The sequence below is a fragment of the Pseudoalteromonas sp. genome (assembly GCF_018402495.1).
Taxonomy (GTDB): Bacteria; Pseudomonadota; Gammaproteobacteria; order Enterobacterales; family Alteromonadaceae; genus Pseudoalteromonas.
Map to the genome: position 1 here is coordinate 57672 of NZ_JAGYIU010000002.1, position 57671 is coordinate 115342.

Below are 57671 nucleotides of genomic sequence, written 5' to 3' on the forward strand. Positions count from 1 at the left end.
GTGCTTACATCGGATGTACGTGACCCTGACAAACTAGAATACGCCCATTTATTTGACTTCAAACTTAAGCTTATTGTGGCACCGGATCACGATTTAGCAAAAAAAGCCTATGTCACCGCACTTGATTTAAAAAGCGAAACAATTATTTCTTACCCGATCCCACGTGAGCGCCAAGATATATTCAAGTACTTTATTCAAAATGCACGCTTTGACGGCACGCTTAAAACGGTTGACCAAGGTTTACTTATATTTCAATTAGTCAGTGCAGGCATGGGTGTGGCGGCTTTACCCGATTGGCTGGTTACCCCGTACGAAAGCCAAGGATTAATTAAGTCAATTCCACTTGGCGCGCTTGGTTTAACTCGTCCAATGTACTTAGCGATGAAAAAAGATATGAAAGACAACCCGGTTTATCGCCACTTTTTAAATACTTGTAAATTAAATAACGGTCGATAAACCTTAAACTTATGAGTAACATGCTAATAAATATACTTAACCATGTTGCTCATTATGTTTGAACTAAAAAAAATACTGGGCGGCTTGCTCATGCCGTTACCTTTGTTGGGTTTAGTAAGCCTAATATTACTTATTTTTGCGCTCAAACAACGAAAGGTCACAATCGCTTTATCTTTAATGAGCCTTGTAACCTTGCTACTTGCCAGCACCCCTTTGGTGGCCAACTTACTGATTAAAAATAGCCAACCAACCTCATTGGCATTTAATTATCTTAAACACCCCAATATAGATAAAATTGTGGTGCTTGGCTGTGACATAAACCCCAACCCTGCTTTAAGTGCTAACAGCCAGTTAGGTAGTTGTGCGTTAACCCGTTTGGTGGAAGGAATGAGACTTGCTAACATTTATCCCCATGCGCAACTGATTGTTTCAGGTGGGGGGTATGAAAAAGTCATCAACAGTGCGTTAATGTATAAAACCGCGATTAGCTTAGGTATTAATAAAAATCGTATTGTGCAAAATCCAAACGCAATGGATACCGCCCAAGAGGCAAAACTTTTAGCCTCAAAACTCGTTGATTACAAGGTCGCTTTAGTCACCTCAGTAAGCCATATGCCCAGAGCAAAAAATTTATTTAATGCGCAAGGCATTAACGTTATCCCTGCCGCAACCGACTACCACAACTTTGCCGCTTTCCCTTGGTATAAACAACTCATACCCAATGCAAAAGCATTACTAGTAGTCACCCAGTATGCTCATGAAGTTATTGGCAATGCGTGGATAAATGTACGCCGTACAATTAACCCTGAAGCACTCTAATTAAGTTAACGCTTATTACGCTGCGTAAATTCCCCCTAAAAAACCGCAATTATTTGCGTTTTACACAGGGGGTTGTTATGAAAAAATCAAACTGAATATTCGTTTATTTGGCTAATATGACATCTTTAACTAAAAAATAGCGTTGGTTGTTTTGTTATTCTTGGTGGGTTTTTGCCTCAGCTGTTTTATTCCAAAGCCGATACAGTGTTACTAAAAATATGCACAGAAATAATAGACTCAGTGCTGTTAAATTCTCAATACCCAAAGCATCAAAAGTAGCACCGAAAGTGTAGCCTCCACCGACTAAAACAATAACCCATAACAATGCAGAGCATCCATTTAACAAACTAAAAAAACGCCAACTAATTGTTGTAAGCCCTACGGGAAGAGCGCCAATAGTGCGTAATCCTTTGGGATAACGATATAAAAAAATGTAGGCTATGCCGTAACGATCAGCAAGCTCACTGGCTGTTTTAAATAATCGACCAAGGCGGCCTGGTTTTTCAAGCCATGAAACCCCATATGTTCTTGCTAAGGCAAAACGTAATTCATCGCCTAAATATCCCCCCATAAAAGCAACCAAAGCAACAAAACCAACATCAAGTGCGCCAGTATGTGCAGCATAGCCTGCGAACAAGGGGAGCCAACCACTTTTTAAGGCACAATAACCAAAAAGTAACAGATAAACCAACAACCCGTACTGCTGAATTAAAGCTAATACCCCTTCCATTTTATTCCTTTAAAGTAACTACCTTGGTAGCGAACAAACTAACATTGTAATTTAAACGAGATAAGTACAGTGAAGGATCTGTGTTTTTTGCAATATAAGAATGGATGTAATCGTGGCTTTAAGCGTAAATTGACACCTATTATGCTTACTCAATTTTTTGAATGTATAAAGCCAAAAAATAATTAATTCACAAAATGAATAAAAGTGTATGCGGATATATAGAAAATCAACATACTGGCTTACCATAGTTTGCTAAATTAGCTATTTAGAACCCTAGATTAAAATAACCTACCCGAAATAAGTTACAAATAGGTTATTTATAATATTATTTTTAAGTTAGGTGGTTACACTGGATTGTCTATGTCTATAAATGTCACATCAAAGCTATGTTTATCGGCTAGGTATTCACCCAACGCTTTGATACCGTAGCGCTCGGTGGCGTGATGACCTGCGGCAAAAAAGTCGATATTTTGCTCACGTGAACTATGAATGGTTTGCTCTGATGCTTCACCGGTTAAGTAAGCATCAATACCTTGCTCGGCAGCTAAATCAATATACCCTTGCCCGCCTCCGGTACATAAGGCAATGGTTTCTATTTTATCTTTGCGTACTAAACTCGTTAGCGGCTTGCGATTAAGCACTTGGTGGATTTTATCTGCAAATTCCTGCCCTGATAGTGGCACTTTTAATCGCCCTTTCATCGCTACACTATTATTAACAGGCTCTAAACCCGCTTCAATTTGAATATCGAGTAATTTTGCAAGCTGCGCATTATTACCCATTTCAGGATGAATATCTAAAGGTAAATGGTATGCAAATAAGTTAATATTATTAGCAAGGAGTGCCGCCACACGGCGTTTTTTCATGCCAGTGATAGGCTGTGATTCGCCTTTCCAAAAATAACCATGGTGTACTAGAATTGCATCGGCATTTTTTTCAATTGCAGCATCAATAAGTGCTTGGCTTGCCGTTACACCGGTTACGATAGTGTGTATCTTATTTTTGCCTTCCACCTGAAGTCCATTTGGACAAAAATCGTTAATCGTCTCTGGTTTTAGCAGAGTGTTCAATAGTTGGCTAAATTCTCTACGTTGCATAACACTTACCTTACTTTGCACTGAATTTTGTGCAAATTTTGGCGGTTATAAGCTAAAAATGAAAGGAAAATCGCAAAAAATTGAAAAAACATTCTAAAATAGGTATAAATACCTCTTCTTTATCTGTGAAAACAACGTATAGGGTCTCTGATGAGCAAACTAGACAAAACAGAAGTGTTATCTGCCTTTGAAGCTGCATATGAAGCTGCCAACGGTAAAAAACCTGAAATAACGACTAAACCTGGCTGGTACAGCATTGATGGCGGCAAGAATATACGCCTAGCTGATGTAGCAGAGCTGACTAAAGAATTAAGCTCTGGCAAGTCTACAAAAAAAGCGGCAATAAAAGCGCCTGCTAAAAAAGCAGCTCCTGTAAAAGCACAGAAAAAAGCGCCTTTCACCGTGATCACACAAAACGAAGAAGGCTATACAGCAGAAGAGCTTTGGATTGTTGAGCTTGCTCGTAAAGATCACGATTGTCGCCTACCGCGCGGTGTTGTGTAACTTGCCCAGTGCTTTGCATAAAAGAAACCGCGTTAAGCGGTTTTTTTTATGTCTTATAACTTAACTTAGTTAACCACAAAATAATAAGGCAAATACAGTATAAAAAAGCGGCTAAATAGCCGCTTGTTACTAAAAACAAACACATTATTCAAAAAATAATGTTTCACGTTGCTTTTTGCCCACTTCGTTCATGGTTGCTGCGTCGAACAAACGGCCGTTGATCATGGTGTAATCAATTTTGTCGGAGTCGCGAATGTTTTTCAGTGGGTCGCCATCAATTACAATTAAATCGGCCAGCTTACCGACTTCTAATGAACCCACATTTTTATCTAGGCCTAAATATTTAGCTGGATCGAGCGTCGACGCTCTAATTGCTTCCAATGAGGTCATACCACCTTGGGCAAACATCCACATTTCCCAATGCGCAGCTAATCCCTCACGCTGACCATGCGCCCCTAGATTAACTAATACACCTAAATCTTGGAGCTCTGCAGCAACACGAGCATTATTAAAATGATTATAATGATGATCGGGCGCTTTAACACGACGCATTGAGCGTGGCAGTAATTGGTTTTTAGGTACAAACTTACTTAAGCGCGGATGATTCCATACATCCGTTTTATCATACCAGTAGTTTTCACCCCAAATACCGCCATAAGCAACGCCTAATGTCGGTGTATAACCCACATCACTTTGTGACCATAATTGTTTAATATCGTCATAAATATTTGCCACAGGAAGCGAGTGTTCAATGCCCGTGTGCCCATCCACCAACATAGTTAAGTTATGCTGTAATAATGAGCCCCCTTCAGGGACTACCATCATTTCAAGCATTCGCCCTGCTTCTATAACTTGCTGACGCTGCTCTCTGCGCGGTTGGTTATAAGATTTAACACTAAACGCACCCACTTTTTTAAGACGCTCTAAATGAAATTTAGCATCATCTAATGAGTCAATATGCGAGGTATACCCAGGCATATTCGCGCCGTATAAAATAGTACCGGTAGAGAAAATACGCGGACCAACGATCATCCCTGCTTTTTGCATTTCACTCGCGGTAAATATTTCAGTGGTATCGTTTGATGGGTCGTGAATAGTAGTAACACCCAGCGCAAGACCTGCTAAGTTTTTCCAGTTTTGCTGCGGGATAATTTCATCACTGGCTTGTGAGCCATGAGCATGGGCATCTACAATGCCAGGCATAATTGTTTTACCTGTTACATCAATGACCTTAGCATTTTTTGGAATACTAATATCTGCAACAGAGCCAATGGCTTTGATATGTTTACCATCGGTAATGATCACGCCATTTTCAATAACCTTTTCACCCTCCATAGTAATAATTTTAGCACCAGTTAATGCAATCATGCCCTCTGGTTCAGCCATTTTCTTACTAAAGCCAATGTTAGTACCACTTTTTACTTTAACGTCTTTATCATCGGCTTTATTAATCGCAAACATACCCTCTAAACTGGCATGGTAAAGCTCAGGCCCCAGTGTCCAATACAGTTTATTGCTGTTGGCACTCCAGCTAATGTTTTCACCGGCGCGTACAGATAGCTGCTCAATTGGAAATTGGCTATCTTTAGGCCCAATACTTATCGTTTTGCCGCGCTCTACAAACGGCGTAACAAATACTTTAAAACGCTCGGCGAAAGCTAAATACTTACCATCAGGAGAGACTCTAAATTCAGTGGCGTGCTCAGACTCATACAGTTTACGTACTTTTTTACTTTCAAGTTCTACCACACTCAATGTCGGCTTAGGCCAAGGGCTCATAATATAAACACGATCGTTGGCACTGCCAAACTGAGGCTGATAGCCACTTTTAGAAATAAGCTCACTTTTTCCGCCTTTAGCACTAACACTGTATACCCCAGGATGCAGTGACCACTTAGGGTTTAAAATACTGCCACCACTGGCCTTGCGATACACCACAGTTTTACCATCTGGGCTAAAAGTAGGTTCTACGTATTTGCCCGGCTCTTGTGTAATAGTGTCGCCACGACCACTGCGTGCAGAGACGACACGCACGGTGCCTTGTTCGTTATCATCCCACGTGGTGTAAACAATGCTTTTGCCATCACGAGAATACTGCGGGAATAACTCATAATGATCGGTTTGCTTAGTTAAGCGCTTTATTTTTCCTGATTCTAAGTCGCGCTTGTAAATATAGCCTAATGCTTCAAAAAGTGCGGTTTCACCGTCAGGGCTAATTTGCACATTACGCAGCATTTTTACATCAAACTCATCAGTGTCGATATTTTGAGTAAAACGCACTGCTTTTTGAATTTTTTTCGTGGTGTCTACTTTAAATGCAATATCGCTGACTGATTTATTATCTACATTAAGTTTATGAAGGGTGCCACCAGCCCAAAATACCAGCTCTTCGTTATCTGGGGTCCACGCAATAGTCGGATATACGCCATGAATCGCCCACGTTTCTTGCATATCGCGCTCTAGCTTGTCGTATAGCTTAGTATGCTCACCACTGGTTAAATCATATAAGTACAGGCTGGTTTGAAAGTCATCACGCTTTATGTACGCTAGTTTTTTACCATCTGGCGACGGCGTCGGTCTTATTGCCCCGCCCATGCCACTTATAATGGTTTCTATGTCGCCTGTTTCACGGTCATAACGCTTAATTTTATAAATACCGGCAACCGAGTCTTTTGAATAGTGAAAGGTTTTACCTGGGGTTGCATCGTGAGAAAAATAAACATAACGACCATCCGGTGAAAACATGGGTTCACCTAAATCTTTTTGATCGTTTTCACGTTTAGTCAGTTGCACCCCTTTACCGCCGGCTTTGTGATAAAGCCAAACTTCACCCGCGCCTAGCGAGCGACTGGCGGTAAAATGCTTACGTGCAACTAAATAATCGCCATCAGGGCTCCACGCAGGGCTATTGAGTAATCTAAATGTTTCGTCAGTGACGGCGGTTTGGTTTTCGCCGTTAACATCCATTATCCAAATATTGTCACCACCGTCTTGATCTGATGTAAAAGCAATGTGCTTGCCATCTGGGCTAAAGCGCGGCTGCATTTGCCATGCAATGTCGGAGGTTATTTTAGTCGCTTTACCACCACTCATTGGCATGGTGTAAATATCGCCCAGTAAATCAAATACGATACTTTTTCCGTCGGGACTTATATCGACATTCATCCATGTGCCTTGCTCTACATTAATTGATGCGTCTACAAATTGTCCTTTAGGTGAATCAACCTGCCATTTGTTTTCATCCGTTTTCTCTGCGTGTGCGTAGCCTAATGCCAATGAAACCGATAACGCAAGCGCTGTTTGCAGCATTTTCTTCATGCTTATCTCACTTATTATTGTTGCTGTGTATTGCTCTTATTTCATGATTGCAACAAAAACGCTGGCAACTTACCAGCGTAATAGGATGAAGTGCATAAAATTAGTGCCAAACGATAGGATCAAATTGATAAAAATCAACTAGCAAACGGTAAATTTCGGGGTCTTCACGACGTAAATCGGCAGGCTTTTCTAAAAATGTTTCGGTGATCACCGCAAAAAACTCCGCCTCATTAGTGGCACCATAGCTATGAATAACATGGGGCATACCATAAGCAACCTGAGTTTTTAACTGCGAAAACGCACGGCTAAATACCCTGCCCCATTGTTGGTATTTTGCTTTCGTTGAAAGTAGTGGCGTACCTGTGGTTTTACCGGTTTCTTGATCAAGTTGATGTGCAAATTCATGAAACACCAAGTTATGCCCATCACTGGGTAAGCGGTTACCTTCAAGCACATCATGCCAGCTAAGCACCAATGTTCCACCCGGCCACGATTCACCTTGCCTAACGGTATTATGAAAACTGACTAGTCCGGCGTTGTCGCGGCTTGATTGAGGAGCATAATAGGCGCTGGGGTAAAGTAAGATTTCTTTCACGTTTTTATACAAAGGCCAAGGCTTATTAAGTACCAACAGGCAGGCATCGGCGGCAATAATAAGCTTCATTGCCTCAGTTAATTGCAAACCATCGCAGGCAACAAAACGCTTTTCATTTAAAAACCACACAATATGGGATGCTAACTTGGCTCGCTCTGCATCGGTCATTTTGTTGTATATGGGCATAGCACGCAGTAACAATGTATGTTGTTGCTCGCTTAACAAGCGAGCACTATATTTACGTTGCCACACGGCATTTTGAATGTCAGGCCAGCGCCAAAATGTCACAATAAATACAATTAAAACAAAAATTAATAGCCCATTTATCATTGGGTCGTCCTAAATCAAACCATTTAGCGTTAACGCCAAAATACTGCGCTCTGTATTACTAAATTTATAATGGGTGCACAGAGGCTGTTTTTCAATCACATTACTTCGGTTCGATTTCGGCCTTTGTTTTTTGCCTTATACAAAGCTTGGTCGGCACGCGATAATAACCTATCGTAATCATCAACATTACTTGAATCAGACACACCAAAACTTACGGTTACACTGAGACCTTCTGCAATATTTGAAAAGTTTTTGTTTTCAATACATTTACGCAATTTCTCGCACACTTCTAGTGCTTGTAACGCGGTGGTGTTAGGAAACACAAAGGTAAATTCTTCGCCCCCCCAACGAGCCACCTCTTGCCCACCTTCACGGTGCGCTTTAAGCATGTCCGCGACTTCACATATAACCTGATCACCTATGAGGTGCGACCAACCATCGTTAATACGTTTAAAGTGATCAATATCCATAATAGCGATAGCAAGCGATTTATTACATGCTTTAAAGTCTGAAAAGTTATCCGCCAGCCAGCCATCAAATGCACGGCGATTCGGTAAATCAGTAAGCTGATCGTGTGTAGCTTGATATGCAAAGGCACTGGCTTGTTCTTGTAGTGCTTGCGTTTGCTGAACCACTCGGCTGGTTAATTCTTTTTCTACTTGTTTATAACGGTATAAACGATAACGATAAGCACTCCAAAAAAGTACAACAAAAGTAAAGAATGCAAATAGCTTGAAACTGGTTTTTTGCCAAAAATACGATTGGATTTCAAAATGAACAATTTTATGATTTTGTTGCCAATCAGTATTTGGATAGGCTGCACGTACTGCAAATGAATACTTACCTGCTGGTAAGTTCGTGTATTCAGCGGTCGCAATATGCTGGCGGTTTATCCACTCGTTATTAAAACCTTTCAATTTTGTCTGAAAGTTTAATCGCTGCGGCATAATAAAGCTCAGTCCAGCATAATGAAATGATAACCGCTTAACCCCTGGTGGTAAAATAATTGTCTTCCCCTCTGCGGGTAATAACGTTGGTTTGCCATCAACAGAAAAACTTTCAATAATCGTTGGCAGCGAAGTTTTAGTGGCTTCTTTTAAGCGCTCAGGTTTTACTGTACTCACCCCTTTTGCGGTAGCAAACCAAATAGTGCCATCTGAATGAGCCGTTGCAGAGGGAGTTGAGCCGCCATTCGCTTGCGCACTGAGCATACCATCACCCTCATCGTATAATTGAAAGGCTAACGAACTAGGGTTTTTGCGCGTTGAGTCAAGCAGCTCATTTACCTGCTTATAATTGACTTCAATAATGCCACGATTACTTGATAACCAAAGTGAATCTTTGAACGGTACAATTTGAAAGAGCTTATCGACCGGTAAACCTAATTCACGCCCTAAAATAGCCATCTTTGCGTTTGAATGATCATAACGAACTAAGCCTCGGTCGGTGGCCATCCATGTGTATTTATCGTCAATGAAAAAGCCAAACGCATATTGAGCCTCAAACTCAGTAGGAAATACAACAGGATCAAAGACGTCAGTTTGCGTATTATAAACCACCACCCCATTACCTGTTCCTATCCAGATATTACCCGAATTATCTTCATTTAACGCCAAAATAAAGCCACTAGGTAGCTCTTTTTTGTTAGTAAACTGAACTAAACTACCATCACTATTAACGCGAGTAAGCCCCATAGCAGAGCCTATCCATAAGCGATTTTTTGAATCAAAATGCATGGATCTTACTTCATTACTGCCTAAACCCTTATTACGATTTAAATAAGGGACGAGCTCGTTATCAACCACTTTTAAAACACCAGAGGTATAAGTGCCTACCCAAACATCTCCTTGATTTTGCTCTAGTAAACTTAATACTGAGTAAGGCGAGCCTTGTTTAGTGCCTTTAATATGGGTGATTTTATTATTTTGCAGCCGGTCTAAGCCTGTACTCCCGCCTATCCATAAACTGCCATCAGAATGTGACATGACCGCTCGAACATAATCGCTAGATAAACCTCGCTTTTTACCCCATGACGAAAACGGCGCTTCCCTTAACCTAAATACACCTGCGTTAGTCCCCACCCATATGCTGTTTTCTCTGTCTTGTAATAACGACAAGATACGATTAGCAGGTAAGCCATTTTGAGCATCTAATTGCTCCAAACCATCTACGCTAAGCCTAAAAACACCTTTATTAATGGTGCCAAACCACAGATCGCCATGGTTATCCTCTAGTAGACTAGAAATGGATTCTGTATCAAGCTGTGGGTGAGGTGATTCAAATACATCATCATTTAATACTCGTGCACCTTTTTCACTGCCTATAACAAGGCGGCCATCACGGGTAATTAATAAGGTATAAACAGGCGCATCAGGTAGACCCTGTTGTGGAGTCATCAGCGTCGGCTTATAGTTAACTATTTTATATAAGCCATCACTGGTTGCAGCCCAAATAACTCCTTTAGTGTCTTCAATTATTCGATACGCACTAACGTTTTGTATAATTGGCGTGTCTTTACTGCTATTAGCAGAGCGGTAAAACACGCCGTCACTTTCAAGTGCCAGCCACAGGTCATCATTTTTACTTTTAAATATATGATTAACCATAGCTTGGGCATTTGGTTGCGTATCCCATTGCCGGTGTTGATATACACTAATACCGCCGCGGGAGCCCGCTATAAGTAGGCCACCCTCTGATGTAGGAGTAAGTGCTCGAATTCCCGAGTCAGGCAAGTCGGTAATCTCTGAGCGAGTAAATAGCTTAAACTCTTGCCCATTAAAACGGGCAAGCCCTTCCCAGGTACCAACCCATAAATAGCCATCTTGTGTTTGTGCAAGGCTATTAATACTATTATGAGGAAGACCCGAGCGTGTATTCCAGGTTTCAAAAAAATAATCACGTAAAGGCAAACGCGTCTGTTGCTGTGCGTCAACAGTAAAAATCACCAACAAAATACATAAAACCACTAAGCGATTCATTTGTTATTGCCTTTATATTTATAATTATTTAATTTTTAGTATATTTGGATAGAGTGAAAATTAAGTAAAAAACACCTGCGGCGAATGATAACATAACATTTACAACTTTTTCATTAATTATTATCGCTCAAATTATCAAATGTACACTGTAATTGTTGGATAAACTTAGCCACATGAAGCCCATCCAATAGCGCATGATGAACATCAATGGATAGTGGCATTTCGCCCGTATTAAGATTGTATTGACCAAACACAAACTTAGGAATGCCAAAACTTTGACCATGAGTAAACGCATGCGAGAAACTACTAAAATTTAACCAAGGAAGAACCGACACATGAATTAAATCAGCTTGGCCTTCAGTTGCTGTAAACGCATCACAAAACAGTGGATTTAATTTTGCTTTATGGCTAATGACTTTCGCCTCATTGGCAAATTCATTTAACGACTCGTGCAGTTTAAAATAACTAAAGCGAAACGAGTCATCATCGGCAAGCTCAACTACACTGGCTCGCGTAGTATTTAAGTAATGGGGTTTTTGATTAATAATGCGCAGCATCATCGGCTCATAATCATGACATGCTTTTAATAAGCAATAAACATAGCCATGAAAAAAAGCAATATTAGCTTGTTTACACACGGTATACAGGTTTTTCGCATTAAGTTGTACGCACACGTTAAAATAAGGCTGCGTGAAATTTTTAAATAATTCGAAATGCTGCGCGCGCGACCATTGCTCAAAATCAATAGGGGTAATAGAAAAATCAGTATAAGTCATAAAATATAAGCATAGTGTAAAAGTAAATTTTACCGTGCTTTGCCTATATTCGCATTAACTAAAATGACGCTTTGAGTGTAGTTATACCAAAGTCTTACACTAGGTATAAAAAGGAGCGTATTTCGCTCCTATTTTAAACCGCCTGAAAACTTAAAGTCCGTTTTCAATAATTTCTTGTGCCAGTTCATCGGCAATTAAATGCGTTGATTTTTGCTCTTTTTCACCACGGGTAAAAATTTCACTTAGTGTATCGTAAATTCTTTCTACGTGTTTATTCGAAGCCTCTTCACTGTAACCCTCTGGCGCAGTTTCGTAATAAACGTTAATAATACCGCCCGCATTTATTACATAATCAGGTGCGTATAATATGCCCTTTTCACGTAAAACTTCACCATGGCGTGATTCCGCAAGTTGATTGTTCGCACAACCTGCTACTATGGTTGCTTTTAAACGAGGGATCGTTATGTCATTAATAGTGGCACCTAATGCACAGGGTGCATAAACATCAACATCTAAGTCATATATTTCATCAATACCAACCGCGGTTGCGCCAAAATCATTTACGACACGCTCTACTGCAGCTTGATTAATATCTGTAACAAATAACTCAGCACCTGCTTGTGCTAAATGTTTACATAATCCATAAGCCACCGCGCCTAAACCTTGCACAGCTACTTTGATGCCAGAAAAGTCTTGAATGCCACGTTGATGGTTAAGCGCCGCTTTTATACCTAAAAAAGTACCATAGGCTGTAAATGGTGACGGGTTACCACTTTTGCCTTCAAGGCCTAATACATAGTTGGTTTCTTTGTTCATTAACGCCACATCGTCACAGGTAATGTTTACGTCTTCGGCTGAATAGTAGCTACCATTTAGTCGCTCTAGCTGGCGGCCAAACGCGCGAAATAACTGCTCAGATTTGATTTCTTTTGCATTACCAATAATCACTGACTTGCCACCACCAAATGGCAAACGTGCTACGGCATTTTTATAGGTCATCCCTTTTGATAAGCGAAGGACATCATACACTGCATCCTCATCATTGGCATAATCCCACATTCTACAACCACCTACCGCTGGGCCTAAGTTTGTATTATGTACCGCAATGATGGCCTTTAAACCAGACGCTTTGTCTGAACAAAAAACCACTTGTTCATGGTTATCAAATTCAACTTGATTAAATACAACCACTTTAAATACTCCGAAAATAATGAGCCCTAATGGGCAAGCACGCTACAAATTGTTGAGACTTTATCACTTCAGTTAGTGCTTCGCCATACTATGAGTAGATAAACCACACAAGCCTGACTCAACAGAAGAATAAAACGGCTTATTGCAAAATGTGGGTATAAAAAATTTAATGAAATCCAATTTATTGGAATTAAAAACTAAAAATACCACCCTCACCAATCTTTACGCTTACGTGAACGTCAATTTAAAAAACTATGTAAACTTAATTGCACACCCTGAAAAAGCACACTACCTGATAAAATACAAAGACTTATATAATAATTTATCTATGTAACACAAACTGGTCTGAGGTGTACAAGTCTCTACAAATTTAAAAGTAAATATCGAGTAGGGTGAGATTTTGTCTTACCCCTCTCACAGTGCCGTACCTACGGGCCCTATATACGGCTCCTGTATTCTTCTATATCTTTGGCTTATTTTCTAAACCTTGATTGAGCAAGCCATCCTATACATATAAACCTTGCTCTTCAAAGCATTGGTTTGGCATCACTATACTCGATAATGGGCTTAGAGAATTTCGCCATGAGTTCATTTTGATGAATTAAATGGCAGCTTTTCCCTAATTGTTTTAGTCTTTTATGCAACCTCACTGAATTTTTCCACAACCTTAACTCAATTGCCCTTAATCGTCGTCTCACCCACCTCGTCAACGCCTCTAGTACCCGTTTACAATTGGCTATACTGAAATAATTTACAAAACCTCGCGCCACTGGGTTTGGTCTTTTTATTACTTCAACTAAGTTCATGCCGCTATTTAGTTTTGTTAATCGTTTAACTGTTTGTTTGAAGCCCTTGAGTTTTGAGCCTTGGATCCGTGTCCAATTACTGCCTATCTCCACCCCCAAGAACTTTACCCTTTCACTACTATGCGCTGTATGCGTTTTCTTTTGGTTGACTGTTAACTTCAGGAGCAAGTATGTAGTTGGCTACGGCAACACTGTCTATCAAATCGTGTATTTAGTGGTTATGAAGAAATAGTAAAACAAGTATCGCAATCGTGGAATAAATTCATCTCAGTTCCTGATACGGTTAAAAGCATATGCTTGCATATTCTCCCCAGCTTTGATCACCCAATGGCATTAACTTTGATCGCTTATTCTCATTAAGCTTTGATCACGAAAATTACTCGATAATGATCACTTTTGTGCTCTTAATAATTTTGCCGATCAAAGCTTAATGCCACTCGTCACCGAGTTCACGTTTTATCATTTTTGTAGGTATGTTAAACCGTTATCTAAATCATTTGATGAGGATAACAATAATGTCAACAAGACCTATATCTATGAGTAAATTACATGCTATTTTACGGCTGAAATATTCAGCAAAATTATCCCATCGAAAGATTGCCAGAAGCTTAAATATTTCACCTGGCACTGTGGCTAATTACGTTAAAAAGGCCAATGAGTTAGGCTTAAACCAATGGCCGTTACCTGAAGATAAACAACACGGTACGTTTCTTAATACAAAAATCAGGGACTTCTCACCCCGTCAAAAAAGATACCCAACACCTGACTGGCTCACCATCAATAAGGATTTAAAGCAGCACAAACATTTGACGTTGCAGTTAGTATTCGATGAATTGCGTGAGAAAGTCGGTGAGCCATATTACAGTTATAGCCACTTTTGCCGAGCCTATCGGGAATGGGTGGGCAAACAACGATTGTCGATACGTCAGCATCATAAAGGCGGTGAAAAATTGTTTGTGGATTATTGTGGCCCCACGCTGACCATCACGTGCCCTACAACACAGGAGACACGCACTGCTCAAGTGTTTGTTGCCGTGCTCGGCGCATCAAATTATACCTATGCTGAGGCAACGTATAGCCAGCAACTTGAAGATTGGGTGATGAGTCATGCCCGTTGCTTTACGTTTTTAGGCGGTGTGCCTGAGCTTGTTATTCCCGACAACTTAAAAAGCGCCGTTAGTAAACCCTGTCGCTACGAGCCTGATTTAAATCCGACGTACCACCAGTTAGCCGAGTACTTTAACGTGGCTGTCATTCCGGCTAGACCTTATAAACCCAAAGATAAATCGAAGGCTGAAGTCGGTGTACAAATTGTTGAGCGTTGGATCATGGCACGCTTGCGTAACCAAACCTTCTACAGCTTAGCGCACCTAAATCAAGAAATAGCAAAGCTACTTGATGTAATGAACAATAAGGTGATGAAGCAATATCAACAGTCACGTAAACAGCTCTTTGATATAGTGGATAAAAGCGCATTAAAGCCATTGCCTGAAAAGCCCTATCACTATACACAAATCAAAACGGTGCGAGTACACATTGATTATCATGTTGAAATAGAGAAACATTATTACAGTGTGCCGTATCAGTGGGTTAAGAAACAATTACGCGCACACATAACCAATCAGCTAGTACAGCTTTATCATGACGATACCTTAATCGCACAGCATCCGCGTTCACATCGTTTAGGTGGGCATACAACACAGTCTCATCATATGCCTCTGGCGCATCAAAAACAGCATGAGCAGTCACCGATAAATTTACGCTCATGGGCATTAAGTATCGGGGAGTATACCCATCAAGTTATTGAGTTACAGCTTAGTGGACGGCGTCACCCCGAGCACGCTTATCGCGCCTGTTTAGGGGTGTTAAGTTTAGCTAAAATCTATTCAAAAGAGCGGCTTGAGCAGGCCTGTTATCGCGCAATCGTGATGAATACGGCAACACTCAAATCAATTAAGCAGATGCTGAAAAAAGGATTAGATCAACAACCGTTACCCACACAGCAAACAGAGCCAGAAAAGCCAGTTACACATAGCAACATACGTGGCACAGATTATTACCATTAAGGAAACGAATCATGATAGACACCATTAACCAACAACTTCAACTACTTAAGTTATCGGGTATAAAGCAGGCACTCAAGCAGCAGCTTGAACAGCCTAACTTATATCAAGAACAAAGCTTTATAGAGCGCGTTAGTTTATTGCTAACACATGAAATTGACACGCGTGAGCAAAGAAAAATTGACCGGCTCGTGCGACAGGCTAAATTCCGCTTACCGGCTCAGTTAAATCAACTGATTTACTCGCCGACACGCAATATAGAAAAAGCACAGATACGCAACTTAAGCCAAAATAGCTGGCTGAACTTACATCAAAATATCTTAATCACTGGCGCAACAGGCTGTGGCAAAACATACCTCGCATGTGCTTTAGGGCATGAGCACTGCCTAAAAGGAAAAAGTGTTTACTATGTTCGATTAAAAGAACTACTTGAAAGCCTGTTTCTAGCACAAGCAGATGGTAGTTACCGAAAATTACTAGCGAAGTTAATAAAGTATGATCTACTGATCTTAGACGATTGGGGGCTTGAACCACTGAGTGCACAGCAACGAGGTGACTTACTCGAATTAATCGATTCACGGTATGGGTATAAATCACACATAATAATAAGTCAGCTCCCGCAGGAAAACTGGCATGAGATGATAGGAGAATCAACCCATGCTGACGCCATTTTAGATAGGCTAATTCATGGTTCGATTAAGTTGAACTTAAAAGGAGAATCGATACGAAAACAGTTAAATAAATTGACTGATGATGATCAGTTAAGCTAATTTAAAAATGGCTCTACAAAATGATAAATCAGGTGATCAAAGCTGATGAGAATCGGTGATCAAAGTCATGAGAATACGCAATGCTCTAGAGACTGGATAAAATTGACTTAATCTTTATGCAGATTGGTATTAGTATAAAACATCTTTCAGCCTATCAAGTTTGCCAGCTTAGCTGGGCAAACAAAAAAAGCGATACTGAGTATCGCCTTTGAATAATACTTTATTGTGTAATTTATTATTTTGCCATGTTGGCTGTAAAGTCGAGCATGCGATTGAGTGATTTGAGCGCGCCTTCACGTAACTCCATATCAACAAACACTTCTTTACCCGTTGCATCAATCAGTGCTTCCTCAATCGCTTGTAAGCCATTCATTGCCATCCATGGGCAGTGAGCGCAAGTTTTACACGTAGCGCCGCTACCGGCCGTTGGAGCTTCGAAAAACTCTTTCTCTGGGCATAGTTGCTGCATTTTATAAAAAATACCGCGATCGGTGGCTACAATAAACTTTTTATTGCTCATTGTTTGAGCGGCTTTAATTAGCTGGCTAGTAGAGCCAACTGCATCAGCGAGTTCAACAATTTCAGCCGGTGATTCTGGATGCACAAGTACGCCCGCATCTGGGTGCAATGCCTTCATGTCTTTTAAGGCTTTGGTTTTAAATTCGTCATGTACGATACATGCGCCGTTCCACATGATCATATCGGCACCGGTATTCTTTTGAATATAGCTGCCTAAATGCTTATCTGGGCCCCAAATAATTTTTTCGCCTTGCTCATCTAAGTGCTCTACTATTTCAAGTGCACACGATGAGGTAACTATCCAATCAGCACGCGCTTTAACCGCGGTAGACGTATTAGCATACACCACTACTTTTCGATCAGGGTGCTGATCGCAAAACGCTGAAAATTCATCAATAGGGCAACCAATGTCTAATGAACAGGTTGCTTCAAGCGTTGGCATTACAACCGTTTTATTGGGCGTTAAAATTTTAGCGGTTTCACCCATAAAACGTACACCCGCGACGATGATCATATCGGCATCATGGCGAGCGCCAAAGCGTGCCATTTCCAGCGAATCGGCTACACAGCCACCGGTTTCCTCAGCAAGCGCTTGAATTTCAGGATCAGTGTAATAATGAGCAACAAGTACGGCATTTTTCTGTTGCAGTAACTGCTTTATTCGCGCTTTATATTCGCCTTTTTCGTCTTGTGTTAACGGAGCTGGCTTAGGAGGAAAAATATAGCCTTCTGGCATAATAGTTTGAGCTAAACTCATTGTTCTCGACCACTTTATTTACAGTGTAATTAATAGCGCAAATTATACGAGAAACTAACACTAAATAATAGCGATCTAACAATGCAGTTTATAAATAAAGATTAGGGAGATATTAGGGAATATTTTACATCGGATAAGGTGTAACAGAAGTGGTGGGTCATGATGGACTTGAACCATCGACCAATGGATTAAAAGTCCACTGCTCTACCAACTGAGCTAATGACCCGCTCTATGTCTAACTGCCATTAATTCATTCTGAAGCATGGGACCGGCTCGTCGTCCTGACTCGCGTTCATAAGACTGCGAAACGTCGTTTCGGTTCTTATTCACCCAACTGAGCTAATGACTCGCTCTGGTTTACTTGTAGAAAAAAATACGCGTAAATCCGCCGATTATAACCATTCAATAAGAATGGTGGGTCATGATGGACTTGAACCATCGACCAATGGATTAAAAGTCCACTGCTCTACCAACTGAGCTAATGACCCGCTCTGGTTTACTTATAAAAAGTAAGGCTGCGTAAATCCGCCGATTAGACCATTCTAAATATAAAAAAGAATGGTGGGTCATGATGGACTTGAACCATCGACCAATGGATTAAAAGTCCACTGCTCTACCAACTGAGCTAATGACCCGCTCTGGTTTACTTATAAAAAGTAAGGCTTCGTAAATCCGCCGATTAGACCATTCTAATATAAAAAAGAATGGTGGGTCATGATGGACTTGAACCATCGACCAATGGATTAAAAGTCCACTGCTCTACCAACTGAGCTAATGACCCGCTCTGGTTTACTTATAAAAAGTAAGTACGCGTAAATCCGCCGATTAGACCATTCTAATATAAAAAGAATGGTGGGTCATGATGGACTTGAACCATCGACCAATGGATTAAAAGTCCACTGCTCTACCAACTGAGCTAATGACCCGCTCTGGTTTACTTATAAAAAGTAAGGCTGCGTAAATCCGCCGATTCTAACCATTCGATAGAGAATGGTGGGTCATGATGGACTTGAACCATCGACCAATGGATTAAAAGTCCACTGCTCTACCAACTGAGCTAATGACCCGCTCACTGTGTTTGTTAACACATTGCGTAAATCCGCCGATTAAGACCAAACTTTATTAACAATAAAGAATGGTGGGTCATGATGGACTTGAACCATCGACCAATGGATTAAAAGTCCACTGCTCTACCAACTGAGCTAATGACCCGCTCTTTTTGTCGCATTTCGAGTGGGGTTACCATTCGTTTGCTGCGGGCGCTTATAATACTTATTTATAAAATGAGTGCAACCGAAATTGTCTCTTTTTTTAAGTTTTTATGTCTAGTTGAGCAAATTTAGACCGCTTATGACAAAAAGCAGTCTAATCAGGCATCAACATTTATTTTGATAAGCGTTCTGTGGCTAATTTAGCAGCAGTGGTACTTGGGTACTGATTGATGAGCTCATTCAGTATTTTTTGTGCTTGAGCTTTTAAATCTTGCTCTTGTAAAAGTGTACCAAGCTTTAACATGGCATCTGGGCGTTTATTTGAATTAGGAAATTCGTTTACAACTATTTTAAAGTGCTCAGCGGCTTTCACGCCGTCATTTTTAATCGTTAATAGTTGCCCTAGCCAATAATGTGCATTTGAGGTATACACAGAATCTGGATACGTTGTTAAGAAGGCTTGAAATTCTGGAATAGCTTGATCGTAGCGTTTATCTTTCATTATAAGCGCAACAGCACGTTCATACGCTTCGTTTTCAGATAAATCGCTACTGAAGCTTTGCTCAGAGGACGAAGTATCTGATGATGGTGGAGTAGCAGCCGGTGCAGCATACGCTTGGCTAACACGGTTCTCAATTTCTTGATAAAGCTCACGTTGGCGCTGCAGTACTTTTTCAAGCTTATAGCTTTGCTCTTCGGTAACACCACGAATTTGGCTCACTTCATCCTGAAGTGAATTAAGCTGTTGCTGTAACTCTGCTTGTAAAAAATTACGCTGTTGCATCATGTTCTCAAGCGTAGCTAAACGCTTTTCAATGCTCGACTGTGAACTTGCAGCTTCTGAAACAGGAGCGGGAGCAGCCAAAACTTGGGTGCTCCCGCTCAATATCATGGCTGCCAAAATAATTTTCGGCTTCATAATATCTCTTATCTTAGTAAACTAATACCGCACGGCGGTTTTTAGCGAAAGCTTCTTCTGTGCGAGTCTTAACCATTGGCTTTTCTTCGCCGTAGCTAACTACTGACATTTGGCTTGCTGAAACACCCAAGCTTTGTAGGTATTTTTCAACTGCCTGTCCACGATGCTCACCCAGTGCAATGTTGTACTCTGGTGTACCGCGCTCATCGGCGTGGCCTTCAATTAATACTTTAACCGACGGATTTTTAACTAAAAACTCAGCGTGTGCACGTAATAATTCTGCATATTTGCTTTCAACATTTGCTTTATCAAAGTCAAAGTAGATAATTTGTTCTTGACGAAGCGCTTCGTACTTTTGGCGAAGTTGCTCTTCTGCTTGTTGCTCTGGCGTCATTGTTGCTACTTCAACTGTGTCAGTTGTTTGCTCAACAGTTGCTTGGTTAGACTGGTTAGCTGCATTTTCGTCGATATCAGAAGATGAGCTACAAGCTGCTAGTGTCATTACTGGCACAGCAATTAGCAGGCCTTTAAGTATTTTGTTAAGTTGCATTGAGTAGATTCCTATTTTGAGTAAACCAGCAATTATTACTGTAAATATGGCGACCAAGCCGGTGCCTTTACTTGTCCATCAAGCACAGGTAAACGTGCTTTAAAACGGCCGTCCATCGATACTAGCGCAAGTACCTGTTTATTATTATGGAGCGTGCTGTATATAATCATCGAGCCATTTGGCGCTATGCTCGGTGATTCATCAAGGCGAGTTCGTGTTAAAACTTGGAACGCACCTGTAGCCAACTCTTTCTTAGCAAGATGATACTGCCCGTGAGTACGGTTTACCATCACTAATTCTTTTCCATCTGGCGAAATAGAGCCCGCTAGATTCATATCACCATCAAAGGTTAATCTTTGAGTTCTGCCAGTTTTTAAATTTAACTTATAAATCTGAGCATTACCACCCCTTTCCGAGGTAAATACTATATCTTCGCCATTTGGATACCACGAGGGCTCGGTATCTATACTGCGATGGCGTGTTAATCGAGTTTCTTTACGTGTTAGTAAGTCTAATAAATAAACCTCAGTAGCGCCCGTTTTATCCTTTGAAAGTACTAGTAATAGCTTTTTACCATCTGGCGAGAATTGGGGGGCACCGTTAATGCCTGGGTAACTGGTGATCAACTCGCGTTTACCAGTATAGATGTCTTGAATAAAAATCTGGCTCTGGCGATTTTCAAAAGTGACATAAGCTAACTTTGTGCCGTCAGGTGACCAATTTGGTGACATTAATGGTTCTTTTGAGCGTAGTAGTACTTGCTCATCAAATCCATCGTAGTCAGCAACCACTAACTGATAAGGCTTTTCTTGGTCATTGCGAACAATAACGTAGGCTATTTTAGTTAAAAACGCGCCTTTTTCACCAGTTAATTTTTCATAAATCACATCACTAATACGGTGCGAATAACGGCGAAACCCGTTTTCACTGATCACGCTTTGCCGTGCTTCAAGTATGTGATCTTGGCTTTGCACTAACTTACCATTGCTCATCATTTGTGTTTCACCACCGGTGATTTGCCCACGTATAACATCGACAAGCTCATAACGCACTAGGTAGCGGCCATTTGTTTGTTGTTCTACCTCACCCACTAATACAGCTTCTACACCTTTGTTGACCCAAGCAGCATAGTCAATATCAGCATCTTTATGAGGCTGTTGCGGCATTTGCGCAACATTAACAGGCTTAAATTTACCACTGCGCATTAAATCAGCCGAAATAACATCACTGAGTTGCTGAGGAATAGGGCCAATGCCTTGGTATTTAAATGGCACAATTGCAATAGGCCTTGCACCATCGATACCCTCGGTAATAACAATTTCAAGTGCCGCATGAGCTATACCTTGAAATCCTAAGATTAAAACTAAACAAGCTATTTTAATTTTGTTAAACATGTTTTCCCTTAAAACTCTGGCGCAATAGTTAAGTTAATGTTCTTTAATTTTTCAAATACATCTTTATCTTTAGAAACGGGCAATGTGTCGGCCATACGGACAGCCCTTAAAGCAGCTTCACAGACTAACTTGTCACCCCCTAACGACTTAACCTGAGTAACTAACCCATTAAACCCAAGACGAATATTAATTCGGCATTGTTGGTTTTTCATTTTTTCGTCAATTAATAAGTTTTGTTGAATACGCGCCATAATTAATGCACGGTATTTATCAACTTCACTGGCTACTTGTCGTTGACGTATTTTGTTACGTGCAGCCTGCTCTTTGGCGAGTTGCTCTTGTAACATTTGCTCTTGTAATGCCTGCTGGCGTTTACGCTCTGCTTCTGCAGCACGCTTTTTACGCTCTTCTTCTGCTTTTTTGCGCTCTTCTTCTGCTTTTTTAAGCTCAGCTTCTTCTGCTTTGCGTTTCTCAGCAGCCACTTTAGCAGCATTTTCAGCTTCTTGTTTTTGTTTCTCAGCTTGCTTGGCTTTCGCTCGCTCACGCTGCTCTATTTGACGGGCTTTTTTAGCTTGAGCTTCTGCTTCGGCTCTTTCTTTTTCTTTCGCTCTGCGTTGCTGCTCTAGCTTTTTAATACGTCTTGCTTCGGCTTCACTTTGCTTTCGCGCTTCTGCTGCTCGGCGTTCTAAATCACGAATGCGTTTATCTTCGGCGCGCTTTTTGTCTTCTTCTTTTTTGCGTAACTCAGCTATTTTTTGCTCAACCTGCTGCTGATCGACAGTCACCGCAGATACGGCTTTTTCTGGTTCAGGAATCGCTTCATTAAGCGTTACTTCCATCACTTTAGGTTTAGGTGGATGAATATTTGCAGATGCGTACAAAAATCCCCCTAAGGCTAAATGCAGTAATACTGATTTAATTAACGACGTATTCATATGACTACTTGGTCCCCTCAAAGGATTCGGTCATTAAGCCTACCGATGGTACACCTGCATTCTTTAAAAAATCCATGAGCAGTAACACTTCTTGATACGACACTTTGCCTGAACCTTTGATCATTACCGGCGTATTGGGCTTTTTCATTAGTTGGAGTTTAATTACCGCAGCGACATCTAATGCTTCCATTGGCTCTTCCGGATCTGTACCTATGCTCACATAATACTTACCTTGCGAATCAATAGAGGCAATAATGGGCGGCGTGTCTTTGGTATCAACTAAATCTGACTCTTCCATTTTTGGTAAGTCAACTTTGACCCCGTGGGTAATTAATGGCGCAGTGGCCATAAATATAATAAGCAACACCAACATTACATCAATGTATGGTACTACATTAATTTCTGCGACTGGGCGACGCTTTTTACGCTGGTACATTCGCTTGAGCCTCTATTTGGGTAGCTGCTTGACGGTGTAAGATATTGGCAAATTCTTCCATAAAGTTAATATAGTGAGATTCTAACTTTTCAACTTTATTTGAAAATCGGTTATAGGCAATAACCGCTGGAATAGCCGCAAATAAACCCATTGCTGTTGCAATCAAGGCTTCTGCTATACCGGGTGCTACCATTTGTAGAGTAGCTTGTTTTACTTCGCCTAAAGCAATAAAGGCGTTCATAATACCCCAAACAGTTCCAAATAAACCAACATAAGGGCTAATTGAGCCAACCGTTGCTAAAAACGATAAACTTGATTCTAATTTTTCTATTTCACGAGAAAGCGCAACACGCATTGAGCGATGTGTACCTTCCATAACAATGCCTGCACTTTGAAAGGTATTTTTTTTATGGCGTGCAAACTCTTTAAAACCTGAAGTAAATAAAGCTTCGATACCGGTGGGTTGGCCACCGCGAGATGAAATTTCGTTATATAACTTACTTAGGTCAACACCAGACCAAAAACGTTGCTCAAATTTCTTGGCATTTGCTAAGGCGTCAGAAATGGCTTTTTTACGTTGAAAAATAATAGCCCACGACATAACCGACATAGCAACCAACGCTAGCATTACTAATTGTACAAGCAAACTGGCTTCTAGAATTAGATCTAAAAAATTAAGCCCTGATCCCACGTTAAACTCCTAAATAATTAAAAACATCAAATTGGTTTATTTGAGTAAGGTAACTGCGTAACACGTTAACCACCATTAAAGTCGGCTAGTGTATCTAGTGTATTTCCTGCTGACAACGATATTGCCATGAATAGCCAACAAAAAACGTTAAAAAAGTAGTTTTATTACTTAACGTTAATTTTACTGTATAAATATATAACAATAACGCCTTTATAAACGCGCTGTTCTACCCACTAAAAAGTCGCTAAAACACACTGTTTATTCAAAATTAATGCATAAGCACTCACAAACACCTCAAATTTACCTTAACGTAATAGTAAAACTAATACTGAACATTAATATGTTAATACACATAAACAAAGCATTTCATTAACTTATAGAGCTAATGGCTAATTAACATGCAGCATTAGGTAAAAATAAGGAATGCTTGCTATTAGTTTTTTTTATCTGAAAAATATAAATTTTCTAGTTTGAACAAATTATGCCTTTTCGGTATTATTCTCCTATACCGAGCTAGCGCATTAAATGAAAGCTATTTCATTAAATCCAGTTCCTCGTAATATGATTTATTTCGTATTACTTTTTTACTTCTTGGGGTATGACCTCAATAAGTAAACGTAGTTCCCTAGATTACTTCCTTAAACTTGTTGTTTGCCCGCATTTTTTGCGGGCTTTTTTTTACCTGCAATTTATCAAATCAGCTAAGCTGGCCTAAATACCGTTACAGCAGGCGCACAATAGCCAGATATGTCTTAACGTTCAGTGAATTATTGTTCAGAGGGTGTTTACCTTTGCGGATTTAAAAGTCACACCCCTAATGCATTTTAGTAGGCGTTATTCTTGCTTGGGTAGCAAGCCAAAATGATGATATGCATTATCAGAGACGATTCGCCCACGCGGCGTGCGCTGAATAAACCCTTGTTGAATTAAAAATGGCTCAATCACATCCTCTATGGTTTCTTTTTCTTCGCCTATTGCTGCGGCAAGGTTATCGAGACCTACAGGGCCACCCATAAATTTTTCAATAATGGCGAGTAAATATTTACGGTCCATATAATCAAACCCGCTTTTATCAACGTCAATCATATCAAGCGCTTGTTGCGCAACCTCAGTATTTACCGTACCGTCCGACTTTACTTGCGTATAATCGCGCACACGACGCAATAAACGGTTTGCTATACGTGGCGTACCGCGTGAACGCTTAGCTATTTCAGTGGCGCCATCGTCGCACATTTCTAAATCAAGATAATGCGCTGAACGTCCTACTATGTAGGATAAGTCCTCAACTGAGTAAAATTCTAAGCGCTGCACTATGCCAAACCGATCGCGCAGTGGTGAAGTTAATGACCCCGCCCGGGTCGTTGCGCCAATGAGTGTAAATGCGGGTAAATCAAGCTTAATAGAGCGTGCCGCGGGCCCCTCACCTATCATAATGTCTAGCTGGTAGTCTTCCATTGCGGGGTAGAGTATTTCTTCTACTTGCGGGCTCAGGCGATGGATTTCATCAATAAATAGTACATCACCTTCTTCAAGGTTAGTAAGCAATGCGGCTAAATCGCCCGCTTTTTCCAGTACAGGGCCCGATGTGGTTTTAATATTTACATTTAATTCGTTAGCCACAATATTAGCAAGCGTGGTTTTACCTAAGCCTGGTGGGCCAAATATTAATAAGTGATCAAGTGCTTCGTTACGACTGCGCGCAGCTTCAATAAATATTTCCATTTGTTGCTTAACATGCGGCTGACCACGATAGTCAGCAAGCAGTTTGGGCCTTATAGCACGGTCTATGGTGTCTTCGTTAGTTTTTTCAGCAGCATCTATTAAGCGATCAGCTTCGATCATAATTTACTCACAGCATTGATTTTAAAGATTCTTTAATTAGAACCTCAGTCGACATATCGGGTTTGCTCACTGATTTTACTGCTTTTTGCGCTTGTGGCAATTTATAACCAAGTGCCACCAGCGCAGAAACGGCATCATCGGCTGCATTATTGGTTATCGTTGTATCACTTGCGGGCGCTATTACAGCACTATCGCTAAATGGGGTAAATAAATCGTTGCCCCAATTTTTTAATCTGTCTTTCATTTCTAGCACTAAGCGCTCTGCGGTTTTTTTACCCACACCCGGTAATTTAACTAAGGCAGTGGCATCTTCGTTATTTACACAATTTACAAACTGCTGTGCCGACATGCCCGACAAAATAGCTAAACCTAGTTTAGGCCCTACCCCATTGGCTTTTAATAGCTCTCTAAATAACGCTCTTTCAGTTTTATTATTAAAACCAAACAATAACTGTACATCTTCGCGTACTACAAAATGGGTGTAAACAATAGCGTTGTCGCCCACTTTGGGTAAATCGTAAAAACAGGTCATTGGCATTTGTACTTCGTAGCCAACGCCGCTCACTTCTAATAGTATTTCTGGCGGCTGTTTTTCAACTAACACGCCGTTTAAGCGACCTATCATTATTATTTCCTTAGACGTCCTCTAACGGTTTTGCTTGCGCTTCCCGCTAGTTTAATTAAGTTTTGTTCAGAATGAGCATGACAAATGGCAATTGCAAGTGCATCGGCAGCATCAGCCTGCGGTGTACTAGATAATTTAAGAATATTTTTAACCATATGCTGTACTTGCGATTTATCTGCACCACCATTACCTACCACGGCTTGCTTTATTTGCCGTGCTGAATATTCAAATACGGGTAAATTAGCCATAGATGCGCCTACAATTGCAGCACCACGCGCTTGCCCTAGCTTTAAAGCAGAATCAGGATTGTGCGCCATAAATACTTTTTCTATCGCAAAGGTTTCAGGCGAAAATTGCTCAATTAATTGTGTTATACCTTGATAGATCATTTTAAGCCGAATAGGAAATTCGTGATCAGCTAATTTAATGCAACCACTCCCTAAATAAGTAAACTTAGCACCCTGATGCGCAACCACACCATACCCCGTTAAACGCGAGCCCGGATCGATCCCTAAAATTATGGCCAAACAGCACTCTCATTATTGTACTTTGTAAATGATGCTAATAATGCCAGAGCACTGTATAAATTACCAGTGCAAAGCCAAAACAAAAATGCCCACTAAAAATGTGGGCATTTAAACTCCTTGGCTTCAACGTTTAAGCCAATGCGCGTACTAATCCTTGGGTGTTTTGCTTAAGTGTACGGGCAATCATAAAATAACCTAACCCCGCGACAAACAGCCCCCCCGCAACAGGGCCTATAAACCAAATATTAGGATGCAACTTACCGGCTAAATCAAACATTTGCTGTTGTACAATTAATAGCGCAATGTCACTAAAAAATGCAGCGACTAGTCCAGCCAAACCACCTAGTAATAAAAACTCATACAAGGTAGCATTTTTTATTAACCGACCTTTAGCACCTAACGTTCGCAGTATTACAATTTCTTGCATACGCTCACCTAAGCTTGCTTGCACCTGCGATATTAATACCAGTGCGCCACACAGCACCACAATAGCCAATACAAAGCCAATAGCTAATGATACTTGCTCAATAGTTGATTGAATTTGCTTAACAAAATTATCAACATCAATCGCTGTTAGCGTCGGGTATGTGCGTAACAACTGACTAAAGTCGCGTTTTTGCTCAGGCTCAATACGCACGGACGAAATATAGGTCGCCGGAAAGTCACTGAGCACATCAGGGCTTAAAATAATAAAGAAGTTCGGCTTGAGTGTCGCCCAGTTGACTTTGCGAACACTGGTTATTTTAGCGTCGAACGACTGCGCACCAATTAAAAATGTCAGAGTATCACCAAGTTTAACATCAAGACGCTCAAGCATTGATTCTTCAAGTGAGGCTTCGGCAACGGCATCATCAGCAAACCATTTTCCATCAATAATGTCATTTTGAGCGGGCACCTCTTCAAGCCAGGTTAAGTTTAACTCGCGGCCAATGCCTGAGCGGGCTTCTTCGTCTTTTTTCTCGTTGTCTTGCAGTGACACTTCACGTGCTACTGCCTCGCCGTTTACAGCATTTACACGACCACGAATCGTAGGGTAAAACTCCGATACCTGAATACCTTTTTGCGCTAAATACTCATTAACCGGCTCCAGTTCATTTTCAGTAATGTTAACTAAAAATGCATTTGGCGCATCGCTTGGCAATTGTGATTGCCAATCCGATATAATATCGTTTTTAAGTACAATCAAAAATAACAACAATTTAATCGCTAACGAGAAACTAATTAACTGCACCGCATTCACATTGGCACGCTTTTGAATAGACGCAATAGCCAAAGACCAGCTGTTACCTGGTTTTAAACCTAGTTTTCGGCCACCGCCAAATATTAGTTTAGAAATTAAAAATAACACTAAAATAAGTGCGAGTGTTGAGGCAAATAAAATGAGGGTTATTTTAATATTGTTGCTAAATAACCACATTAATAAAAATACCGTTAAAGCGCTAAGTCCTATATGAATTTTACTTACCGCGAGGCGGTCGCCCAAGTTACGACGAAGCACTCTAAGCGGCGGAATATCAAATAAATCTAGCAATGGCTTAATAGAAAACATAACCGCACAAATAACCCCGGTGCTAATCGCCACCAACCAAGGTTTAAAACCGGCCATAGGTAACTCGGTACCCATGCTTTTTGCAAGGTAACTAGTTGCAATTTCTTGTAAGCCATAGCCAATAGCAAGGCCAACAATTACCGACATAGCGCACACCATTAATAAGTGTGTCAGGTAAATTTTGCGGATCATGTCCCGGCTGCCACCTAACGTTTTCATCATGGCAACGGGGTCGTATTGGCGCTCACAATAACGTTTGGCTGATACAGCAATAGCAACCGCCGCTAAAATAATACCGAGTAAACCCGCCAATAATAAAAAGCTTTCTGCTCTGTTTAAGCTATTTGAAATAGGAGACTGGCGATCTTTTACGCCATACCAGTTTTGATTTTCTTTTAGCTGCGGTTTTAACCAATCGTAAAAACTATTTATATCAGCTTCATCGCCTGCATATAACTGGCGATAAAACACCCGGCTACCTGGCTGTATTACTTCGGTTTTTGCTAAATCGTCAATATTAATAAGTACCCTGCGGCTGCTAGAGAACACATTAAACGGCGCATCGGGTTCTTCTACAATCACTTTTTCAACATTAAACAATGCAGCACCTAGCTCTACTTGGTCACCTACGTTTATGTTTAAGCTATAAAAAACCGATTCACTTAACCACACATTACCTGGGCTGGGCGCACCGGGGGCAACCTCAGTTTGAGCATCTAAGGCCGACTTCACTTTTAACTCACCTTTGAGCGGGTAGCTGTTTGATGCCGCTTTTACCGAACTAAACTGCATTTCATCGTTTGCAAACAGCATAGTGTCAAAGTAGAGCATTTGTGCTGTTTTAAGGTTTTGTTGTTCGGCTTGAGTAATAAAGGCAGTATCAATTGCATGATTACTGGCCAGCACTCTATCAGCAGCAATAAACGCACTACTTTTTTGCGCAATACTTTGTGCAATGCGCTCAGTCACCATCGATAGAGTTAAAACCGTCAATACTGCCAAAGCAATCGCAGCGCTTATAACGGTTAGCTCACCCCGGCGAAACTCTCGAGAAAACAGTTTAAGCGCTAATTTAGCCCACATTTGCCATTTCCTCTGTTGAATTTTGTACCAGCTCCCCCGCCTCTATTTGAATAATGCGCTCACATTTTTGTGCTAATGCTTCATCATGGGTCACTAAAATAAGCGTAGTACCATTTTGTTTGTTTAGATCGAATAATAACGATTCGATCATATGGCCATTTTTACTGTCTAGGTTAGCTGATGGCTCATCGGCAAACAATATTTTGGGTGAGCCGACAAATGCTCGAGCAATCGCAACGCGCTGTTGCTCACCACCAGATAACTGCGACGGGTAATGATCAACACGATGGCTTAAGCCTACTTTTTCAAGTAAAGCAAATGCCTGCTCTTTAGCATCTCCTTTACCTGCAAGCTCTGCCGGTAGCATCACATTTTCAAGTGCAGTTAAGCTTTGCACCAGCATAAAAGACTGAAACACAAACCCAACTTTTGCAGCTCTCAGAGCGGCCCGCGCTTCTTCGTCTAATGTGTGTAGTGGCTCACCATCTAACACTATTTCGCCACGACTAGCAGTATCAAGCCCAGCTAATAAACTTAACAACGTTGATTTACCAGAGCCTGAAGTGCCAACAACAGCCACAGACTCTCCATGCTTGACATTGAAGCTGATGTCGCTGAGGATGGTTAACTCACCTTCAAAGGTGGAAACCACTTTAGACAAACTATTTACTTGAATTATATTTAATTGAGAAAGCGCTGACATATGACTCATTCAATCCTACGTTGTGTATTTATTTTATTTTTAGTTATTAACCCACTACACGCAGCAGCTAACAACACGATTTTAATACTTGGTGACAGTTTAAGCGCAGCCTATGGCTTAAAACAAGAACAAGGCTGGGTACAATTGTTACAAGATAAATACGATGCCGAGCAACGCAATATCAACTTAGTTAATGCCAGTATTAGCGGCGAAACTACTGGTGGTGCCCTGCGCAGACTTGATTCACTGCTTGAGCAATACCAACCGACTCATGTACTTATAGAGCTTGGCGCCAATGACGGACTTCGCGGTTTTCCTGTTACTAAAATGCAAGAAAACTTAACCGCTCTGATTGAAAAAAGCCAAGCCATGGATGCACAAACCGCGCTAATGGAAATATATATTCCGCCTAATTATGGCCCGCGCTACAGTAAAATGTTTACTGATAGTTTTGCTAGCGTAAGCCAAGCTACCGGCTCGTATTTAATGCCATTTTTTGTACTTAAAGTAGCAGGCAAAAGCGAGCTGATGCAAAACGATAACTTACACCCTAACAAAACTGCCCAAACAATACTACGAGATGAAATGTATAACACGATCAAACAGTGGTTAAATAAAGAGTAAGGTCGTATAAAACCTCTTGCGCGAGCATATATTTTTATAAGCTTGCGCAATAAACATCCAAACAAACAAATGCTTATTGATTTTTTTTAAAATACACGTACTATTGCAGTCGAAGTCGGTATGTGGCGCAGCTTGGTAGCGCACTGTCATGGGGTGGCAGGGGTCGAGAGTTCGAATCTCTCCATACCGACCATTTAACTCCTTTCAAAATTCTATTTATTAAATAAAAACGGCTTTTCGTACCACCTAATTTTAATAACATAAAATATCGCACACTTATCCACTTCTAGTTCTTAACGTATTTGTTTTAATTTATTGCAGCTGTGAGCACCTCTTCGGTGATTTAGTGCACCAGTAAAAGTTGCAGGTTGTGATCACACACCGCGATAAAGCAGCCACTGTTTATATTAATACTTCACAAAACCAAAATTTACTTTGCTTGCCAGTGGTATACGTAAATAGGTGTTTGGTAAAAATCTTTAAGCTTGATCACTTTAGTTGGTTTATATGATGGTAAAGCGAAGGTGTTACTTACAATGGTGATGTTTTTAAGCACGTTTTGTTTTAACTTTTCTTCAAGCGCTACCATACCACTAGGAAACAAGTAACACACAAGAGTAGACGCTGTACTAAAATCGGCATTTTTAAAGTCTTCACGATAGAGGGTAAGATTATCTAAACCCAAACTATATTTAAAAAGCACTGAAACCATCCAAGGAAACCACGATAACTCATAGCCAATAACCTGTTTATTAGGCTGCTTTTTGGCAACCGGTATAACAAGCGTTCCCCAACCTGAACCTAAATCAATTAATGCGCCTTTTTCATCCATGCTTATTGCATTAAGCATAGTTTGGCGTGCCTTACTTGAACTCATCATTGGTGAAATTCCCGTTTTTAGCGTGCTCCAAACAATAGATAAAGCGATTAGAAGAACTAAAAAGAAAAATGCGGTAGCAATAAAGTCCATACTAACTAACACCTAATAACGGTTGAATCATCATAATCTCACCTTATCGATTATTTGTTTCTATATAGTAAAACCATTACAAAGAGCACCGTTAGTATAAATTTATTTTATATTTAACACCTGTTTAAAATAAACCACAAAAAAAGCGCCATTTGGCGCTTTTTAGATTAGTAGCAAGGAATTAATGCTTACGCCCTACGCCGTTGCGCACCATGTCTTGGCCGCTTTGGAAAATTTCTTCGGTAATTTCGCGTGCTAATAAAAGTTGTTGCTTGTCATCAAACACCGCGACAAAACGGCTGCCGTCAGCATTGTTAGTTGCCATGCCCACGCCTGCTACGCCGGTTAAACCTAAGCCGCCGTTTTCAACTTGCAGTAAAAAGCTTTCAAGTTCAGCGAGGGTGTCGATTGCAGTTAGTTTATTTTCCATTGTGGTTGCTCTATGTATTGCTCGCCATGGCGAGACTGTAAATAATATTCGGTTATTTTACAGCACACAGTAAAAACTTAAACCACCTTTTAGGTAAAGTCAGAACAGCACCCCATAAAGCATGGGCGTTGTAAACTAAAAACCCAGCGAGTGCTGGGTATTAAGTATTAGCTTTGCTTCATTGTGCCTTGTTGTTCAAGGCGGGTATGCCAGCTGAATGCTTCTTCTAAAATATGAGGCGTATGGCCGCCACGTACACAAGCACGCTCGTAGTAATCAAGCATAGCGTTGCGATAATCTGGGTGTACACAGTGTTTAATTACTTCAACTGCCCGTTCGCGCGGTGCTAAACCGCGTAAATCAGCAAGGCCTTGCTCGGTCACTAAAATATCAACATCATGCTCGGTATGATCGACGTGGCTTACCATAGGTACCACGCTTGAAATAGCGCCGCCTTTAGCAATTGATTTAGTTACAAACACCGATACATGGGCATTACGTGCAAAATCGCCTGAACCACCAATACCGTTCATCATTTTAGTACCACACACATGAGTTGAGTTAACGTTGCCATATATATCAAACTCAAGTGCCGTGTTAATTGCAATAATACCTAAACGACGCACAATTTCAGGGTGATTCGACATTTCTTGTGGGCGAAGTACTAGCTTATCGCGGTACTTTTCAAGGTTATTAAATACTTGTGCGTTACAACGCTCTGATAAAATAATTGAACATCCAGATGCAAAATTAAGTTTACCCGCATCAATTAAATCAAAGGTAGAATCTTGTAGTACCTCTGAGTACATAGTGAGGTCTTTAAAATCTGAGTCTAATAAACCCATCATGACTGCATTGGCTATGTTACCAATACCCGCTTGTAATGGGCCTAAGTTTGCAGGCATGCGCTGTTGCGCTACTTCTTCTTTAAAAAAGTTAACTAAATGGCGTGCAATAGAGGCGGTATCGGCATCTGGGTCGGTTACTGTTGAAAATGAGTCACTTTGATTGGTAAATACAATACCCACAATTTTAGCCGGATCGATTGGAATAGCGGTGCTACCAATGCGGTCGTCTACTTTTACCAGCGGCACGGGTGTACGCGTAGGACGATACGATGGGATGTATATGTCATGCAGTCCTTCAAGCTCTGGCTGATGTAACATGTTAATTTCTACAATTACCTGCTTGGCAAAAATAGCAAAACTTGCTGAGTTACCTACTGACGTTGTTGGTACTATGTGGCCTTCTTCTGTAATAGCAACGGCTTCAATCACCGCTACATCAGGCATAGTTAACTGATGATTACGTAACTGTTCAACGGTTTCAGATAAATGCTGGTCAATAAACATGACCTCACCGTTATTAATTGCTTTACGTAATGTGCTGTCTACCTGAAACGGCATACGACGCGCTAACGCACCTGATTCAGTAAGTAGCTTATCTAAGTCGTTACCTAATGACGCGCCCGTCATTAGGTTTATTTTCATTGGGTTTTCAAGTACTCGCTCGGCAAGCGCACGTGGTACGGCTTTCGCTTCACCGGCACGAGTAAAACCACTCATACCTACGGTCATGCCGTCTTTAATAAATAAACTGGCCTGCTCCGCAGGCATCACTTTGTTGTGTAAATCACTATGACGAATTCGTTCTAATTGCATTTGGAACCCCTTAAACCCCATTATTATTTGGGCGCTATTCTAAGTATTTCCGTATGCTTCGTAAGCTAGACCTAAGTCTCATTTACGCATAGTTGGTATAAAAACGTTGCAGAGCGCTTTAATTTTGTACACTTTATTACTTAACTTATTGCTGTTATTAGGGTTATGATACTAAAATATTTATTCAGTCATTTAACCAAACAAGCTTAAAAACAAATATAGTTTTTTAAATCAATCACTTACATTTTTAGCCGGGAAAGCTGAAATTATAAGTCGTATAAAAATACAGGCCAAATCTTACAAAATAATAAACTGGTCATTAATTGGGCCATTATAGTTAAAGTACAGCATTAATTAATGAAACAAAACTAACAGTACAAACATCGATACCAGATGGTATTGCGCATTTACTTGGTCAGGCTAAATTAACCCTATTAGCAGAAGTAGCTCATTACCAACTGTGGTTTCAACTTCAATTTAAAACCGATGAATTAGGCCATTTAAGTACTGTGTTAGCAGCCCCAGAAATAATTGATACTAGAGGCACTCAACGTAGCTGGCGATTAAGTGAATTAAGCATTCAAAGCCAAGGTTTTTGCATTGACTCTATATCAAGCACAGGAATATTTTTAAAACCCACATCCATACACAATGAGCTTAATGAGCTGCAAAATATGCAGTTTATTTTACCCAATGAAGCGGCGATATCATTAGATATAGAACCAGTCAGGCAGACTGAATTTGGTATTGCAGCTAAAATAAAGCACATTCACCATGGTAAAGAGCAGTTAAGAGCGTATTTATTTGAAGTGCATAAACGCGAGTATTCAAGCTTATATCAGCTTGAGCATAAGCAAGAACTGGGGCTATCAAACTAAAAAGCCACACCAGGTGGCTTTATAACTTTTTTTCTTTAGTGACTTTACTTTAAACGTTTCGCTACATCAGCGACACGTTCGCCGTATAAACGAGCCGTTTCTAAATCGCCTGATGGAATTGCAGATTCATCTGCATCAGTAGGTGATTGCACTAATACGCCAACTGAGCCGCCTAAGTTATTGATGTCTTGGCGGGTTGAATCCAATTTATTAGCAGGTGGTAACCCTAGACTTACCCAAATGCCACCATGTTGTGAAGCCAATGTTTGCATACTAATTAGCGTGACTTGTTTGTCGCCATTCAGGCTGCCGCTATTGGTAAAACCGCCAAATACTTTGTCTTTCCACCCCATGGAGAACCATATTTTAGAGGTGGCATCGACAAACTTTTTAAACTGCCAAGGGTAAGAACCCATATAGGTAGGTGCACCAAATATAATGGCATCTGCATTGTTTAACGCATCCCAATCGGCGTCTTTAATATCACCATTTTCATCAATTGCAATAAGCTGAGCGTTTGCTCCATCTGCCACAAATTCAGCTACTTTTTTGGTATGGCCATATCCCGAAAAATAAATAACCGCTACTTTATTCATGAACTTTCCTTTTGTTGTGATTTAAAAACACGTTTTAAACATAGCATGGCTACTTAAACTAATATCAACTAAACAACATGCTTAATTAAAATAAGTTTGTATAGCCTGATCTTAAAAGGTACTCACTGCAATTTCTAAATTACTCACCGCACAGCCATACTGCGCGGTGCTAATGCGGTGGTACGCCGACTCAGACCTGGTAGATAAGCTGATAATAAACTCATCTTGCTGGCCAACAGCCGTTTTTTCTTGGCTTAAGCACATGGCTTGCGTTAAAGAGCGTAATTTGGCATCCGTTAATATGCTCCCAAAGCGCTGAACTGGTAAAGGCGGTATTTTAATTGCTGGCAATGCTTGGCTAATACTACGCTCGCTTAGGGTAAAATCGTTATTTTTAATATCAATCACACTACCTGCAGGCCAATACGAGTAACGATACGTTTTATCTTTAGTCTGGGTTTGCCCTGCTGATTTAACCATTACAACGCCATTTTTACCAATTACGGTCATTAAATTGCCAGCTTCAGATTTAATCACCACCAAGGCGGTGGTTTCGTCTACACCAAAACCAAATGCAGGTTGAGCTTGGTTTGCATCAAGGGTGTCAAGCAAAGTGGCGAGTCTTAATGTGCGGTTTCGCTCGCTAAAGTGTGTATCAAGTACACCGTAAGTAAATGTGCCTAACCCCCCAAAGCGGTTGTAAGTTAAACTATCGCTGTTTGAGCGTTCACTTGGCGCATCAATGGCTTGCGCGCCTTCTTTCAATGCCGATAAACTTGTGCCATTAGTAATCATAAACACGTTACCACCATGCGCTTGTCCACCACTTTGCACTGCGGTGCCTGCACTTGTTCCTACAACAACAGGGCGAGACTGTAACGCTTTTGTCCATGGATATGGCTGATTATTTTCATCAAACAATACCTTGCGCGTTAAGCTTTGATCGCCGCCATTAAACATAACACCGGTACTATTTTTGATTAGCTGCACTAGAGCGTCTGTGCCACTTTTACACAGCAAATATTCTGCTTGAGTGCGATCAGGGTAAATATGTTCACGTTGATATAGCCCCATTTCAGAGTGCCTAAGCGTGTTTAAATCATCACATTTATTGGTTGTTATTGCTTTAGCAAGCGCAGGGGTTAATGCAAGCCATTGTGAGTTTACATTGGGAAAACGAAGTAATCCTTCGTAAAAATCAGCAGATTCATAAGGGTCTCTGCTTGAGGCGGTAATCGCTAGTATACTTGGGTTAGTACTTTTTACTTTTAAACTGCCAGATATAAATTGCAAAATATCTGTCGCGGCGGATTCGCTATTAAGCGCGGTATTGACCTGCTCTTTTAGTCGTGTATTGTCGCTCTTCAGCTGCGCTACTTCAAGCATATCTATTACAAAATTGTATTCTTGATCCGTTAAACTATTGAGCTGTTTACTATCAATATCGCGCCATAACCATAACAGCTCTTTTTTTGACAATGTGGGTGATGATTTAGCCTGCATTGTTGCTAAATTTTTAATAGTTTTGTTTTTAGCTTGCGTATTTTTACTTGGCCATTGTTGCTTTATTTGACTAATTTTAGCGTGGGAGAGCGCAAATACATTATGTATTTTACCCGGAATTTGTGTGTTTTTTTCACAATTTTTAGGGCTTAAACTAGCACACGTTGTGAGTGCACCGCCGACTAATACTAACGTTTGTTCAGATTCTTTTGCGCCTAACTGCAGCGAAAAAGCAATGAAAAACGAAAAAAGAGCCGTTATTATGCGCGATTTAGCTAACCGTTTGTTTGGTAAATATATTCGTTCCATTATGTTATACTCATGTAAAAAATTATAAGAAATAACTTGCGAGAGCGTCTCTCACTTGCTATAAAAAAAAGGAACTTTAAAACGCGAGTAAGCTAGCACCCCTTTGCTGGCTTTGTCAAAAACCTTTTGGAATGAGAATTATGTTTAAAAAAGCACCTTTGCTTACAACATATTTCTACTCACCACACTACCTTTCGGAGTGGTTTGACGAGTAGCCCACCACCTCACTTTTTCACAGTGAGGGGCTTAGCGTGTCATTTCACCACTGCCCTGTCTAAAAATATAACAATTAAAAGCCACAGATCTGTTTGTATGTTTTTGTGCGCTTAAAAAGACAAAAGGTATTTAAGATGTTTCGTCAACTAACAATTGCGGCCACAGTAAGCGCATTACTGAACCCGATCACTTTTGCACATGCACAAGAAACCAACACCGACACCAACATTGAACGAGTAGAAGTAACAGGATCTCGCTTAAAAGGCGTTGATCTTGAAGGAACTATCCCATTAACCGTACTAGACCAAGATGCAATCAAACGCTCTGGCGCTAATACCATTCATGAATTACTCAAAGATTTATCTGTTTTTAAGGGCGGAAGCGGCACATTTTCAACTTCTGAAAGTGGCGGTACGTCTACCTCAACACCAGCGGGTCAATCAGCAGCGAGCTTAAGAGGCATGGGGCCATCGGCAACGCTTACATTAATAAATGGGCGAAGAGTTGCGCCTAGTTCATTTGCTGCAGGTACTGAAAACTTTGTGGATGTAAACTCTATTCCACTAGCCGCCATTGAGCGCATTGATATTTTAGCCACAGGTGCATCAGCCGTCTATGGTGCCGATGCGGTAGCAGGTGTTATTAACTATATTTTAAAAGATGATTTTGAAGGCGCTGAAATCAATACTTCGTTTGCCGATAGCTTTGATCAGCATGATGAAAGTAAAAAACAGCTAAACTTAGTGTATGGTACAAAAATAGGCGAGAGTAACTTAACGGTATTTGCAGATATATACGACCGTAACGCTTTTAAAGCGACCGATCGTAATTACACGGCCTCTCCCTCTTTAGCGAATGGTTACTCCTATTTGCCTAAGCTGGAGAACTCACCGAATATTTATTATTTCAGCAGCCGAGACGGTAACGAACTTCCATCACCAAACTGTAAAACCGAATTAGTGACTACTGAATTTGGTGAACAAATTTGTGCTTACTACCCTAATCAAGATGACTACCTAGATACCCCATTTGAGAGCCTTTCAACCGGCTTTATGTTTAATAGTGAGCTTGGTGGTATGCAATGGCATACTGACTTTTTTTACAGTCAAACCAAAGCAAAAGCGTATTCATCGCCCTCACCTATTAACCAAATTAATGACGACGACGGCCCGTATATTTTAGAAGACGCCTTATTTATTTACGATAATGCCGATGGTAGTAATGATTTATTAGATCAACTCTACATTGACCCATTTGATACCCAAAGTGGTCGAGAAGTGTATGGTTTTGCATTTGATGCGCGCTTTAATGCCCCAAGAACGGTGGAAGTAGAAACGAAAAACTTTCGCTTGGTAAGCAGTCTAAGTGGTGAAATTGGTGATTGGGGTTGGGAATCTGGGGTAACCTTTTCTCGCTCACGTTCAGAGCAAGAAGCGATTGCAGGGGTTTATAATCGTTACCAGTTCCATGGCGCTATCACCGGCGAGCTATGTTCAGACGGTACGCTGGCAAGTTTTGACGGTACTGACTTAAACTGTGCATCGGGAGAACTGCTACCTTTTTACAACCCTTTCCTTCAAGGCGACGCCGCTAACGATGCCGTTTTGGCAACAGCGCAAGCTCGCCCAACACGCAGTGGAGAAAGTACTGTTTATGGCTGGGATGCTAATTTTAATGGTGAGCTATTTACCTTTAACGAGCTACCTGCCTATGCTTCATTTGGGGTAGAAGCACGCCGTGAAGAACTAAGCGACATTCCTTCGCTTAATTCACAATCACGCCCTGAAGACGGCTACTTAGTAGATGTATTTGGTTTTGGCTCTAGTTTATCAGAGGCAGATCGTACTCAATATGCTGCTTTTGCAGAAATAAGTATTTCACTTACTGAGCAAATAGAGCTGCAAGCAGCAGGTCGTTACGATCATTACGATGACTTTGGTGGCACCTTTAATCCTAAAATTGGTTTGAGCTATCGTCCTACTGATTCGTTAGTTTTACGTGGCTCATGGTCAACCTCGTTTAGAGCACCATCGTTAACGCAAGCAGGGGTTAAATTAAGAACCACTCGTTCAACATTTGATTGTGGCGCTAACCAAGCGGTTTCAGAACTATACTGTGCAGGTCAAGGTACTGAGGTCAGTGTTAATTCACTTGAGTTGGGTAATAAAAGCCTAAAAGCTGAAGAGTCAGAAGCCATTAGTGTTGGTTTTGCGTGGAGCCCAAGTGTTGATACTAACTTAACCGTTGATTATTGGCAGTTTGATCACGAAGAAGTAATTGATACTAATATGACCGCCGTGCTCGACCGCGCTATAACTGATGCATCACTGCGTTATTGTGGCATTGTGCCAGAAGGTCAACAAGGTATCTCTTACGATTATGATTTATGCGGTATAACCGATGGAGAAAATGGTAGCGGCTTAACAATTGAGCAAGATGGCGCTAATTTAATTGAAATTTTAGATAACTATCTTGAAAAGTTTCCCCAACGTAAAGATGAAGAATACTTACCTTTATTCCGTGACCACGTCATTCAACTTGAAAACACCGGTACACAAACGTTAGCAGGTATTGATATTAAGTTTGACCATAGGTTTGTATTACCAAGCGGCGATTTGACCTTTGCGTTTGACGGTACTCACTATCTTGAATATGAGCGCAATAAACCAGGTTCAGATTCAATTGAAAAACTAGTGGGGACGTATCGTTATCCTGAAAATGTTGCGCGTATGTCAATAGATTGGGAAGCGCAAAGTTACTACCTTAACTTAGGTGCAAACTACACCAGCAGCTACGAGGATGATATAGAAGGCCTGCGTGGGCGTGAAATTGATGAATTAGATTCGCTTGGCGTATTAGACTCAAAAGGTGAGCATCAGGTTGACGATTGGCTCGTTTGGGATTTATCAGCAGGTTACTATGTTAATAAGTCACTGACCTTACGCGCGCGCATCAATAATATTTTTGATAAAGAGCCACCCACACTTTATGGTTCAAGCCGTGGCTTTGATTCAATCAACCATAATGCCCTAGGTGCTAATTACAAATTAAGTATTAGCTACCGTTTTTAACCGCTTAGCCGCAAAGCAAACGCTTTGCGGCATTCCTTTTATTACAGGTCATGGCTACAGTGACACTGCCTATTAAGTGCTAAAGTACGTTTAAGCGTTTATTTACGCATCAACACAATGACCTTTTATTAAAGTGAAATTATGAAACAAAAACAATTTTCTATGCCCGATGCAAGCATCATTTTGCTTTGCGTGGCAGTGATTGCCTATATGGCCACGGTATTTATTACCCCTGGGGTATTTAATGCAGAGCCTGACAGCCATACTGTGCAGCTTTCACAATATCAAGCCGTTAACGACCAACAATCACTACCTGTTTTTGCACAAGGTGGCGAGATTGGTTTAGCTAATGTATTATTTGAAGGCCTCGTGTCGGGTGATAAATATGGTGCAGCGATTGGCGTAATGGCGTTTATTTTAATCACTGGCGGTGCCTTTGGCATTATTATGAAAACCGGTGCGATTAATAACGGCATTATGGCACTTATTAATAAAACCCAGCGGGTTGAATGGCTGTTTATTCCCTTACTGTTTTTACTATTTTCGTTAGGCGGCGCGGTATTTGGTATGGGCGAAGAGGCTATTGCCTTTTGTATTGTGCTGCTCCCTATTATGCAACAACTTGGCTACGACGCTAAAGTCACTGTACTTACAACTTATGTGGCCACGCAAATAGGCTTTGCCACCTCATGGATGAACCCTTTTAGCATTGCTATAGCGCAATCGATAGCTGAAATCCCAGTGTTTTCTGGTGCGGGCTTTCGTATGCTAGCGTGGGCTTGTTTTACCCTTGTAGGCCTTGTGTTTACAATGCGCTATGCAAAACGGATAAAAACACAACCCCAAAAAACGGGTGATCAGCCAACGATTAAACTCAGCCTAGCCGATGCACTCACATTATTAGTGTTTGTATTGGGCATAGCTTGGGTTGTATGGGGGGTGATGGCGCGCCAATATTATATTCCTGAGCTTGCTGCACAGTTTTTTTGTATTGGCCTTATCAGTGCAATAATTGCCATCGTGTTTAAAAAGCTAACCGCGAATGAGTGTGCGGATGCGTTTAAACACGGTGCACAAGAATTATTGCCAGCGGCGTTATTGGTCGCATTGGCTAAAGGCATTGTATTACTATTAGGGGGTAGTGATTTAACCACTCCCTCAACCCTCAACACCCTGCTTTATTACTGTGCAAGCAGCATAGCCAGTGTGCCAGATTATATTGCAGCTTGGGGAATGCTGGTGTTTCAAAGTGTATTTAACTTTTTTGTTTCATCGGGTTCAGGGCAAGCTGCCATCACTATGCCACTGATGTCTCCTCTTGGCGATTTGCTCAATGTATCAAGACAAATTGTGGTATTGGCCTTTCAATTAGGCGATGGATTAACCAACATTTTAATTCCCACCTCAGCTAGTTTAATTGGTTGTTTAGGGGTCGTGAAATTAGATTGGGGAGAATGGGCTGCGTTTATTTGGCGCTTTGCCCTAGCACTTTTTGTATTAGCAAGCGGCTTTATATTTCTTGCTTACTTTATTAATTATCAATAAAAAGAATTTGTTATGTTAACTTTAATACAAGGTGCAACCGTTTATGCACCCACCTACCTAGGCACACAAGATGTTTTAATTGGCGGTGGTAAAATCATTGCTATTGACGAAAATATAACCCTCGACAGCAATGTGCTCGTTAAACGAATTACCGCTAAAAATAAACTTGTTGTTCCGGGGTTTGTTGATTCGTTAGTGCATATTACTGGTGGCGGTGGCGAGGCTGGGTTTGCCAGCCGCACCCCTGAAATGAACCTAACTGATGCGACCTTATCGGGCACCACCACGGTGGTGGCCGCACTGGGTACCGATTCAAGCTCACGTACACTGACCAACTTGGTTGCTAAAGCAAAAGGCCTAAAAGAACAAGGGCTGAATGTATTTTGCCATACCGGTTCGTATCATTTACCCGCGAAAACACTCACCCACTCAATTACTGACGACATCATGTATATAGAGGAGTTTATAGGTGTTGGCGAAGTGGCAATTGCCGATCACCGCAGTAGCCAACCTACGGTACAGCAATTAGCAGAATTGGCAGCAGAGGCCAAAGTAGCCGGTATGCTCAGTGGTAAAAAAGGCACTGTAAGTATTCATGTCGGCCCTGTTGATAGTCACTTGAGTATTTTGCATCAGGTGGCTGAGCAAAGTGATATTAAGCTTAAACAGTTTTACCCTACGCATATGAACCGCAATAAAGCACTTCTTGATGCCGGTATTCACTTTTGTGATCAGGGCGGTACTATCGACTTTACCACCAGCACCACAGATTACGATTTAGCCCACGGCGAGTTCGCAGCAGCCCATGCCCTTGCCTACTGCTTAGAACAAGGCGTAGCACCAAATCAACTCACTATGAGCTCAGATGGCCATGCTAGTTTACCTATTTTTGATAAAGACTTTAATTTATTGGGGCTTGAGGTGGGCAAAGAATCATCACTACTAAGCTCGTTTCAGCAAGCGGTTAAGCAATATAACGTCCCTCTTGAGCACGCTTTAATGAGTATAACCAGTAACCCTGCCGATATTTTAGGACTTGATAAAGGCCGTCTTAAAGTAGCGAGCAACGCGGATGTTGTCCTTCTCGATAAAGAGACCCTAACCCCTGAGTATGTATGGGCTAACGGCACATTAATGGTGCAAAACACCCATGCAGTTATAAAAGGCGTGTTTGAATAAGCTAGTACAGCTAAAATGCTGCTGAGATATTTCAGCAGCATTTAACATTTAATAGTGAGTTACCCTAAATATCCACTTTCAACAATAGGCGTAACCCAATATTTCAATGGGGTATATTGGCACACAGGGCTTAACGCCGTTTTAATTGTTTGCAGCTGCGCTAATAATATATGCACCTCAAACTGATAAAAGCTGCGATGCCCTTCTACCTGCTCGGCAATATCAAATTCACTGTGCTCTTTACTGTAGCCTTCAATGTTTTTTAAGTTAAAGCCGGTAATGCAGTCTATGCCAATTAATATATCAACCACTTCATCTTTTATGTTTGTGGGTACATTTAGGGTAAAAAGTAACTGTTCAGCCATGTTTTTTCTCCAACCAACCATAAAAGATAGGTAATAAATAAAGTGTTGTAATTGTTGAGGTAATTAACCCGCCAATAACCACAATCGCCAATGGCTTTTGAATCTCAGCGCCGGGGCCGGTGGCAAATACCAGTGGCAGTAAACCAAACATTGCGGTTGTGGCTGTCATTAACACTGGACGAAGGCGTCTGCTTGCGCCATCTAAAATGCGCTGCGTTACATTGGCAGAAAACATTTTCATTTGCTCAAAGTAGCTGATCATCACAATACCATTGAGTACCGCTACGCCAAGTAAAGCAACAAAACCAACCGATGCAGGCACCGACAGGTATTCATTACTAATAAATAGGGCAATCACTCCCCCCATTAATGCAAACGGAATATTAGCAATTATCAGCGTTGATTTAGATAAGGATTTAAACGTGGTAAATAAAATAATGAAAATCAGTATTAATGCCACCGGAATAAGCACCAGCAAGTTTTGTGTTGCACGTTGCTGGCTTTCAAATTCGCCACCAAACGACAAGGTAAAACCACTGGGTAATTTTATGCTGCTATTAATTTTAGCTTCCAGTTCATTCACATAACTAACCACATCGCGGTTATCCACATTAACGCTTACAGAAGCAAAGCGCTTTGCTTTTTCTCGCTCTATTAACAATGGCCCCGTTTTAAAGCTAATATTAGCCACCTCTTCAAGTGGTAGTAGGCTGTTGTCGGGCATTAAAATTAACTTTTGTTTTAATGCGCTCATTGACGATAACTCAAAGTGTGCTGCGCTTTCGCCTTTTTGTGCATTAAACACAATAGGGATCACGCGGTTTCCTTCTTGCAGTGCCGATACCTGTAAGCCTTCTAATTGCGACTTTAAATAATCGCTTAATCCTTCGGTGGTTAAACCAAACTGACTAGCAACCTCAGGAATAAGTTTAATGTTTACGTATTTCCCCCCTTCAATAAGCGCCATTTGCACATCACTTGCGCCGTCAATATTAGTGGCAAGTGCCGTGATTTTTTCAGCTAATGAGGAAAGTGTCGCAATGTCATTACCGAATACTTTAATCGAAATATCACCGGTGCCACCGGTGAGCATTTCTGATACCCGCATTTGTATTGGTTGAGTAAAGCCAATATTTACCCCTGGAAATTGCGCAAGTGTTTGTCGAATATCCTCGATTAGCCGCGCTTTGGAGTCAAAACGCCACGTATCTTTTGGCGCTAATTCCATAAACACATCGGTTTCGTTTAATCCCATAGGATCAAGCCCGAGTTCATCGGATCCGGTACGGGCAACAATTTGTACGATTTCTGGGGTTTTTTTTAACAGTGTGGCTTCAATTTGTTTATCGATATCCAGCGAGGCTTGCAAGGAAATACTCGGCGATTTTTCCAGTTGTACAATAATGTCGCCTTCATCTAAAACGGGCATAAAACTTTTACCAAGCCCCTGAAATAACACCCCACTGAGCACTAAAACAGCAACCGATATAACACTTATTGCCACTGGCTTTTTAATTGCACGGGCAAGTGTTTTAGTATAAAAACCTTGTAATAGCGTGACCATTTTAGGCTGGGTTACGGGTTCATTTTTTAATAACAACGAGGCTAAAATTGGAATAACCGTTAACGACAACAACAGCGCACTTAGCATGGCAAACACGATAGTGAGCGCCACTGGGGTAAATAACTTGCCTTCTAACCCTGTTAACATTAATAGCGGTGAAAACACGATAATAATAATAATTGTGCCTGAGAACACTGGCGCCGCGACTTCTTTACATGCGCGATAAATAACATGCAGCCGAGGGAGGTGCTGATTATTAGCCAGCCGATTCACTATGTTTTCAACAATAACTACCGATGAGTCCACCAGCATACCAATGGCAATCACTAAGCCACCTAAACTCATTAAATTAGCCGATAAATCAAACTGCTTCATCATTATAAATGTCAGCAATGCCGACATAGGTAAAGACAAAGACACCACCAATGAAGAGCGAATATCACCTAAAAACAAGGCAAGTAACACTATTACTAGAATAATTGCTTGGCCTAGTGCGCTGGTAATGGTGCTAATTGCGGTATTTATTAAGTTAGAGCGGTCGTAAAACACATTAATTGTTGTGCCTTGCGGTAATGAAGCTTCAATGGTGCGAAGTTTATCTTTTACATCTGCAACAACTTGCGCTGTATTACTATTTTTAAGCGCAATTATAAGCCCTTGTACCGCCTCTTCACTGTTTTTAGTGACTGCGCCATAACGGGTTAAACTGCCAACGTGTACCGTGGCAATATCACTTAACCGAATAACCTTATTTTGAGTGGACTTAATCACGGTATTTTCAATGGCGGTTATATCGGTGTATTTGCCCTCAGTGCGCAAAATTAAGGTGTCGTTGCCTTTTTCTAAGCGCCCTATGCCACCATTTTGATTCGTTTGCGTGATTGCCAACTTCATTTCATCAAAGCTGACTTGATGCTGTTGCATCAATAAAGTATTGGGAAGTATTTCATAGGTTTTTGAAAAGCCGCCAAGGCTATTTACATCAGCAACGCCGGTTACAGTGCGCAGTAATGGACGAATTTGCCAATCTAAAAGCTCTCTTTTTTCAATCAGCGATAAATGAGTACTTTCTATGGTAAACATGAACACCTCGCTCAAAGGCGTGCTCATTGGCGCCATGCCGCCACTAATATTACTGGGCAAGGTGGGCAAAATATTTAATAAACGCTCATTCACTTGCTGACGCGCCCAATAAATGTCGGTGCCCTCTTCAAAGTCAATGGTAATATCGGTAATAGAATACTTAGTGGTAGAGCGCAGCATTTGCTGTAACGGAATACCCAGTAATTCGGTTTCAATCACCCGTGTTACTTGCGATTCTATTTCAAGGGCGTTCATGCCGGGTAATTTGTAAACTATTTTAACTTGGGTGGGTGATATTTCTGGAAAAGCATCCACCGGAATACTTAACCAAGATTTAGCACCAATGGCCATAGCAACAATAACAAAAATACTAACAAACAAACGCTGAGTAAGTGAAAACTTAATAAGCTGGTTTAACATTTACTCTCTCCCTAAGTGAAGCAACATACCCTGTAGCGCACTTACCGAGCTAATTAGTACCTGCTGATCATCTAGGTTTTTGTTAGCAGTAAATACATAGTCTTTGCCTTGTGTACCTTTGAGCTCAATCGGCAGTAACTCAAGCTTATCGCCAGACTTTAAAGCAATGTAATTAACATCTTCAAATTCAAACACCGCTGACTTTGCTATTTTAAAGCCCGTTAATTTATTTACCGGTGTGACTTTGATAGTTTGCCCCAGTCTAAGCTGGCACTCATTTGAGCTTGGCGACGCCCACACTATTTGATGGTATTTATCTGCAATACTGTCATAGCTCTCAATATTTAAGTTGCAACTTTGTGACAGCTTGAAATGCGCTAACGTGTTGGTAAAACTAAGAGAGACTTTAATCTTAACGCGAATACTACTTGCATCGATAATATCAAACGCGGTGTCACCCATCACACGGTTTCCCGACTCATTAGTGAGTTTTAAAATGCCCGTTTTTGGACTCACTAAGGTCACGTTTTCATTATCATCAATGTTTAAAAATGCCATTTGATGTTGCATATGTTCAAAATTTAGCTTGGCTTCAAAATAGCTTTTTGTGATTTCAACCCATTCAGAACTTCTTATTATTTTGTTTTTTAAGTGTTGTTGGTTTATGTCGTAATGGCTTTTAGCAATAGCGAGCATGTCTTTTGCTGATTGATAGGCATCTAAAAAATGGTGAACATCACTGCCCTCAACGCTTGCGATAGTGGCGCCCTTTTCTACCATGCTGCCGTTAGGGTATAAGTAACGAACCTGCTGTACATCAAACGCAAACAGCACCGTATAATTGACCCCGGGTTTGAAATTAACTTCACCAATTAAACTTTGCCCGTTAATAAACTCTGTTTTTTGAATCGGCGCAAATTCAACATCAAAACCACTGAGTGACGAAAGCCCTACAGGTGCTAAATTTTGCGAAGCAAACACAGGATTAAATGTTAATAAAGTCACCGTAAAGAAGAAAAATAACGTATATTGAATACGCAAAAAATGACGCATTTTTTTTGTAAAATTTAACAGCATTTAGTTTGTTCACATTTGATTAATTTTATAGAATCAACCATGACTTTTTTAGAATGTTAAATCATCAGGCAAACGCCTTAACGTACCCAAAAAAAACGAAATTTACGCTATGGTACATTTGCCCATTGTATTTATAAGCCATTGATAATAGAGGCTTTAATGAGAGACAAGTTAATAGCAGCCACCTTGTTAATAATAATGGTGCTAAACTTTTTTGATGTACTAACGGATATACATTTAGGCGTACCGCAGTGGCATATTTTTTCTGAGGGCTTAATCGTTGTCATTTCTGCAGCCTGTGCTATTTACTTAATTAGCGATATTCGTGCGCGTACTGCCAATATTAATGCGCTGAAACAAGAATTAGTGCATTCAAAAAAAGAACTTAAAAACATATCACAGGCAATGATGGATGCGCGTCATGAATACAGTGGTGTTATTCAAACCCAATTTTCACAATGGACATTGACCCGCAGTGAGCAAGAAGTCGCGATGTTATTACTTAAAGGCTTAAGCTTTAAAGAAATAAGCGCACTAAGAAACACAAAAGAAAAAACCGTACGCCAACAAGCGTCCGATATTTACAGTAAAGCCGATGTAGAAGGCCGACATGAATTTGCTGCATGGTTTTTAGAAGACTTTATGCAGCAAAGGCACTATCCGCATTCGAGCTCAGCCATTAACTAATTTAGTGACTATCGCATATACTTGCGCGTTATTTTAGTCAGCGTTAAGCTAGCGCTTTATTTTCGTCATTATGCTCTGTTTGCTCTATAGTCCACAGAAATAATTCAATGTGAAGGTTTAATATGAATAACAGTAGTTACCCAATTGGTACGGCTGGTGAAAAGTGGAACAACAACAATAAAACCCAATGGCTTGAGGCACAAAAAATTAAGCGCAGCTATCAGCAAGAAGTCGTCACTTTAATTGATGAACTTAAAAGCACTCTAGAAGTACAGCGATACGGTGAGCTTGGGTATGCTACGGGTAGCTATCCTTTGTACGCGCTTAAAACCGCTAACTTTGCTCCAAGTAAAGCTACTGTTTTAATTACTGGTGGTGTACATGGTTACGAAACCAGTGGTGTACATGGCGCTTTAAGATTCGCCAAAACACTGGCAACTCATTATGCGCAACACTTTAATATTGTTATTGTCCCCTGCATTAGTCCTTGGGGTTACGAGACGATAAATCGCTGGAACCCAGAGGCTGTAGATCCAAATCGTTCTTTTTACGAAGCCAGCCCAGCACAAGAATCTGCCGCGGTAATGGATTATGTACAATCGTTAAATACTGATTTAATTGCACATATCGATTTACATGAAACAACCGATTCAGATAACAGTGAGTTTCGTCCTGCACTTGCAGCGCGCGAAGGTAAAGTAAATACGAACTGGAATATCCCTGACGGTTTTTATTTAGTCGCTGATAGCAACAAGCCTGAGCCTGCTTTTCAAAAAGCCATTATTGAGTGTGTTAAAAAGGTAACACATATCGCGCCTAGTGATGAAAATAACCAGTTAATTGGTGTACCGCAAGAGCAATATGGGGTTATAAATTATGCGGCCAAAGAGTTAGGTTTATGTATGGGATTATCTGATGCGTCTTACGTTACAACCACTGAAGTTTACCCCGATAGTGCAACAGCCAATCCTGAAGAGTGTATAGTGGCACAAGTGGCTGCAATTACAGGTGCGTTAGATTACATTATTAGTATTTACAACACTGATTAAGGTGTGGACTAAAGGAGCCACGATTGAAATTTAAAAATAAATATGGCAGTTATAAGTTGCGCGTAGAGGGTAGTATTGTAATTGCCCAATTTAAAGGTAGCCTAAACCCTGAATTATTAAATCACTTTAATGCGACACTACTAGAGACCATTGCACCGTTTAAACATCTACCTTGGGGCTACATCAGCGATTCACCAGATGTAGTGGCAGCTACCCCTGATGCAGAAAAAAATATGATCGATGTTAGCCAAACAATGGGGAAAAATAACTGCCTAATTAGTGCCTTTGTACTCACTTCTCCTATAGCCTTAAGGCAAATTCAACGTATTATGCACGGCTCAGGTCGCGACGCCCATTTGCAAGATTGCTTATTTGATGACTTGCAGCAGGCCAAATCATTTGTAAATAAAATACTTACCTCAACCGAATAACGAAATTACACGGCTGAGGTAGCTAAACTAAAATGCTAATTTTTATAGAACTGGCTGTCTTTGGTAATTGAAATACTGTTGTCTTCTTGCGCAGTGATCTTAAACTGCAACTTATTTACCTTACTCGGCAGATCATACCCATCAGCAGTTACGGTTACAGGCACATTTTTCATCATTCCTGGTTCTACCAACACTGCACTTGGGCTTTGTAAAGTAGCACCCGCTAACCCGCTAATGGAAATTGAATAATGTAGCGACTGTTGTGTTTTATTAATAATTGTAAGCGTATAAGGATTTTCTACTAAGCCTTCGTAATTTACACGGTACAATTCATTTCGGTCTCTCAGCACTGAAGCTTCTATAGGAGTGCGTTGTAACATCCAAGCAAACATAGAAATAATTAACAATGCAGTTAAACCACCATAACCCACTAACTTAAGCCTAAATGGATTAGTTTTCTGCCCTGCCATTTGTTTTTCACTGGCGTATTTTATTAAGCCTTTTTTATAGCCAAACTTATTCATAGTATCGTCACAGGCATCAATACATAAGCCACAATTAATACACTCATATTGCAAGCCATTACGAATATCAATCCCTGCCGGGCATACTTCTACACACAAATTACAGTCTACACAGTCACCTAAATTAAGCGCTTTAGGATCGGCTTTGCGTTTACGTGGGCCACGGTTTTCACCTCGTTCGCTATCGTAGGTTACCACTAGTGTGTCTTTATCAAACATCACAGATTGAAAGCGCGAATACGGACACGCTACAGTACACATTTTTTCTCGTAAAAAGCCTGCGTTGCCATAGGTACAAAATGCAAATAAAAACACCCAAAAACTGGTGATCCCAGACCATTCAAAATTAACCATTTCTAGGTATAAGGTTTTAGCTGGAATAAAATACGCTAAAAAAGAAGTGGCAGTTAAGAGTGAAATAACCAGCCATGCTGTATGTTTAGTTATTTTTTTACGCCATTTAGTCAAGTCCCATGCAGACTTATCGAGTTTAATACGTTGATTACGTGTCCCCTCAATACGTTGCTCAACCCAAGAGAACATCAACATCCAAATTGTTTGCGGGCACGTATAGCCACACCACACACGGCCAAGCCAATTGGTCACAAAAAATAAGGCAAACGCCCCCACCATAAACAACATGGCTAAAATCATGAAGTCTTGAGGGAGTAAGGTTAAACCAAAAATAGTAAAGGTTTGTGTGGCAACATCCAATAAAACCGCTTGCTGACCGTTGTATTGTATCCACGGAATAGCAATAAAACTAAGCATTAACAGCCAGCCTAAATTACGCCGTATACGCTGAAAAAATCCTTTTTGCTCGCGTATATAAATTGGCCCCTCTTCTTTATAGGGCTTAATGATCATGTCTTCTTCTTTAATATCAAACTTCATGTTACTTACTTAATAGTGACGGGTGTTAAGTATGTATTTGCAACTTTCAGACCATACTGAAATAAAAATTAACATATTGATATTAAATAACTTTATAAATTACAAAAAACAGAAAGTCGCGATATTTAACGAAATCCACGCTATATCGCGAGTTAAAGGGTGCGCTGTAACCCTAACTTGCGCATTTTTGAACGAAGCGTACTCTCTGGTAACCCTAATTTTTTGGCAGCCCCTTGTTCACCAGCAATTCTCCAGTTACATAACGTCAGTACAGAGGAAATATGTTGTTTTTGCGCTTCATCCAGTGTTAGGGTCGGATTAATGGTATTAGGAGCATCGGCTTTAAGTGGCTGGCTTAACTGCAACGTAGGCTGTTTAGACAAAATTGCTTCTCGCTCTAATACATTTTGCAGCTCTCTAATATTACCAGGCCAGTCATAAGCCTGTAATTGTCTAATAGCCTTTTTGCTTACTCCTTGTAATTGTTTACCTAAGCGCTTATTTATTTGCGCAATTAAGTTTTGGCACAAGTAAGGAATGTCTTCTTTTCGCTCTTTTAATGCAGGTACTTTGATAGGAAATACATTTAAGCGGTAATATAAGTCCATCCTAAATTGGCCTTTTTGTACCATATCCCACAGGTTGCGGTTAGTTGCTGCTAAAATACGAATATCAACTTTTAACGTCTGACTGCCCCCTACTCGCTCAAATTCGCGCTCTTGTAATACTCGTAATAATTTACTTTGTGACTCTAACGGCAGCTCTGCCACTTCATCTAAAAATAAAGTGCCCTTATCAGCAAGTTCAAAACGCCCTTTACGTCGCTCATTTGCGCCGGTAAACGAGCCTCGTTCGTGTCCAAACAACTCCGATTCTAATAAGCTAGGGGTAAACGCCGCACAATTAACTTTTATAAACGCCTGCTCATTGCGCTTGCTTAATCTATGTAAGTTACGCGCCACCAGCTCTTTGCCAGTACCGTTTTCGCCAAGTATCAACACCGTACTGTCGGTTTCGCTCACTAACTGTATTTGCTGCAACATACGTTGAAATACATCACTGCGCCCTACTAGCCCCGAGTCTTGCCAATCTTGATTTAGCTCGGCAGTAAGGTAGTCGTTTTCATCTTTGAGCTGCTCGCTTAAATGCTTTACTTGCGCTAAAGCATCTTGGAGCGCGGTTTGGGTTCGCTGCTGCGCTGATATATCGCGAAAAACGGCCACGGCACCAATAAGCTGGCTATTTTTATAAACAGGTGTGGAGGTATATTCAACAGCAAAGGCGCTGCCATCTTTACGCCAAAATACTTCGTTTTTAACCTCGCGGCGTTTGCCATCAAACATGGTGCAGTAAATTTGGCATTCATCGGCAGGATAAGGCGTGCCATCGGCATGACTGTGATGATGATATTGATGTATTTTTTTTCCTAATAATTCATCGGCCGTCCAACCCGTCATTCGCTCTGCGGCTGGATTTACAAACACCGCATTACCAGATAAATCAAATCCGTATATGCCCTCACCTACCGCATTAAGTAATAAAGTAGGATCGTTTAAAAAGTTTTTTATCATTGCAGACCTCGCGAAATATCGCGAGTATTATGCCAATTCTCTCCTGCTTTAGCACCTAGTAATGGCTAAATAATGCCTTAATATCTATTTTTGCTTCTAGCCGTGCTGCGATTAAATACAAGCCCGCTAGCTTACGGTGAATAAACAACGCATCAACAGGAGGCGTATGCCATTGCTGCGACTGTGCGCTTAACTGCAAACCTGCATCTTTAATATTGCTAGCAAGCTCGCTGTTTTTAAAGTCAAACTCGCCGTGATAACGCAGTGGCTCGCAGGCCATTAAAAATAAATCAATCACTTTTTCTTTGTAATTGTCTTTGAGAGAATCTTTAAAATAGCCAATATCGGTGGCGGCATTGAGCACCCCTTCTCGGTCGTTATTACTACCGGCTTTAAATAAAGCTAAATAAGCACTACTTAGCGCTGGAGTAATTTCTCGTGTGGCACCAAAATCAAACAACACTATTTTTTGTGACTCAACTTGATAGTGAAAATTAGCAAAATTAGGATCAGTCTGAATTAAATGAAATTCAAACATCTCTTTAAAAAATAAATCTATTAACTGCTCTGCTACTCGACTTCGCTCTGATTGAGATAAATATGTAATGCCTTCTATAGGTTTGGCATCTACATACTCCATGGTTAGCACTTGCGCAGTACTGTGCTGAGGATACACGCTAGGGACTTTGAAATGCGCGTTATCTGCTAACAGGTTTTTGTAACGTGCTAAATACTCAGCTTCTCGAGTGTAGTCGGCCTCGGCTAATAGCTGTGCTTTGGCTTCTGCCACTAAGGGTTTAATATCCAGCTCTTTAGGTAATAACCGCGATAAGGTAAGTAAAGTGATCACGTTATCTACGTCACTCACTACACTTTTTGCGATTCCAGGGTATTGAATTTTAACTGCCAGCTGCGCGCCATTTTCTTTAAAAGCTAAATGAACCTGGCCAATGGACGCCGCCGCAAACGGCCTAAGCTCAATATGAGAAAAACGCGATAACCAATCCTCTCCCCACTGCTCTTTTAAAACACTAACCAGTTGCTTATGTGGCATCGGGTTAGCATCGGAACGCAGTAAAGACAGCAATTGAGCAAGTTCGGGAGTTAATAAGTCGCCCGCATCCATTGAAAGCAGCTGTCCAAGCTTCATTGCCGCACCGCGCAGGTGTGAGAGTTGAGTGGCTAGGTTTTCAATATTTTTAGGCTGAAGCAATAAGCTTTTATTATCCCAGCCTTTACCAGAAAGCGCACTTTTAGCCCCGCCCACTAACATATTCGTGGCGACGCCAGTGGCTAATGAGCCTAACTTTGCAAAACGTGAAAGTCGAGATGTGGGAACGGATCGCTCATTAGCCATAATTAACCTAATCTATTAATAATAAGGTCAACTAATACGTTTTATTACGCCTATTGGATCTAAATTATAACCGAGGGACTAGCTTAATAGCGCCTTCTACTACTTTTAAATCTAAAGGTAAATTACTTAATAATGCCATTTTAGGATCGTTCATATTTAACTTATAAACGGGGTTAACGGCTAAAAAGGCATTCATTACATCCATGGCCTCGTTATCCAGCACTTCTAAATTACCTTTAAAGCCACCGGCATCAATGCTTGAGTCGAGTAACTTAACATTACGTAAAAATACCGCTTTTTTCTCGCTGTCATAAAAAGGGGTGCCCTGTATTTGCAGCTTTAAGCGCACTGGGTACTTTAATGCAAAAGCATTAATCTCGGCGCTCGAATCAGCACCTAGTAGGACATAGTCACTATTATCTGGGCCAATATTAACGCTTAAATCATTCACACCAAACTGCACAGGTAAGCCCATCAGGCTAACTTTTTCACTTAATTTAGGTAACTCTTTATTTAGTAACGACTCAACCTCTGAATTTGTAAATGAATAAACCGAAATACCCTGCGTACTGTTACAGGCAGTTAAAAATAGTAGTGAAATAAAAACAAAAATTTTCATGCAAAACCCTATTAATTAATCATATTGGCGGTAAGTAGCCATAACAAAAAACCGCTTTAATAGCGGCTTTTTCATTTTAGTTGATAAAAGTGATTGAGCTTAATTTACCGCAAAAATAACTTTTAATCTTGCTAGTGTGTCAGCTGTAACTGAACCCTCGCTGAGTGCTAATAACTGCTTTAAATAATAATTTAAATCAGCGTGTTCGCCACGGTGCTTATCATCAAGCATGGCTACTTGCTCTACCATTCTTTGCGATGAGTTTTGCGAACTTACGCTCGCAAGTATTTCCATACGCGTTAACAGCTGCTCACAGCTCAATGCTGTTTTAACTGCACCATTAAACTGGCTCGGGACTGGCTCGTTGTTCTCAAGTGCAACAAATAAAGCATCTAAATTAGCTTGCTCATTTCTAGCCGCTAAGCCTATCAGCTTTTCATCTATGGCTGATAACAAAGCAGACACTTTAGGGGTTAACGATTTAAACTGTGTATACCCTTTAACTTTGGTTTGCAAGTCAAGTAATTGGGCTTTACCTTCTACACTATTTAATGCTGCTTCAAGCTCATTCAGCTCAGTTGTTGCCAGCTTATCTGACTCGCTTTGTTCGCGCTTTTGCTGTTCAAACTCTTCGCTTCGTTTAGTGAAAGTTGCATCATTAAACTGACGGAATTTTTGCCACAATGCGTTTTCAGCTTTTAAGCCTGCAAACCCTATGGTTTGCCACTGTTGCTGTAACTGCTTTAGCTGTTGGCAAGCGTCTGCTAAATTATCGCTTTGTGATAATTGCTGTGCCTGTTCAACAAGCTCATTTTTAAGTGCGGCATTGCCTTTATGAAACGCATTTAATGACGCCACAACCTGTTGCTGCTCTGCCTTATAACGCTCGTTCAACACGCGGTATGTTTTCGGATCAACTTTACCCACACTTCGCCATGCTTTTTGCAAACGGTTATAGTTGCTTTCTAGTTGTTTCCAATCTAAATCAGCCGTATCAGTTGCTTGTAAATGCAGTGCATTCATATCAGCAATCAATTGCTCGCGCTCTGCTTTTGCTGCTTCACGTTGCACTTCTTGCTCAGCGAAGTAGCTGCGACAAGGGGCAAATAAAAGCTCAATTTTTTCATCGAACTCGTTGCCCTGTTGTTTCTCTTGCTCAGTATCAAGGCGTCCAAGTTCGTTCCAACGCTTACGCAATACTTTAACTTGATCAGCGCGCTGTTGCGGATCGCTACACGGCTCATCAACTAACGCTGTTACTTCTTCTAAAAGTGCTGCACGTTTTGGTGCGGCCGCATATTTTTGCCAATCTTTAGCATCGGCTAATTGCGCTTCTAGGTCTGCTTTTAAATTAACCAACGGTTGTTGATATTTTTCGGTCAATTCGTTAAATAGCTCTTCGAAGCCTTTAAATACACCAAATGCAACGTTAAAGCGCCCTTCTTCAATTAAACGTTTTACATCACGAGCCTTGCGTTTAGCTTGGCTTTGCGTTTTTTCAAGCGGCTTAGTGAGTTCGCTCATTGCAGCTAAAAATTGCTTTTTATGCGCATTAAGTTGGGTTTTAAACGACGCTTGTAAATCATGACTAAGTACATCTAAATGGCTGCGTGCCTCTTTAAATGTGTGATTAAAGGCACTTAGTTGTTGATCGTAATCACTGAGCTGCTCGGCGGGTTTTATTTCGCACAGCGCACTGTAAGCAATTTTATACTCTTTAATCGCCGCGGTTAGCTCAGGTAACTTGGCAACTTGTAAAAATAACTGCTCTAACTTACTTATAACCTGCTTTGATTGCTGATCAGCCATCAGTTGCGTTTTATCTAATGTGTCTTTTGCTTGTGCTACTTTTGCATTAAGCCAGTCTTGCTGAATTTGCTCTGGGGTTTCTAATCCAAGTTGCAATGCATTTTCAATTTCTTCACTTAATGCCTCTAACGTTGCTAATGCTAACACTTGACGTTGTTGCTGCGCTAAACGTTGCTGCTCTATTTCGTGCTGCGCTTTTAATGTGGCAATGTGAGCATCAAGCTTATCGGTAATTGATATATATTTAGCATCAAGGGTTTTTACATGTTCTTCACTTAGCCATTTTAATTCAAGAGCTTGCCACTGCGCCATGAGTTCTGCAGCTTGTGGGTCAACAATAGCGTAGTCATTTTTATCACGAAGTGCATTAAGCTTGGCTAAAATAACACGGGTTGCGTTTTCAACTTGCGATGGCATTTCAAGCGCTAAACGCTCGTTTTCAAGATGACCTTCTAGCGCAACTTTGGCTTCACCTTGAGCATGCTTTAACAGTGCTTTAGTTAGCTGCTGAGTAATGACTAAATCAACTAACTGTTTTTGCAGCTCTTCGTTTGCTTCTTTAAAGGCTTTTTCAATCAGCTTTGGGTTAGCTAGGCGTTTTAATAGCTTAACTCTCACTTGCAGTTCTTTTTCAGCAAATGCTAGTTTTTCAAGGGTTTTAACCGGTGCAAAGCGTTCAATGTACTCATTTTTAATCTGCGCCGATAAGCTACTTTCACTGTTTAATACAGCCGATGAGATTTGTTGTTCAGCAACATCTTTCAATGCCTGATCTTGTTTGTAAGCTTTCCACCACAGTGGTAAGTCGTTTACTTTTTGCAGTGCTTTACGACGAATTTCAGCCGATGAGTCTTCAAGGGCTAAGGTGCTTAAAATTGTTACGTCACGTGCCACATCAAGTTTTTCAATCGCATCTAAACGAACTTGTTGCTTTGGGTGTTTCCATTTTGGTGTAAAAAGGTGTTTAAAGATCATTTTCACTGAACCTAGCTATTTCGTTATCTGATTTGAATTCTTTTTGTAGTTGCGCTTTGGTTTTTTGGATCATTTCTCCATTTGCACCAA

46 protein-coding genes, 8 tRNA genes and 2 pseudogenes (2 of these 56 cut by a window edge) are annotated in these 57671 nt (G+C 40.8%); 15 read left to right on the forward strand and 41 right to left on the reverse strand.

Annotated features, from left to right (window positions below; genetic code table 11):
* Positions 1-456, forward strand: partial view of a LysR family transcriptional regulator gene (locus KG708_RS05770; RefSeq protein ID WP_213608527.1) — the 3' portion only. The gene continues 432 nt to the left of window position 1, outside the view; 456 of the gene's 888 nt are visible here — the last part of the coding sequence; the start codon falls outside the window, past its left edge; it ends in the stop codon at positions 454-456.
* A gap of 54 nt (positions 457-510) precedes the next feature.
* The gene (locus KG708_RS05775) at positions 511-1275 is read left to right on the forward strand and encodes a YdcF family protein (protein WP_301003321.1); all 765 of its coding nucleotides are present in this window, start codon (positions 511-513) and stop codon (positions 1273-1275) included.
* A 154-nt stretch (positions 1276-1429) separates the two neighbouring features.
* On the opposite strand, the gene KG708_RS05780 is transcribed toward KG708_RS05775, so the two are convergent.
* Positions 1430-2005 (reverse strand): VTT domain-containing protein, encoded by a 576-nt coding sequence (locus KG708_RS05780; RefSeq protein WP_213608529.1) that lies wholly within the window; start codon positions 2003-2005, stop codon positions 1430-1432.
* 344 nt (positions 2006-2349) lie between these two features.
* Positions 2350-3102, reverse strand: coding sequence for a Nif3-like dinuclear metal center hexameric protein (locus tag KG708_RS05785; RefSeq protein ID WP_213608530.1), 753 nt, complete (start codon positions 3100-3102; stop codon positions 2350-2352).
* A 150-nt stretch (positions 3103-3252) separates the two neighbouring features.
* On the opposite strand from KG708_RS05785, the gene KG708_RS05790 reads away from it, so the two are divergent.
* Complete coding sequence (locus KG708_RS05790) at positions 3253-3606, forward strand: hypothetical protein (RefSeq protein WP_213608531.1); 354 nt, start codon at positions 3253-3255, stop codon at positions 3604-3606.
* 144 nt (positions 3607-3750) lie between these two features.
* Here KG708_RS05790 and KG708_RS05795 read toward each other — a convergent pair whose 3' ends face one another.
* The 6 genes from KG708_RS05795 to KG708_RS17810 all read right to left on the reverse strand — a co-directional run bounded on the left by KG708_RS05795 (position 3751) and on the right by KG708_RS17810 (position 13600).
* Positions 3751-6924 (reverse strand): amidohydrolase family protein, encoded by a 3174-nt coding sequence (locus tag KG708_RS05795; protein WP_213608532.1) that lies wholly within the window; start codon positions 6922-6924, stop codon positions 3751-3753.
* Positions 6925-7024: 100 nt separating this feature from the next.
* Positions 7025-7849, reverse strand: a complete 825-nt coding sequence (locus KG708_RS05800) for a M90 family metallopeptidase (protein ID WP_213608533.1) — start codon at positions 7847-7849, stop codon at positions 7025-7027.
* 95 nt (positions 7850-7944) lie between these two features.
* On the reverse strand, positions 7945-10827 hold the full coding sequence (locus KG708_RS05805; RefSeq protein ID WP_213608534.1) for a ligand-binding sensor domain-containing diguanylate cyclase: 2883 nt from the start codon (positions 10825-10827) through the stop codon (positions 7945-7947).
* 113 nt (positions 10828-10940) lie between these two features.
* Positions 10941-11603 carry a CatA-like O-acetyltransferase gene (locus KG708_RS05810; RefSeq protein WP_213608535.1) on the reverse strand — a complete coding sequence of 221 codons (663 nt, stop codon included), beginning with the start codon at positions 11601-11603 and terminating at the stop codon, positions 10941-10943.
* A gap of 150 nt (positions 11604-11753) precedes the next feature.
* A complete protein-coding gene (locus tag KG708_RS05815) occupies positions 11754-12794 on the reverse strand; it encodes a Glu/Leu/Phe/Val dehydrogenase (RefSeq protein ID WP_213608536.1) in 1041 nt (346 codons plus the stop codon).
* Positions 12795-13321: 527 nt separating this feature from the next.
* The gene (locus KG708_RS17810; RefSeq protein WP_366513577.1) at positions 13322-13600 is read right to left on the reverse strand and encodes a group II intron maturase-specific domain-containing protein; all 279 of its coding nucleotides are present in this window, start codon (positions 13598-13600) and stop codon (positions 13322-13324) included.
* Between the two features lie 162 nt (positions 13601-13762).
* On the opposite strand from KG708_RS17810, the pseudogene KG708_RS17530 reads away from it, so the two are divergent.
* The 3 genes and pseudogenes from KG708_RS17530 to istB all read left to right on the forward strand — a co-directional run.
* Positions 13763-13960: pseudogene (locus KG708_RS17530) on the forward strand (hypothetical protein); the annotation flags it as partial.
* A gap of 155 nt (positions 13961-14115) precedes the next feature.
* Complete coding sequence (gene istA, locus KG708_RS05825; protein WP_213608538.1) at positions 14116-15666, forward strand: IS21 family transposase; 1551 nt, start codon at positions 14116-14118, stop codon at positions 15664-15666.
* An 11-nt stretch (positions 15667-15677) separates the two neighbouring features.
* On the forward strand, positions 15678-16433 hold the full coding sequence (gene istB / locus KG708_RS05830) for an IS21-like element helper ATPase IstB (RefSeq protein ID WP_213608539.1): 756 nt from the start codon (positions 15678-15680) through the stop codon (positions 16431-16433).
* Positions 16434-16668: 235 nt separating this feature from the next.
* On the opposite strand, the gene nadA is transcribed toward istB, so the two are convergent.
* The 19 genes from nadA to KG708_RS05925 form a co-directional block, all read right to left on the reverse strand.
* Complete coding sequence (gene nadA, locus KG708_RS05835) at positions 16669-17709, reverse strand: quinolinate synthase NadA (RefSeq protein ID WP_213608540.1); 1041 nt, start codon at positions 17707-17709, stop codon at positions 16669-16671.
* 150 nt (positions 17710-17859) lie between these two features.
* Positions 17860-17935 (reverse strand) — tRNA-Lys (locus KG708_RS05840).
* A 186-nt stretch (positions 17936-18121) separates the two neighbouring features.
* Positions 18122-18197: transfer RNA gene (locus KG708_RS05845), tRNA-Lys, on the reverse strand.
* 71 nt (positions 18198-18268) lie between these two features.
* Positions 18269-18344, reverse strand: a tRNA-Lys gene (locus KG708_RS05850).
* 70 nt (positions 18345-18414) lie between these two features.
* Positions 18415-18490 (reverse strand) — tRNA-Lys (locus tag KG708_RS05855).
* 69 nt (positions 18491-18559) lie between these two features.
* A tRNA-Lys gene (locus tag KG708_RS05860) sits at positions 18560-18635 on the reverse strand.
* A 65-nt stretch (positions 18636-18700) separates the two neighbouring features.
* Positions 18701-18776: transfer RNA gene (locus KG708_RS05865), tRNA-Lys, on the reverse strand.
* Positions 18777-18845: 69 nt separating this feature from the next.
* Positions 18846-18921: transfer RNA gene (locus KG708_RS05870), tRNA-Lys, on the reverse strand.
* A gap of 171 nt (positions 18922-19092) precedes the next feature.
* Positions 19093-19839, reverse strand: coding sequence for a tol-pal system protein YbgF (gene ybgF / locus KG708_RS05875; RefSeq protein ID WP_213608541.1), 747 nt, complete (start codon positions 19837-19839; stop codon positions 19093-19095).
* Positions 19840-19852: 13 nt separating this feature from the next.
* The gene (gene pal / locus KG708_RS05880) at positions 19853-20389 is read right to left on the reverse strand and encodes a peptidoglycan-associated lipoprotein Pal (protein WP_213608542.1); all 537 of its coding nucleotides are present in this window, start codon (positions 20387-20389) and stop codon (positions 19853-19855) included.
* A 35-nt stretch (positions 20390-20424) separates the two neighbouring features.
* Positions 20425-21783 (reverse strand): Tol-Pal system beta propeller repeat protein TolB, encoded by a 1359-nt coding sequence (tolB, locus tag KG708_RS05885; protein ID WP_213608543.1) that lies wholly within the window; start codon positions 21781-21783, stop codon positions 20425-20427.
* A gap of 8 nt (positions 21784-21791) precedes the next feature.
* On the reverse strand, positions 21792-22718 hold the full coding sequence (gene tolA / locus KG708_RS05890; protein WP_213608544.1) for a cell envelope integrity protein TolA: 927 nt from the start codon (positions 22716-22718) through the stop codon (positions 21792-21794).
* 4 nt (positions 22719-22722) lie between these two features.
* Positions 22723-23154: a protein TolR gene (tolR, locus tag KG708_RS05895; RefSeq protein ID WP_213608545.1), complete on the reverse strand. Its 432-nt coding sequence runs from the start codon at positions 23152-23154 to the stop codon at positions 22723-22725.
* Positions 23141-23845 carry a protein TolQ gene (gene tolQ / locus KG708_RS05900; RefSeq protein ID WP_213608546.1) on the reverse strand — a complete coding sequence of 235 codons (705 nt, stop codon included), beginning with the start codon at positions 23843-23845 and terminating at the stop codon, positions 23141-23143. The genes tolR and tolQ overlap by 14 nt, the downstream gene beginning before the upstream one ends.
* 834 nt (positions 23846-24679) lie before the next feature.
* A complete protein-coding gene (gene ruvB / locus KG708_RS05905; RefSeq protein ID WP_213608547.1) occupies positions 24680-25687 on the reverse strand; it encodes a Holliday junction branch migration DNA helicase RuvB in 1008 nt (335 codons plus the stop codon).
* A gap of 7 nt (positions 25688-25694) precedes the next feature.
* Positions 25695-26312, reverse strand: a complete 618-nt coding sequence (gene ruvA, locus KG708_RS05910; protein ID WP_213608548.1) for a Holliday junction branch migration protein RuvA — start codon at positions 26310-26312, stop codon at positions 25695-25697.
* A gap of 2 nt (positions 26313-26314) precedes the next feature.
* On the reverse strand, positions 26315-26839 hold the full coding sequence (ruvC, locus tag KG708_RS05915; RefSeq protein WP_213608549.1) for a crossover junction endodeoxyribonuclease RuvC: 525 nt from the start codon (positions 26837-26839) through the stop codon (positions 26315-26317).
* A gap of 130 nt (positions 26840-26969) precedes the next feature.
* Positions 26970-29471, reverse strand: coding sequence for an FtsX-like permease family protein (locus KG708_RS05920; protein WP_213608550.1), 2502 nt, complete (start codon positions 29469-29471; stop codon positions 26970-26972).
* Positions 29461-30174, reverse strand: a complete 714-nt coding sequence (locus tag KG708_RS05925; RefSeq protein ID WP_213609310.1) for an ABC transporter ATP-binding protein — start codon at positions 30172-30174, stop codon at positions 29461-29463. Before KG708_RS05925 ends, KG708_RS05920 begins: the two co-directional genes overlap by 11 nt.
* On the opposite strand from KG708_RS05925, the gene KG708_RS05930 reads away from it, so the two are divergent.
* Together KG708_RS05930 and KG708_RS05935 are read left to right on the forward strand one after the other, a co-directional pair.
* On the forward strand, positions 30175-30798 hold the full coding sequence (locus tag KG708_RS05930) for an arylesterase (RefSeq protein ID WP_213608551.1): 624 nt from the start codon (positions 30175-30177) through the stop codon (positions 30796-30798).
* A 116-nt stretch (positions 30799-30914) separates the two neighbouring features.
* A tRNA-Pro gene (locus KG708_RS05935) sits at positions 30915-30991 on the forward strand.
* Positions 30992-31228: 237 nt separating this feature from the next.
* Here KG708_RS05935 and KG708_RS05940 read toward each other — a convergent pair.
* The 3 genes from KG708_RS05940 to KG708_RS05950 form a co-directional block, all read right to left on the reverse strand.
* On the reverse strand, positions 31229-31768 hold the full coding sequence (locus tag KG708_RS05940) for a methyltransferase (protein ID WP_213608552.1): 540 nt from the start codon (positions 31766-31768) through the stop codon (positions 31229-31231).
* A 181-nt stretch (positions 31769-31949) separates the two neighbouring features.
* The gene (locus KG708_RS05945; protein ID WP_008114111.1) at positions 31950-32198 is read right to left on the reverse strand and encodes a hypothetical protein; all 249 of its coding nucleotides are present in this window, start codon (positions 32196-32198) and stop codon (positions 31950-31952) included.
* Between the two features lie 167 nt (positions 32199-32365).
* The gene (locus tag KG708_RS05950; protein ID WP_213608553.1) at positions 32366-33859 is read right to left on the reverse strand and encodes an acetyl-CoA hydrolase/transferase family protein; all 1494 of its coding nucleotides are present in this window, start codon (positions 33857-33859) and stop codon (positions 32366-32368) included.
* Positions 33860-34206: 347 nt separating this feature from the next.
* Between KG708_RS05950 and KG708_RS05955 the strand changes: the two are divergent.
* A pseudogene (locus KG708_RS05955) lies at positions 34207-34737 on the forward strand (hypothetical protein); the annotation flags it as partial.
* 44 nt (positions 34738-34781) lie between these two features.
* Here KG708_RS05955 and KG708_RS05960 read toward each other — a convergent pair.
* Both KG708_RS05960 and KG708_RS05965 read right to left on the reverse strand, forming a co-directional pair.
* Positions 34782-35333, reverse strand: a complete 552-nt coding sequence (locus tag KG708_RS05960; RefSeq protein WP_213608554.1) for a flavodoxin family protein — start codon at positions 35331-35333, stop codon at positions 34782-34784.
* Between the two features lie 111 nt (positions 35334-35444).
* Positions 35445-37145: a cyanophycinase gene (locus tag KG708_RS05965; RefSeq protein WP_213608555.1), complete on the reverse strand. Its 1701-nt coding sequence runs from the start codon at positions 37143-37145 to the stop codon at positions 35445-35447.
* Positions 37146-37495: 350 nt separating this feature from the next.
* On the opposite strand from KG708_RS05965, the gene KG708_RS05970 reads away from it, so the two are divergent.
* From KG708_RS05970 to iadA, 3 genes are all read left to right on the forward strand, one after another.
* Positions 37496-40432 carry a TonB-dependent receptor gene (locus KG708_RS05970; protein WP_213608556.1) on the forward strand — a complete coding sequence of 979 codons (2937 nt, stop codon included), beginning with the start codon at positions 37496-37498 and terminating at the stop codon, positions 40430-40432.
* 141 nt (positions 40433-40573) lie between these two features.
* Complete coding sequence (gene yfcC / locus KG708_RS05975) at positions 40574-41977, forward strand: putative basic amino acid antiporter YfcC (protein ID WP_213608557.1); 1404 nt, start codon at positions 40574-40576, stop codon at positions 41975-41977.
* A gap of 12 nt (positions 41978-41989) precedes the next feature.
* Positions 41990-43156, forward strand: a complete 1167-nt coding sequence (gene iadA / locus KG708_RS05980) for a beta-aspartyl-peptidase (protein ID WP_213608558.1) — start codon at positions 41990-41992, stop codon at positions 43154-43156.
* 59 nt (positions 43157-43215) lie between these two features.
* Here iadA and KG708_RS05985 read toward each other — a convergent pair whose 3' ends face one another.
* The 3 genes from KG708_RS05985 to KG708_RS05995 are packed head-to-tail and all read right to left on the reverse strand — an operon-like array spanning position 43216 to position 47629.
* The gene (locus tag KG708_RS05985; protein ID WP_213608559.1) at positions 43216-43521 is read right to left on the reverse strand and encodes a DUF3240 family protein; all 306 of its coding nucleotides are present in this window, start codon (positions 43519-43521) and stop codon (positions 43216-43218) included.
* Entirely contained in the window at positions 43514-46588 is a 3075-nt protein-coding gene (locus tag KG708_RS05990) for a CusA/CzcA family heavy metal efflux RND transporter (protein ID WP_213608560.1), read from the reverse strand. The genes KG708_RS05985 and KG708_RS05990 overlap by 8 nt, the downstream gene beginning before the upstream one ends.
* Positions 46589-47629: a hypothetical protein gene (locus tag KG708_RS05995; protein ID WP_301003322.1), complete on the reverse strand. Its 1041-nt coding sequence runs from the start codon at positions 47627-47629 to the stop codon at positions 46589-46591.
* Positions 47630-47824: 195 nt separating this feature from the next.
* Here KG708_RS05995 and KG708_RS06000 point away from each other — a divergent pair, with 195 nt between their 5' ends.
* From KG708_RS06000 to KG708_RS06010, 3 genes are all read left to right on the forward strand, one after another.
* Positions 47825-48352: a helix-turn-helix transcriptional regulator gene (locus KG708_RS06000; protein ID WP_024601172.1), complete on the forward strand. Its 528-nt coding sequence runs from the start codon at positions 47825-47827 to the stop codon at positions 48350-48352.
* 122 nt (positions 48353-48474) lie between these two features.
* Entirely contained in the window at positions 48475-49401 is a 927-nt protein-coding gene (locus KG708_RS06005) for a M14 family metallocarboxypeptidase (protein WP_213608562.1), read from the forward strand.
* 23 nt (positions 49402-49424) lie between these two features.
* On the forward strand, positions 49425-49832 hold the full coding sequence (locus tag KG708_RS06010; RefSeq protein ID WP_213608563.1) for a hypothetical protein: 408 nt from the start codon (positions 49425-49427) through the stop codon (positions 49830-49832).
* A gap of 35 nt (positions 49833-49867) precedes the next feature.
* Here the strand turns inward: KG708_RS06010 and ccoG are convergent, their stop codons facing one another.
* From ccoG to KG708_RS06040, 6 genes are all read right to left on the reverse strand, one after another.
* Entirely contained in the window at positions 49868-51250 is a 1383-nt protein-coding gene (ccoG, locus tag KG708_RS06015; RefSeq protein ID WP_213608564.1) for a cytochrome c oxidase accessory protein CcoG, read from the reverse strand.
* 152 nt (positions 51251-51402) lie between these two features.
* Positions 51403-52821 (reverse strand): sigma 54-interacting transcriptional regulator, encoded by a 1419-nt coding sequence (locus KG708_RS06020; RefSeq protein ID WP_213608565.1) that lies wholly within the window; start codon positions 52819-52821, stop codon positions 51403-51405.
* Between the two features lie 55 nt (positions 52822-52876).
* Complete coding sequence (locus KG708_RS06025; protein WP_213608566.1) at positions 52877-54178, reverse strand: AarF/ABC1/UbiB kinase family protein; 1302 nt, start codon at positions 54176-54178, stop codon at positions 52877-52879.
* A gap of 64 nt (positions 54179-54242) precedes the next feature.
* A complete protein-coding gene (locus tag KG708_RS06030) occupies positions 54243-54797 on the reverse strand; it encodes a DUF1439 domain-containing protein (RefSeq protein ID WP_213608567.1) in 555 nt (184 codons plus the stop codon).
* Positions 54798-54896: 99 nt separating this feature from the next.
* Entirely contained in the window at positions 54897-57581 is a 2685-nt protein-coding gene (locus tag KG708_RS06035) for a DUF349 domain-containing protein (RefSeq protein WP_213608568.1), read from the reverse strand.
* Positions 57571-57671, reverse strand: the 3' end of a protein-coding gene (locus KG708_RS06040) for a DUF1315 family protein (protein WP_013464607.1). 181 nt of this gene lie beyond the right edge of the window; only the last 101 of its 282 coding nucleotides appear in the window; its start codon lies beyond the right edge, outside the window; the stop codon is at positions 57571-57573. The genes KG708_RS06035 and KG708_RS06040 overlap by 11 nt, the downstream gene beginning before the upstream one ends.

Excerpts from the sequence above, each read along its gene's own strand:
- istB (WP_213608539.1), top strand. The coding sequence starts at position 15,678 with ATGATAGACACCATTAACCAACAACTTCAACTACTTAAGTTATCGGGT.
- KG708_RS05940 (WP_213608552.1), bottom strand. The coding sequence starts at position 31,768 with ATGGACTTTATTGCTACCGCATTTTTCTTTTTAGTTCTTCTAATCGCT.
- KG708_RS05795 (WP_213608532.1), bottom strand. The coding sequence starts at position 6,924 with ATGAAGAAAATGCTGCAAACAGCGCTTGCGTTATCGGTTTCATTGGCA.
- ybgF (WP_213608541.1), bottom strand. The coding sequence starts at position 19,839 with ATGAAGCCGAAAATTATTTTGGCAGCCATGATATTGAGCGGGAGCACC.
- KG708_RS05785 (WP_213608530.1), bottom strand. The coding sequence starts at position 3,102 with ATGCAACGTAGAGAATTTAGCCAACTATTGAACACTCTGCTAAAACCA.
- KG708_RS05775 (WP_301003321.1), top strand. The coding sequence starts at position 511 with ATGTTTGAACTAAAAAAAATACTGGGCGGCTTGCTCATGCCGTTACCT.
- KG708_RS06030 (WP_213608567.1), bottom strand. The coding sequence starts at position 54,797 with ATGAAAATTTTTGTTTTTATTTCACTACTATTTTTAACTGCCTGTAAC.
- ccoG (WP_213608564.1), bottom strand. The coding sequence starts at position 51,250 with ATGAAGTTTGATATTAAAGAAGAAGACATGATCATTAAGCCCTATAAA.
- KG708_RS17810 (WP_366513577.1), bottom strand. The coding sequence starts at position 13,600 with ATGAACTTAGTTGAAGTAATAAAAAGACCAAACCCAGTGGCGCGAGGT.
- tolB (WP_213608543.1), bottom strand. The coding sequence starts at position 21,783 with ATGTTTAACAAAATTAAAATAGCTTGTTTAGTTTTAATCTTAGGATTT.
- KG708_RS05790 (WP_213608531.1), top strand. The coding sequence starts at position 3,253 with ATGAGCAAACTAGACAAAACAGAAGTGTTATCTGCCTTTGAAGCTGCA.
- KG708_RS06035 (WP_213608568.1), bottom strand. The coding sequence starts at position 57,581 with ATGATCTTTAAACACCTTTTTACACCAAAATGGAAACACCCAAAGCAA.
- pal (WP_213608542.1), bottom strand. The coding sequence starts at position 20,389 with ATGCAACTTAACAAAATACTTAAAGGCCTGCTAATTGCTGTGCCAGTA.
- KG708_RS06020 (WP_213608565.1), bottom strand. The coding sequence starts at position 52,821 with ATGATAAAAAACTTTTTAAACGATCCTACTTTATTACTTAATGCGGTA.
- iadA (WP_213608558.1), top strand. The coding sequence starts at position 41,990 with ATGTTAACTTTAATACAAGGTGCAACCGTTTATGCACCCACCTACCTA.
- KG708_RS05930 (WP_213608551.1), top strand. The coding sequence starts at position 30,175 with ATGACTCATTCAATCCTACGTTGTGTATTTATTTTATTTTTAGTTATT.
- KG708_RS05925 (WP_213609310.1), bottom strand. The coding sequence starts at position 30,174 with ATGTCAGCGCTTTCTCAATTAAATATAATTCAAGTAAATAGTTTGTCT.
- KG708_RS05805 (WP_213608534.1), bottom strand. The coding sequence starts at position 10,827 with ATGAATCGCTTAGTGGTTTTATGTATTTTGTTGGTGATTTTTACTGTT.
- KG708_RS05990 (WP_213608560.1), bottom strand. The coding sequence starts at position 46,588 with ATGTTAAACCAGCTTATTAAGTTTTCACTTACTCAGCGTTTGTTTGTT.
- yfcC (WP_213608557.1), top strand. The coding sequence starts at position 40,574 with ATGAAACAAAAACAATTTTCTATGCCCGATGCAAGCATCATTTTGCTT.
- KG708_RS05950 (WP_213608553.1), bottom strand. The coding sequence starts at position 33,859 with ATGCAATTAGAACGAATTCGTCATAGTGATTTACACAACAAAGTGATG.
- KG708_RS05960 (WP_213608554.1), bottom strand. The coding sequence starts at position 35,333 with ATGAATAAAGTAGCGGTTATTTATTTTTCGGGATATGGCCATACCAAA.
- KG708_RS05965 (WP_213608555.1), bottom strand. The coding sequence starts at position 37,145 with ATGGAACGAATATATTTACCAAACAAACGGTTAGCTAAATCGCGCATA.
- KG708_RS05800 (WP_213608533.1), bottom strand. The coding sequence starts at position 7,849 with ATGATAAATGGGCTATTAATTTTTGTTTTAATTGTATTTATTGTGACA.
- ruvB (WP_213608547.1), bottom strand. The coding sequence starts at position 25,687 with ATGATCGAAGCTGATCGCTTAATAGATGCTGCTGAAAAAACTAACGAA.
- tolA (WP_213608544.1), bottom strand. The coding sequence starts at position 22,718 with ATGAATACGTCGTTAATTAAATCAGTATTACTGCATTTAGCCTTAGGG.
- KG708_RS06025 (WP_213608566.1), bottom strand. The coding sequence starts at position 54,178 with ATGGCTAATGAGCGATCCGTTCCCACATCTCGACTTTCACGTTTTGCA.
- nadA (WP_213608540.1), bottom strand. The coding sequence starts at position 17,709 with ATGAGTTTAGCTCAAACTATTATGCCAGAAGGCTATATTTTTCCTCCT.
- ruvA (WP_213608548.1), bottom strand. The coding sequence starts at position 26,312 with ATGATAGGTCGCTTAAACGGCGTGTTAGTTGAAAAACAGCCGCCAGAA.
- istA (WP_213608538.1), top strand. The coding sequence starts at position 14,116 with ATGTCAACAAGACCTATATCTATGAGTAAATTACATGCTATTTTACGG.
- KG708_RS06000 (WP_024601172.1), top strand. The coding sequence starts at position 47,825 with ATGAGAGACAAGTTAATAGCAGCCACCTTGTTAATAATAATGGTGCTA.
- KG708_RS05780 (WP_213608529.1), bottom strand. The coding sequence starts at position 2,005 with ATGGAAGGGGTATTAGCTTTAATTCAGCAGTACGGGTTGTTGGTTTAT.
- KG708_RS05810 (WP_213608535.1), bottom strand. The coding sequence starts at position 11,603 with ATGACTTATACTGATTTTTCTATTACCCCTATTGATTTTGAGCAATGG.
- KG708_RS05945 (WP_008114111.1), bottom strand. The coding sequence starts at position 32,198 with ATGGAAAATAAACTAACTGCAATCGACACCCTCGCTGAACTTGAAAGC.
- KG708_RS05985 (WP_213608559.1), bottom strand. The coding sequence starts at position 43,521 with ATGGCTGAACAGTTACTTTTTACCCTAAATGTACCCACAAACATAAAA.
- KG708_RS05970 (WP_213608556.1), top strand. The coding sequence starts at position 37,496 with ATGTTTCGTCAACTAACAATTGCGGCCACAGTAAGCGCATTACTGAAC.
- tolR (WP_213608545.1), bottom strand. The coding sequence starts at position 23,154 with ATGTACCAGCGTAAAAAGCGTCGCCCAGTCGCAGAAATTAATGTAGTA.
- KG708_RS06005 (WP_213608562.1), top strand. The coding sequence starts at position 48,475 with ATGAATAACAGTAGTTACCCAATTGGTACGGCTGGTGAAAAGTGGAAC.
- KG708_RS05920 (WP_213608550.1), bottom strand. The coding sequence starts at position 29,471 with ATGTGGGCTAAATTAGCGCTTAAACTGTTTTCTCGAGAGTTTCGCCGG.